The organism is Streptomyces sp. NPDC044064 (assembly GCF_056434245.1).
The window spans coordinates 112068-167443 of sequence record NZ_JBWKFN010000018.1 but is presented as its reverse complement, the minus strand read 5'-3'; the positions used below and the strand labels follow the sequence as shown (position 1 = coordinate 167443).

At 71.3% G+C, this 55376-nt stretch carries 52 protein-coding genes and 2 tRNA genes (2 of these 54 cut by a window edge); 33 read left to right on the top strand and 21 right to left on the bottom strand.

Annotated features, from left to right (window positions below; all coding sequences use genetic code 11):
• The 6 genes from AC07DS_RS28080 to AC07DS_RS28055 all read left to right on the top strand — a co-directional run.
• Positions 1 to 798, top strand: partial view of an FAD/NAD(P)-dependent oxidoreductase gene (locus tag AC07DS_RS28080; protein WP_479149642.1) — the 3' portion only. 600 nt of this gene lie to the left of the window's left edge; 798 of the gene's 1398 nt are visible here — the last part of the coding sequence; its start codon lies off the left edge, out of view; its stop codon occupies positions 796 to 798.
• Between the two features lie 88 nt (positions 799 to 886).
• Complete coding sequence (locus AC07DS_RS28075; protein WP_479149640.1) at positions 887 to 1783, top strand: dihydrodipicolinate synthase family protein; 897 nt, start codon at positions 887 to 889, stop codon at positions 1781 to 1783.
• Positions 1784 to 1834: 51 nt separating this feature from the next.
• Positions 1835 to 2836: a proline racemase family protein gene (locus AC07DS_RS28070; RefSeq protein ID WP_479149639.1), complete on the top strand. Its 1002-nt coding sequence runs from the start codon at positions 1835 to 1837 to the stop codon at positions 2834 to 2836.
• Positions 2837 to 2853: 17 nt separating this feature from the next.
• Positions 2854 to 3552, top strand: coding sequence for a GntR family transcriptional regulator (locus tag AC07DS_RS28065; RefSeq protein WP_479149637.1), 699 nt, complete (start codon positions 2854 to 2856; stop codon positions 3550 to 3552).
• A gap of 150 nt (positions 3553 to 3702) precedes the next feature.
• Positions 3703 to 3930 (top strand): hypothetical protein, encoded by a 228-nt coding sequence (locus AC07DS_RS28060; protein ID WP_479149635.1) that lies wholly within the window; start codon positions 3703 to 3705, stop codon positions 3928 to 3930.
• The gene (locus AC07DS_RS28055; RefSeq protein ID WP_479149633.1) at positions 3927 to 4892 is read left to right on the top strand and encodes a radical SAM/SPASM domain-containing protein; all 966 of its coding nucleotides are present in this window, start codon (positions 3927 to 3929) and stop codon (positions 4890 to 4892) included. Before AC07DS_RS28060 ends, AC07DS_RS28055 begins: the two co-directional genes overlap by 4 nt.
• Positions 4893 to 4966: 74 nt before the next feature.
• Here AC07DS_RS28055 and AC07DS_RS28050 read toward each other — a convergent pair.
• A tRNA-Pro gene (locus AC07DS_RS28050) sits at positions 4967 to 5040 on the bottom strand.
• Between the two features lie 45 nt (positions 5041 to 5085).
• On the bottom strand, positions 5086 to 6513 hold the full coding sequence (locus tag AC07DS_RS28045) for an MFS transporter (RefSeq protein WP_479149631.1): 1428 nt from the start codon (positions 6511 to 6513) through the stop codon (positions 5086 to 5088).
• Positions 6514 to 6729: 216 nt separating this feature from the next.
• On the opposite strand from AC07DS_RS28045, the gene AC07DS_RS28040 reads away from it, so the two are divergent.
• Positions 6730 to 7308: a TetR/AcrR family transcriptional regulator gene (locus AC07DS_RS28040; RefSeq protein WP_479149629.1), complete on the top strand. Its 579-nt coding sequence runs from the start codon at positions 6730 to 6732 to the stop codon at positions 7306 to 7308.
• Between the two features lie 2 nt (positions 7309 to 7310).
• On the opposite strand, the gene AC07DS_RS28035 is transcribed toward AC07DS_RS28040, so the two are convergent.
• From AC07DS_RS28035 to AC07DS_RS28025, 3 genes are read right to left on the bottom strand one after another with little or no spacing between them, the layout of a single operon-like run.
• Positions 7311 to 8588, bottom strand: a complete 1278-nt coding sequence (locus tag AC07DS_RS28035) for a serine hydrolase domain-containing protein (RefSeq protein ID WP_479149627.1) — start codon at positions 8586 to 8588, stop codon at positions 7311 to 7313.
• A 45-nt stretch (positions 8589 to 8633) separates the two neighbouring features.
• Complete coding sequence (locus AC07DS_RS28030; RefSeq protein WP_479149625.1) at positions 8634 to 9569, bottom strand: dioxygenase family protein; 936 nt, start codon at positions 9567 to 9569, stop codon at positions 8634 to 8636.
• 32 nt (positions 9570 to 9601) lie between these two features.
• Complete coding sequence (locus AC07DS_RS28025) at positions 9602 to 10117, bottom strand: hypothetical protein (protein ID WP_479149624.1); 516 nt, start codon at positions 10115 to 10117, stop codon at positions 9602 to 9604.
• Between the two features lie 143 nt (positions 10118 to 10260).
• Between AC07DS_RS28025 and AC07DS_RS28020 the strand changes: the two genes are divergently transcribed.
• A complete protein-coding gene (locus AC07DS_RS28020) occupies positions 10261 to 10605 on the top strand; it encodes a cupin domain-containing protein (protein WP_479149622.1) in 345 nt (114 codons plus the stop codon).
• Here the strand turns inward: AC07DS_RS28020 and AC07DS_RS28015 are convergent.
• Positions 10595 to 11599, bottom strand: a complete 1005-nt coding sequence (locus tag AC07DS_RS28015) for a LacI family DNA-binding transcriptional regulator (protein ID WP_479149620.1) — start codon at positions 11597 to 11599, stop codon at positions 10595 to 10597. The two genes, AC07DS_RS28020 and AC07DS_RS28015, sit on opposite strands and share 11 nt — an antisense overlap.
• Before the next feature lie 143 nt (positions 11600 to 11742).
• Here AC07DS_RS28015 and AC07DS_RS28010 point away from each other — a divergent pair, with 143 nt between their 5' ends.
• Positions 11743 to 12903, top strand: a complete 1161-nt coding sequence (locus tag AC07DS_RS28010; RefSeq protein WP_479149618.1) for a Gfo/Idh/MocA family protein — start codon at positions 11743 to 11745, stop codon at positions 12901 to 12903.
• Here the strand turns inward: AC07DS_RS28010 and AC07DS_RS28005 are convergent.
• Positions 12884 to 13915, bottom strand: coding sequence for a LacI family DNA-binding transcriptional regulator (locus AC07DS_RS28005; protein WP_479149616.1), 1032 nt, complete (start codon positions 13913 to 13915; stop codon positions 12884 to 12886). The two genes, AC07DS_RS28010 and AC07DS_RS28005, sit on opposite strands and share 20 nt — an antisense overlap.
• Before the next feature lie 109 nt (positions 13916 to 14024).
• On the opposite strand from AC07DS_RS28005, the gene AC07DS_RS28000 reads away from it, so the two are divergent.
• The 5 genes from AC07DS_RS28000 to AC07DS_RS27980 all read left to right on the top strand — a co-directional run bounded on the left by AC07DS_RS28000 (position 14025) and on the right by AC07DS_RS27980 (position 20220).
• Entirely contained in the window at positions 14025 to 15188 is a 1164-nt protein-coding gene (locus AC07DS_RS28000) for a phytanoyl-CoA dioxygenase family protein (protein ID WP_479149614.1), read from the top strand.
• Positions 15189 to 15203: 15 nt separating this feature from the next.
• On the top strand, positions 15204 to 15980 hold the full coding sequence (locus tag AC07DS_RS27995; RefSeq protein ID WP_479149612.1) for an SDR family oxidoreductase: 777 nt from the start codon (positions 15204 to 15206) through the stop codon (positions 15978 to 15980).
• Between the two features lie 42 nt (positions 15981 to 16022).
• On the top strand, positions 16023 to 17027 hold the full coding sequence (locus AC07DS_RS27990; protein ID WP_479149611.1) for a Gfo/Idh/MocA family protein: 1005 nt from the start codon (positions 16023 to 16025) through the stop codon (positions 17025 to 17027).
• 159 nt (positions 17028 to 17186) lie between these two features.
• On the top strand, positions 17187 to 18092 hold the full coding sequence (sigJ, locus tag AC07DS_RS27985; RefSeq protein WP_479149609.1) for an RNA polymerase sigma factor SigJ: 906 nt from the start codon (positions 17187 to 17189) through the stop codon (positions 18090 to 18092).
• 16 nt (positions 18093 to 18108) lie between these two features.
• Positions 18109 to 20220: an MMPL family transporter gene (locus tag AC07DS_RS27980; RefSeq protein ID WP_479149607.1), complete on the top strand. Its 2112-nt coding sequence runs from the start codon at positions 18109 to 18111 to the stop codon at positions 20218 to 20220.
• Positions 20221 to 20298: 78 nt separating this feature from the next.
• On the opposite strand, the gene AC07DS_RS27975 is transcribed toward AC07DS_RS27980, so the two are convergent.
• The 5 genes from AC07DS_RS27975 to AC07DS_RS27955 form a co-directional block, all read right to left on the bottom strand.
• Complete coding sequence (locus AC07DS_RS27975) at positions 20299 to 20490, bottom strand: hypothetical protein (RefSeq protein ID WP_479149605.1); 192 nt, start codon at positions 20488 to 20490, stop codon at positions 20299 to 20301.
• A 96-nt stretch (positions 20491 to 20586) separates the two neighbouring features.
• Positions 20587 to 21495, bottom strand: coding sequence for a sugar phosphate isomerase/epimerase family protein (locus AC07DS_RS27970; protein WP_479149604.1), 909 nt, complete (start codon positions 21493 to 21495; stop codon positions 20587 to 20589).
• Position 21496: 1 nt separating this feature from the next.
• Complete coding sequence (locus AC07DS_RS27965; RefSeq protein WP_479149602.1) at positions 21497 to 22408, bottom strand: ATP-binding cassette domain-containing protein; 912 nt, start codon at positions 22406 to 22408, stop codon at positions 21497 to 21499.
• A 6-nt stretch (positions 22409 to 22414) separates the two neighbouring features.
• Positions 22415 to 23491 carry an ABC transporter permease gene (locus AC07DS_RS27960; RefSeq protein ID WP_479149600.1) on the bottom strand — a complete coding sequence of 359 codons (1077 nt, stop codon included), beginning with the start codon at positions 23489 to 23491 and terminating at the stop codon, positions 22415 to 22417.
• Positions 23491 to 24510, bottom strand: a complete 1020-nt coding sequence (locus AC07DS_RS27955; protein WP_479149598.1) for a sugar ABC transporter substrate-binding protein — start codon at positions 24508 to 24510, stop codon at positions 23491 to 23493. Before AC07DS_RS27955 ends, AC07DS_RS27960 begins: the two co-directional genes overlap by 1 nt.
• A 174-nt stretch (positions 24511 to 24684) precedes the next feature.
• On the opposite strand from AC07DS_RS27955, the gene iolD reads away from it, so the two are divergent.
• The 7 genes from iolD (at position 24685) to AC07DS_RS27920 (ending at position 33817) form a co-directional block, all read left to right on the top strand.
• Positions 24685 to 26577, top strand: coding sequence for a 3D-(3,5/4)-trihydroxycyclohexane-1,2-dione acylhydrolase (decyclizing) (iolD, locus tag AC07DS_RS27950; protein ID WP_479149596.1), 1893 nt, complete (start codon positions 24685 to 24687; stop codon positions 26575 to 26577).
• Between the two features lie 39 nt (positions 26578 to 26616).
• The gene (locus tag AC07DS_RS27945) at positions 26617 to 27402 is read left to right on the top strand and encodes a GntR family transcriptional regulator (RefSeq protein WP_479149594.1); all 786 of its coding nucleotides are present in this window, start codon (positions 26617 to 26619) and stop codon (positions 27400 to 27402) included.
• Positions 27403 to 27691: 289 nt separating this feature from the next.
• A complete protein-coding gene (locus AC07DS_RS27940) occupies positions 27692 to 29005 on the top strand; it encodes an ABC transporter substrate-binding protein (RefSeq protein ID WP_479149592.1) in 1314 nt (437 codons plus the stop codon).
• Positions 29006 to 29013: 8 nt separating this feature from the next.
• Positions 29014 to 29994, top strand: a complete 981-nt coding sequence (locus AC07DS_RS27935) for a carbohydrate ABC transporter permease (RefSeq protein ID WP_479149590.1) — start codon at positions 29014 to 29016, stop codon at positions 29992 to 29994.
• A complete protein-coding gene (locus AC07DS_RS27930; protein WP_479149588.1) occupies positions 29991 to 30875 on the top strand; it encodes a carbohydrate ABC transporter permease in 885 nt (294 codons plus the stop codon). The genes AC07DS_RS27935 and AC07DS_RS27930 overlap by 4 nt, the downstream gene beginning before the upstream one ends.
• A gap of 35 nt (positions 30876 to 30910) precedes the next feature.
• The gene (locus tag AC07DS_RS27925) at positions 30911 to 32968 is read left to right on the top strand and encodes a beta-galactosidase (protein WP_479149586.1); all 2058 of its coding nucleotides are present in this window, start codon (positions 30911 to 30913) and stop codon (positions 32966 to 32968) included.
• Positions 32969 to 33184: 216 nt separating this feature from the next.
• A complete protein-coding gene (locus AC07DS_RS27920; RefSeq protein WP_479149584.1) occupies positions 33185 to 33817 on the top strand; it encodes a glycosyltransferase family protein in 633 nt (210 codons plus the stop codon).
• A 57-nt stretch (positions 33818 to 33874) separates the two neighbouring features.
• Here AC07DS_RS27920 and AC07DS_RS27915 read toward each other — a convergent pair whose 3' ends face one another.
• Positions 33875 to 34657 carry a hypothetical protein gene (locus tag AC07DS_RS27915; protein ID WP_479149582.1) on the bottom strand — a complete coding sequence of 261 codons (783 nt, stop codon included), beginning with the start codon at positions 34655 to 34657 and terminating at the stop codon, positions 33875 to 33877.
• 97 nt (positions 34658 to 34754) lie between these two features.
• Between AC07DS_RS27915 and AC07DS_RS27910 the strand changes: the two genes are divergently transcribed.
• Entirely contained in the window at positions 34755 to 35762 is a 1008-nt protein-coding gene (locus AC07DS_RS27910) for a DUF2278 family protein (RefSeq protein ID WP_479149580.1), read from the top strand.
• A gap of 985 nt (positions 35763 to 36747) precedes the next feature.
• Here AC07DS_RS27910 and AC07DS_RS27905 read toward each other — a convergent pair.
• On the bottom strand, positions 36748 to 36927 hold the full coding sequence (locus tag AC07DS_RS27905) for a hypothetical protein (RefSeq protein ID WP_479149578.1): 180 nt from the start codon (positions 36925 to 36927) through the stop codon (positions 36748 to 36750).
• 83 nt (positions 36928 to 37010) lie between these two features.
• On the opposite strand from AC07DS_RS27905, the gene AC07DS_RS27900 reads away from it, so the two are divergent.
• Positions 37011 to 37313, top strand: a complete 303-nt coding sequence (locus AC07DS_RS27900) for a SpoIIE family protein phosphatase (protein ID WP_479149576.1) — start codon at positions 37011 to 37013, stop codon at positions 37311 to 37313.
• Here the strand turns inward: AC07DS_RS27900 and AC07DS_RS27895 are convergent.
• Both AC07DS_RS27895 and AC07DS_RS27890 read right to left on the bottom strand, forming a co-directional pair.
• Positions 37294 to 38205 (bottom strand): hypothetical protein, encoded by a 912-nt coding sequence (locus AC07DS_RS27895; protein ID WP_479149574.1) that lies wholly within the window; start codon positions 38203 to 38205, stop codon positions 37294 to 37296. The two genes, AC07DS_RS27900 and AC07DS_RS27895, sit on opposite strands and share 20 nt — an antisense overlap.
• Positions 38206 to 38208: 3 nt before the next feature.
• The gene (locus tag AC07DS_RS27890) at positions 38209 to 38607 is read right to left on the bottom strand and encodes a hypothetical protein (protein ID WP_479149572.1); all 399 of its coding nucleotides are present in this window, start codon (positions 38605 to 38607) and stop codon (positions 38209 to 38211) included.
• A gap of 185 nt (positions 38608 to 38792) precedes the next feature.
• Between AC07DS_RS27890 and AC07DS_RS27885 the strand changes: the two genes are divergently transcribed.
• Together AC07DS_RS27885 and AC07DS_RS27880 are read left to right on the top strand one after the other, a co-directional pair.
• A complete protein-coding gene (locus tag AC07DS_RS27885) occupies positions 38793 to 42764 on the top strand; it encodes a CHAT domain-containing protein (RefSeq protein ID WP_479149571.1) in 3972 nt (1323 codons plus the stop codon).
• A gap of 58 nt (positions 42765 to 42822) precedes the next feature.
• A complete protein-coding gene (locus tag AC07DS_RS27880) occupies positions 42823 to 43959 on the top strand; it encodes a GAF domain-containing SpoIIE family protein phosphatase (RefSeq protein WP_479149569.1) in 1137 nt (378 codons plus the stop codon).
• A gap of 50 nt (positions 43960 to 44009) precedes the next feature.
• Here AC07DS_RS27880 and AC07DS_RS27875 read toward each other — a convergent pair.
• Positions 44010 to 44083 (bottom strand) — tRNA-Pro (locus AC07DS_RS27875).
• Positions 44084 to 44188: 105 nt separating this feature from the next.
• On the opposite strand from AC07DS_RS27875, the gene AC07DS_RS27870 reads away from it, so the two are divergent.
• Both AC07DS_RS27870 and cobF read left to right on the top strand, forming a co-directional pair.
• A complete protein-coding gene (locus AC07DS_RS27870) occupies positions 44189 to 44710 on the top strand; it encodes a DUF309 domain-containing protein (RefSeq protein ID WP_479149567.1) in 522 nt (173 codons plus the stop codon).
• A gap of 67 nt (positions 44711 to 44777) precedes the next feature.
• Positions 44778 to 45557 (top strand): precorrin-6A synthase (deacetylating), encoded by a 780-nt coding sequence (gene cobF / locus AC07DS_RS27865; RefSeq protein WP_479149566.1) that lies wholly within the window; start codon positions 44778 to 44780, stop codon positions 45555 to 45557.
• Positions 45558 to 45595: 38 nt separating this feature from the next.
• Here cobF and AC07DS_RS27860 read toward each other — a convergent pair whose 3' ends face one another.
• Complete coding sequence (locus AC07DS_RS27860) at positions 45596 to 46342, bottom strand: cobalt-precorrin-6A reductase (protein WP_479149564.1); 747 nt, start codon at positions 46340 to 46342, stop codon at positions 45596 to 45598.
• Positions 46343 to 46402: 60 nt separating this feature from the next.
• On the opposite strand from AC07DS_RS27860, the gene AC07DS_RS27855 reads away from it, so the two are divergent.
• On the top strand, positions 46403 to 47182 hold the full coding sequence (locus AC07DS_RS27855; RefSeq protein WP_479149562.1) for a TIGR01458 family HAD-type hydrolase: 780 nt from the start codon (positions 46403 to 46405) through the stop codon (positions 47180 to 47182).
• On the opposite strand, the gene AC07DS_RS27850 is transcribed toward AC07DS_RS27855, so the two are convergent.
• Complete coding sequence (locus AC07DS_RS27850) at positions 47171 to 47944, bottom strand: sulfite exporter TauE/SafE family protein (protein WP_479149560.1); 774 nt, start codon at positions 47942 to 47944, stop codon at positions 47171 to 47173. The genes AC07DS_RS27855 and AC07DS_RS27850 overlap by 12 nt on opposite strands.
• Before the next feature lie 84 nt (positions 47945 to 48028).
• Positions 48029 to 49216: a thiolase family protein gene (locus tag AC07DS_RS27845; RefSeq protein ID WP_479149558.1), complete on the bottom strand. Its 1188-nt coding sequence runs from the start codon at positions 49214 to 49216 to the stop codon at positions 48029 to 48031.
• Positions 49217 to 49371: 155 nt separating this feature from the next.
• Between AC07DS_RS27845 and AC07DS_RS27840 the strand changes: the two genes are divergently transcribed.
• Positions 49372 to 50241: a lysophospholipase gene (locus AC07DS_RS27840; RefSeq protein WP_479149556.1), complete on the top strand. Its 870-nt coding sequence runs from the start codon at positions 49372 to 49374 to the stop codon at positions 50239 to 50241.
• A 157-nt stretch (positions 50242 to 50398) separates the two neighbouring features.
• Positions 50399 to 51196 (top strand): SAM-dependent methyltransferase, encoded by a 798-nt coding sequence (locus AC07DS_RS27835; RefSeq protein ID WP_479149554.1) that lies wholly within the window; start codon positions 50399 to 50401, stop codon positions 51194 to 51196.
• Positions 51197 to 51212: 16 nt separating this feature from the next.
• Here the strand turns inward: AC07DS_RS27835 and AC07DS_RS27830 are convergent, their stop codons facing one another.
• A complete protein-coding gene (locus AC07DS_RS27830) occupies positions 51213 to 52067 on the bottom strand; it encodes a Cof-type HAD-IIB family hydrolase (RefSeq protein WP_479149552.1) in 855 nt (284 codons plus the stop codon).
• Positions 52068 to 52217: 150 nt separating this feature from the next.
• Between AC07DS_RS27830 and AC07DS_RS27825 the strand changes: the two genes are divergently transcribed.
• The 3 genes in view from AC07DS_RS27825 to AC07DS_RS27815 are tightly spaced (at most 46 nt apart) and all read left to right on the top strand, a layout consistent with a single transcriptional unit that may run on beyond the window.
• The gene (locus tag AC07DS_RS27825) at positions 52218 to 53063 is read left to right on the top strand and encodes an SAM-dependent methyltransferase (RefSeq protein WP_479149550.1); all 846 of its coding nucleotides are present in this window, start codon (positions 52218 to 52220) and stop codon (positions 53061 to 53063) included.
• Positions 53064 to 53109: 46 nt separating this feature from the next.
• Positions 53110 to 54513, top strand: a complete 1404-nt coding sequence (locus AC07DS_RS27820) for a type I glutamate--ammonia ligase (RefSeq protein WP_479149548.1) — start codon at positions 53110 to 53112, stop codon at positions 54511 to 54513.
• A gap of 2 nt (positions 54514 to 54515) precedes the next feature.
• A protein-coding gene (locus AC07DS_RS27815; protein ID WP_479149546.1) for an amidohydrolase family protein crosses the window boundary here: on the top strand, positions 54516 to 55376 show its 5' portion. Its footprint extends 306 nt past the window's final position; only the first 861 of its 1167 coding nucleotides appear in the window; its start codon is at positions 54516 to 54518; its stop codon lies beyond the right edge, outside the window.

Below are 55376 nucleotides of genomic sequence, written 5' to 3'. Positions count from 1 at the left end.
CGGGCCCCGGCACTCGTCGCGCAGCCCGGCAAGCTCGCCGAAGGCGCCTGGTACGGCGGCCGGTTGGTACGGCACGGTGTCCGTACCCTGCCCCGGCACACCGTCGTGGAGGCGCACGGCACCGACCGGCTGGAGGCGGTCGGCATCGGTGCGCTCGACCGGGACGGACGGCTCAGGCCGGGCAGCGTCCGCCGCATCCCCTGCGACACCCTCGCGGTGGGGCACGGCATGCTGCCGCACACCGACCTCGCCGAGACCCTGGGCTGCACGCTGTCCGGTACGGACGTCCGGGTCGACGACGAGCAGCGCACCGACGTACCGGGCGTCTGGGCGGCCGGAGAGACCACCGGGATCGGCGGCGCCGCCCTCTCGCTCGCCGAGGGACACATCGCCGGCCGCTCCGCCGCCGCCCGGCTGCACGGCACCACGCCCGATCCGCGCCGTTGGGCCGCGGCCGCTCGCGCCCGCACTCGGCTGCGGGAATTCTTCGCGGTGCTCGACACGGTGTACGCCCCGCCCGCCGACTGGGCCGGCCGGATCACCGACGACACGGTGGTGTGCCGCTGCGAGGAGGTCACCGCCGGGCAGGTCCGTACGGCCGTGGGCACGCTCGGAGCCGGGGACCTGCGCACCGTGAAGCTGCTCACCCGGGCCGGGATGGGCTGGTGCCAGGGCCGGATGTGCGGGCCCGCAGTGGCCGGGCTGACCGGATGCCCGCTCGCGCCGGGGCGCCGGCCGTTCGCCCGGCCGGTGCCGCTCGGGGTGCTGGCGAACCTGCCCGAGCGCGAGACCGACTGACCGGCGCACCGACTGACCGGTGCCGGAGGCATGCACACACCTACGAAGCTCAGTAATATGTCACACTCTATTGGATTGGGGACCACTCATGACCCTTCCGGAGAACCGCCCCTGGCGCGGTGTCCTCGTCGCCACCGCGCTCCCGCTGTGCGCCGACCTCTCGGTGGACCACGACCGGTATGCCGAGCACTGCGCCTGGCTGGTGGAGAACGGCTGCGACGGCGTCGTACCGAACGGCTCCCTCGGTGAGTACCAGGTGCTCACACCCGAGGAGCGCGCCCGGGTGGTGGAGACGGCCGTGGCCGCGATCGGCGGCGAGCGGGTGATGCCGGGCGTCGCGGCGTACGGCGCCGCCGAGGCGCGGCGCTGGGCCGAACAGGCGGCCGAGGCCGGCTGCGCGTCCGTGATGCTGCTGCCGCCCAACGCCTACCGCGCCGACGACCGGTCCGTGCTCGCCCACTACGCGGAGGTCGCGAGGGCGGGCGTCCCGGTGGTGGCGTACAACAACCCGATCGACACCAAGGTCGACCTCGTGCCCGAACTCCTCGCCCGGCTGCACGGCGAGGGCCACATCCACGGCGTCAAGGAGTTCTCCGGCGATGTCCGCCGCGCCTACCGGATCGCCGAACTCGCCCCCGAACTCGACCTGTTGATCGGCGCCGACGACGTCCTGCTGGAGCTGGCGGTGGCCGGAGCCAAGGGCTGGGTGGCCGGTTACCCCAACGCACTGCCCCGGGCCTCGGTCGAGCTGTACCGCGCCGCCGTGGCCGGGGACCTCACCACCGCGCTCCCCCTGTACCGGCAGCTGCACCCGCTGCTGCGCTGGGACTCCCGGGTGGAGTTCGTACAGGCCATCAAGCTGTCCATGGACGTGGTCGGCCGCTACGGCGGCCCGGTGCGCCCGCCCCGCGTCCCGCTGCTTCCCGAGCAGGAGGCAGCGGTCCGCGCGGCCACGGAGAAGGCGGCGGCCTCGGGGCTCGCGTGACCGACGGCAGGAAGGAAGGATCGCGAACCGACCACGGGAAGGAAACCGGAGATGCGCAGCAAGCTCGTCCTGCACGCCGTCGACTCGCACACCGAGGGCATGCCGACCCGGGTGATCACCGGCGGGATCGGCACCGTACCCGGTGCGACGATGAACGAGCGGCGGCTGTACTTCCGTGAACACCGGGACCCCGTCAAGCAGTTGCTGATGAACGAGCCGCGCGGGCACTCGGCGATGAGCGGCGCGATCCTGCAGCCGCCGAGCCGCCCCGACTGCGACTGGGGCGTGATCTACATCGAGGTCTCGGGCTATCTGCCGATGTGCGGGCACGGCACGATCGGCGTGGCGACGGTGCTGGTCGAGACGGGCATGGTGGAGGTCGTGGAGCCGGTGACGACCATCCGTCTGGACACCCCGGCGGGAGTCGTGGTCGCCGAGGTCGCGGTGGAGAACGGCGCGGCCACCGCCGTCACCCTCCGCAACGTGCCGTCCTTCAGCGCCGGGCTGGACCGCAAGGCGGTGCTCGCCGACGGGCGGACGGTGACGTACGACCTCGCCTACGGCGGCAACTTCTACGCCATCCTGCCGCTGGAGGAGTTCGGCCTGCCCTTCGAGCGGGCCCGCAAGGACGACATCCTCGCCGCCGGGCTTGCGCTGATGGAGGCGATCAACGGCGAGGAGGAGCCGGTCCACCCGGAGGACCCGTCCATCCGCGGCTGCCACCACGTCCACCTGTACGCGCCCGGCGCCACCGCCCGCCACTCCCGGCACGCGATGGCCATCCACCCCGGCTGGTTCGACCGCTCGCCCTGCGGCACGGGGACGAGCGCGCGCATGGCACAACTGCACGCGCGGGGCGAACTCCCGTTGCACACCGAGTTCGTGAACGAGTCCTTCATCGGCACCCGGTTCACCGGCCGGCTGCTGGGCACGACCGAGGTCGCCGGCATCCCCGCCGTCCTGCCGAGCTTCACCGGGCGGGCCTGGATCACCGGCACGGCCCAGTACCTGCTCGACCCGACCGACCCGTTCCCGGAGGGGTTCGTCCTCTAGCCACCGACTAGAATTCGATGATGCGTGACATGGCACAGAAACCGCAGGACGCGGACGCACCCGTACTCCCCCGGCTGGGCGGCCGGCGGAGCAGTTTCCGCGAGCGGGTCGCCGACGCGCTGCGGGCCGCGCTGATCGCGGGCGAACTCCGGCCGGGCGAGGTCTACTCGGCGCCGTCGCTCGCGGCCCGCTTCGGCGTGTCCGCGACGCCGGTGCGGGAGGCGATGCTCGACCTGGCCAAGGAGGGCCTGGTCGACACGGTGCCCAACAAGGGCTTCCGGGTCACCGCGGTCTCCGACCGGCAACTGGACGAGTACACGCAGATCCGCGCCCTGATCGAGATCCCCACCGTGGTGGACCTGGCCCGCACGGCCGACGGGGTCTCCCTGGAGGCGCTGCGCCCGGCGGCCCGGGAGATCGTCGCCGCCGCCGCGGCCGGCGACCTGATCGCCTACGTCGAGGCCGACACCCGCTTCCACCTCGGCCTCCTCGCCCTGGCCGGCAACACCCACCTGGTCGAGGTCGTCGCCGACCTGCGTAAGCGCTCCCGCCTCTACGGCCTCACCGCCCTGGTCGAGGCGGGCCGCCTGCTCGCCTCGGCCGAGGAGCACCTGGAACTCCTGGACGCCCTGCTGGAGCGCGACGAGAAGGCCGTACTGGAGGTCATGACCCGGCATCTGGGGCATGTGCGCAGCTTGTGGGCGGCGCGGGACTAGGACTTGTCCGGGCAGTCCTGCGACCGCCTGTTGCACGCCCGTTCGGGCGATGCGGTGCCTGAGGCGGGCGTGCCCCGATCCCGGTGCCCCGGTGTGCGGTGATGCTGGGTCGCGTCCGTCGAGCGCATGACCGCCAGGAGGGCGACAGCCGTGTCCCAGGACGAGGAATCTCTGCCGGCCATCGCCGGTCCCCCGCAGTTCGCCGTCCGGGCGAGGACCAAGCCCGGCGGCGATGTGTGGTTCACCATCGGCCAGGGGTGGGAGTTCCGCGCCGATGACGGTGTCGCGTACCGGCTCCGGTTCACGATGACGCCGGTGAACTGGGACGGGGAGCTGGCCCTGATGCCGATTCCGGATCGGGCGGAGGGAAGCCGGTGAGCGCTCAGGAGGCGACACGGACGAAGACCCCCACGACACTCGAGGACGTCGACGGGGTCCTGGACTTCCTCTGGCTCGAGCTGACGAACCGCTGCAATCTGCGGTGCGTCCACTGCTACACGGACTCGCATCCGCTCAGCGGCGACCGGGACGTGCTGACCACCGAGGACTACGGATCGGTACTGGACCAGGCCTACGAACTGGGCTGCCGCCGGATCCAGCTGATCGGCGGCGAGCCCCAGCTGCACCCGGACTTCGACGAGCTGCTGCGCCGTGGCGTGGACACGGGTTTCGACTTCGTGGAGGTGTTCACCAACCTCACCCGGCTGGACGAGGAGACGCTCACGTTCTCGGCGGAGAACGCCGTGCACTTCGCGACCTCGGTCTACTCCGACGACCCCGCTGTGCACGATGCCGTCACCACCGTGCGCGGCAGTCACCGGCGTACCGTTGCCAACCTCCGCCGGCTCGTCGAGAAGGGGGTGCCGACGCGGGTGGGCGTCATCGCGGTCAAGGGTGACACCGAGGCCGCGGAACGCACCCGGCGGTTCCTGCTCGACCTCGGGGTGGACGGCTCAGTACGGACCTCGGAGGTACGGGAGTTCGGCCGGGGGCAGGACCTGCTCGGACAGAGTGCGAGCCTGTCGGGCCTGTGCGGGCACTGCTGGAACGGCAACCTCGCCGTCGCGCCGGACGGCAAGGTCTTCCCGTGCGTGATGTCCCGCGACTGGGCTGTCGGTGACGTCCTCGAGCAGACGCTGGAGGAGATCCTGCGCGGGGACGAGCTCGCGCAGATCCGCCGCGAGATCCACGACACGGTCTGGCAGAAGGAGGCCGACAGCGCACGGTGTCCGCAGTCCTGCCAGCCCGACATCTCCTGTCCGTGCGAACCGCTGCTGTGCACCCAGTCGTGCGATCCCCTGCCGACGATCGCCCGAGCGAAGCAGACGGGACCCCGCTGACCACTCCATGTCCGAAAACCGTCGGAGGCGGTCTGCTCTGTAAGAGCAAACCGCCTCCGACCTGCGACTTCACGTCGGGACGACAGGATTTGAACCTGCGACCCCTTGACCCCCAGTCAAGTGCGCTACCAAGCTGCGCCACGTCCCGATGCGAGTTCACACGGGGCTTTCCGCGTGATCACGCAGGTCAACCCTACCGCACGCGCGCGGGTGCCGGTGTCGTCCCCGCCGCGACGGGCTCCGCCGTTCGGGCGGCGCGACGGACCGGGACCAGGAGGGCGGCGCCGGTCGCGGCCAGGCAGAGGAGGGCGAGCAGGGTCCAGCCGTGGGTGTAGCCGGAGGCCTGGGGCAGGCCGGAGGGCTGCAGGTGGGCGGTGACCAGGACACTGGTGAGGGCCGCGCCGATGGAGCCGCCGATGGTACGGATGTTGGCGTTCATGCCGGTGGCCGCGCCCGTCTGCTCGGGCGGGACACTGCCCACGATCAGGTTGGCCATCGAGGCGTAGGCGAGTCCGATGCCGAGGCCGAACAGGCCCGCGACGACGGCGATCTGCCACTGCGCGTCGTGCCAGAGGGTCAGGAAGCCACAGGCCAGTGCGCCGAGCGCGGCGCCCGCGGTGAGCAACGCCTTGGCTCCGACACGGGGTTCGAGCCGCCCGGACAGGACGCCCGACAGGAACATCGCGACGAGCATCGGCAGCATGAGCAGGCCGGACTTGGTCACGCTCGCTCCGAAGCCGTAGCCGGCCGCGGTCGGTGTCTGGACGAAGCCCGGCAGGAAGGACCAGATCGCATACATGCCCGCGCCGAACAGCAGGGCGGCCGCGTTGGTCGTCCACACCGCGGGCAGGCGCATCACACGCAGGTCGATGAGGGGGGTGCGGGAGCGGGCCTCGGTGGTCAGCCACAGGGCGAACAGCAGGACGGCGGCGGTGAGAAGGCCGAGCACCTTCGGCGAACCCCAACCCCACTGCCCGGCCTGGCTGAGCGGGAGCAGGAGCGCCACCAGCCAGGCGGAGAGCAGCACGGCTCCGAGCCAACTGACCTTCCCCTGGCCCTTTTCGGGCGACTCGGGGATGTAGCGCAGGGCGATCAGAACGGTCGCGGCGACGATGGCCACCGGGATCCAGAACAGCCAGCGGTAGTCGAGGGCGGAGACGATGGGCCCGGCGGCCACCATGCCGACACCGCCGCCCGCGGCGATCACGGCGGACAGGTTGCTGATGCTGCCGCTCACCCGGGACGCGGCGAACTCGTCACGGATGATGCCGAAGGAGAGCGGGAAGAGGGCGCCGCCCACGCCCTGGACGACCCGGGCGACGATCAGCACGCCGATGTTCGGGGCGAGCGCGGCGACGAGACAGCCGGCGAGGACGGCCAGCAGGACCGCGACGAGGGTGCGTTTCTTGCCGACGAGGTCGCCGACGCGGCCGAGGATGGGGGTGAACACCGAGGCGGACAGCAGGTACGCCGTCATCACCCAGGTCGCTGTGGACTGCGAGGTGTGCAGCGCGTGCTGGACGGTCGGCAGGGCCGGCGCGATCAGCGACTGCAGCATGGCGAACACGCCGGCACCGGTCGCCAGGACCGCGAAGGTGAGACGGGTGGACTTGCGGGGCATGGAGAAGCCTCTCCGGATTCGGGACGCGGAGGGTGGACGTCTTGGGGGACGGGCGGTGCGTGACACGCAGGGCCCGTACGAACGAGGTGCGGGAGGCCGGCGCCGGGACGCGTCCGTCCACGGCGAAGCCGCCCCCGCACTGCTAAAGTGGAGGTACCCCTCCACTGTAACGGAGGCCCACCTCCGGTTCAACCGATTCCCTTCCGGGAGGCAGCAGTGACGGCCACGCCGTTCCCCGTCAGCGAGATCGTCGCGACCCGCCGGCCGCACCGAAAGGACGCCGCCCGCAACTACGACGCGCTGCTCGCAGCCGCCCGCGAGGCGTTCGCCGAACACGGCGCGGAGGCCTCCCTGGAGGACATCGCCCGCCGCGCCGGTGTCGGCATCGGCACCCTGTACCGGAACTTCCCCACCCGCCGCGACCTCTTCGAGACCGTCTACGCGGACGAGGTGAACGCCCTGTGCCGGGCGGCCGTCGAGCTGGCGGACCGGGAACCGTGGGACGCCCTGACGGCCTGGCTGGACCGGTTCGCGGGCTACATGGTCACCAAACGCGCGGTCCGCGAGGCCCTGGACGACGAGTCCGACATCTTCATGGCCTGCCGCGAGTCGATGTACTCGGCCGGCGGTCCGCTGCTGGAGCGCGCCCAGAAGGCGGGCGTGGCCCGCGCGGACATGGACTTCGGCGACCTGCTGCGGATGGTCGCCGGCATCACGGCGACGGCGTTCGAGAACGAGGCCCAGCGCGACCGGGTGCTCGCGATCGCCCTGGACGGAGTGCGCACCGGCCGCTGAGGTCAGCCGGTCAGCGAGTGGTCGGGGGCGAGGTACGCCGCGATGCGCTCGGTGATCGTCTGGGCCGTGTTGCCCTCGGGCGCCTTCTTCCCGACGGTCGTCGACACGGCGATGGCCAGCCGCTGAGCCGGCAGGTAGGCCTGCACGGCCGCGAACCCGGCGAACGACGGATTCTGCAGGACCCAGCCGTTCTTGACGCCGACGCCCACCCCGAAGTGGAAGTCCTCGGTCTGCTTGAAGCACACGGTCGCGGGGCAGCTCGTGGTCGGCGCGCCCAGGCCGACGGTGCCGGGGTTCAGCTGCACCTGGTAGGAGCTGTGGGAGAGCAGTTGTCCCGAGCCGATGCCCTGGGCGGAACGGGCCAGGTCACAGATGTCCGTGGTCTGGACGGCGCCGGGCGCGGTGGTCCAGGACGGGTCCCAGTAGGTGGCGTCCTCGTAGGGGCCGCGTTCGTCGTCGTAGGCGTGCAGTACGGGCGCCGGGATCTCGGGCGTGAAGCCGTTGCCGGTCTCGCTGAGCCCGAGGGGGTCCATGACGCGTTGCCGCAGCAGCGTGTCCAGCGGGGTTCCGGTGATCTTCTCCAGGGCGCGGCCGAGCAACACGAAGTTGGCGTGCGAGTAGCTCCAGCCGGTGCCGGGGTCGTACCAGAGAGGATGGCCGAGGGAGAAGGCGACCAGCTCCTGCGGCGTCCAGTGCTGGAACGGGTCCGCGTAGAGCTGCTTCACGAAGGCCGGGTCGGTGACGTAGTCGTGCAGTCCCGAGGTCGAGTCGCCGAGCATCCGCAGGGTGATCCGATCCCCGTGCGGCAGGTCCGGCAGCCAGCGGGAGACCGGGTCGTCCAGGCCGACCCGGTGCTCGTCGACGAGCTGGAGCAGCACCGTGCCCATGAAGGCGATGGCGACCGAGCCCGACCGGAAGTGCATCGCCGGGGTGGCCGGCACGCCGTTCATCGAGTTGCCGTCCGCGAAGGTGGCCACCTCCCGCCCGTCCTGCGTGACCCGGACCAGGGCGGCCTTCAGATCGAGGTCGCCGCGCGCCTTGCGCACGATGCCGAGGATCTGGCCGGCCGTGCCTGCGGTCTTGCCCTCGGTGGCGACGCAGCCGTTGTCCCGGGGTGGGACGGCAGCCGCGGCCGTCGTCGTCTGCAGCGTCACGGCGAGCAGCGCGGCGGCGCACAGGGCCGCGGTACGGGACCGGCGCGGGGGTGAGCGCCGCACGCCCCGGGAGGCCTCCGCGTCCCGTGCCGCGTCGCAAGCCGTACGGCCCACCGCGCCCAGCATGTCTACAGAGTGCCCCCGTCACGTACGGCCCGCAGCACGACGGGTTCAGGCGCGGTCCAGTACGAGGTCGAAGCGGGCGTGCCGGAAGGGGTTCGGTACGCCGAACTCGCGGGCCAGGCAGGGGTCGTCGGTCGGGGTGAAGTCCTTGACCAGGCTGTCCTTCACGGCGAACACCGCGTCCGAGTCGAGGTGGGCGCCGCCCGCCACGAAGATGTGGGTGGTGACCGGGGCGTGGCCGTCGGCCTCCGCGATGAAGTGGATGTGGGCGGGCCGGCAGGGATGGCGGCCGCAGGCCCCCAGCAGGGTGCCCACGGGTCCGTCGGTGGGGATCGGATACGGGCCGGGCAGACAGGTGCGGAACCAGAAGGCGCCCTCGGTGTCGGCGGTGAACAGTCCGCGTCCGTTGCCCGGGGGTTGGGCGTCCGGGCGCTGCACGTCGTAGAAGCCGTGCGGGTCGGCCTGCCAGACGTCCACGACCGCGCCGGGCAGCAGGGTGCCGTCGACGGCGCGGACCCGGCCGCTGACCACGCAGGGTTCGCCGTCGCCCACCAGGTCGATGCTGTCGCCGAGTTCACGGGCCGGGGACTTTGTGAGGTGGAAGGGGCCGAGGACCGTCGACTCGGTGGTGCCGGGCGCGCTGTGGCCGTGCACCGTCTCGACCAGCATGGACAGGCCGAGGACGTCCGACAGGAGGATGAACTCCTGCCGGGTGTCCGTGCAGGCCTGCCCCGTGGCCGTGAGGAAGCCGACGGCCCGTTCCCACTCGGCCTGTGTCAGCCGGGTCTCGCGGGCGAAGGCGTGCAGGTGCCGGACGAGGGCGGTGAGCAGGTCGCGCAGCCGGGGGTCGGCGGTGGCGGACAGACTGTCGACGGCCTGGCGGGTCACGGCGTCGACAGCCGCTTCGGATGCGGATTTCGCGCTCACAGCGTCTTCGGTCGCGGCCGGCTCGGCCGGCGCGGCCAGGGCGTCTTCGGTGGTCATACCGAATCCATGCCCAGCGGCACACCGCTCTCCTACTTGATGACCGCGTTGGCCACCACCACGACCACCCCGAGCACCGCGTCCACCAGGCCGATCCCGACGGCGGCCGGCCAACTGCGCCTCCCTCCGCGGGCGGTGAACAGGCCGAGGGCGAAGAGGATCACGATGTTCAGGGCGAACACCGGGTACTCGACGCCGTTCGGGGGCCACCAGCCCCAGCCCGCGCCCGCGAGCAGGAACACCGTCGGCACGACCGCCATGACCAGCGGCCACTCGTCGACGAGGGTGCGCAGCACGTCCCAGCGGCGGTGCGGGGCGCGCTCGGCGATGTAGTGGGCGTAGCCGTGGGCCAGTGCGGAGGCGCATGCGGTGACCAGCAGCCAGAGGGCGTCGTAGCGGCGGCCGGCGGCGGAGCTGTGGCCGTACTGGGTGAGCGCGGCGACCATCGAGCTGGCCAGGACCGCGCCGTAGACCCCGCCGAACAGGACGGCCTCGCGCGTGCCGTGCTGCCGGTGCGGCTCGGCGGCGGCCGCCGTGGAGTCAGCCATGCACCCCACCATCACCCGCGCCCCGGGCCGCCGCCAGTTCGCACGCCCGGCCCGAGCGGCCCGACGAAGTGTCCTCCCACCAGGCCCGATGCCGCACACACTGTCGACGGCCGGACGACGCCGGCGCTGGTTAGGGTCACCCCATGACGCACAGCTTCGCGCTCCACATCCCCGACGCCGACCTCGAACCCGAGCCCCTCGACCCGGAGCAGATCGTCTCCGGGAACCCGGAGGTGACGGGGAAGGTGGTCTGGGAGTCGGCGGACGGCCGGCAGATCCGCGGGATCTGGCAGATCACCCCGGGCGTGGTCACCGACACCGAGGCGGACGAGCTGTTCGTGGTGATCAGCGGGTCGGCGACGATCGAGTTCGAGGACGGGCCGACGCTGCGGGTGGGTCCCGGGGACCTGGCGGTGCTGCGCGCCGGCGACCGCACGACATGGACCGTGCACGAGACGCTGCGCAAGGCGTACGCGATCAATCTGTGAGGCGGGGCGGCGGCGCCGTCGTGCCCCGGATCTCCAGGGTCGGTGCGGCCAGGTGCAGCCGCCCCTCGTCCGACGGCCGCTCGAAGCGGTCCAGGAGGCAGCGGGCGGCGCGCCGGCCGACCTCGTGCGGGGCGGTGTCGACGGTGGTGAGCCAGACGTGCCGCAGCCGGGCGATGCTGGTGTTGTCGTACCCGGCCACCGACAGGTCGCGCGGGACGGTGAGGCCCAGCTCCCCGGCCGCCGAGAGCGCGCCGACCGAGGCCATGTCGTTGACGGCGAAGACCGCCGTGGGCCGGTCGGCGCGGCTGAGCAGCCGTACCGTGCCCCGGTAGCCGCCCTCCTCGGTCAGATCGCCGGGTTCGACCAGCGGTTCGGCGCCCTGCGCCCGCATGGCCGCCTCGAAGCCGCGCCGCCGCAGCTCGCCGACGGCGCCGTGGCCCCCGAGATGGGCGATCCGGCGGTGGCCGAGGCCGAGCAGGTGCTCGGTGGCCAGCCGGGCCCCGAGTTCGTCGTCCCCGGCGACGACGTCCACGCCCGGCGGCTGCGGCTCGCGGGCGCCCGCCACGACCACCGGCATCCGCCGGGCCAGCGCGCCGAGTCCGCCCGCGTCCGGGACCGTACCGACCACCACCAGGCCGTCGGCGCCCAGGTCCAGGAAGGGTTCGGCCAGGTCGTGGCCCATGCGCCGGTTCAGCCGGGCGTCGGCGAGCAGCATGTGCAGGCCGGCCGCGTGCAGCAGGGAGTTCAGGCCGTCGAGCAGGTCGACGAACCAGGGGTTGCGCAGGTCGTCGAGGAGGACGCCGACGGTTCGGGTGCGCTGCTCGCTCAGGCTGCGCGCGGCGGCGTTGGGACGGTAGCCCAGCTCGCCGACGGCCTTGAGCACGGCGTCCCGTTTCTCCGCGCGTACCTGGCCGGAGCCGCGCAGCACCAGTGAGACCAGCGACTTCGACACCCCTGCTCGTTCGGCCACATCGCGGATCGTCGGCGGTCTCATGGGATGGACCGTTCCATGTGGCTGGCCGGGCTGTCAAAGGGTTGACATGGATCCGTTTTCCCTTGCCGAAGGGTTGACGCATGCGCCATGTCCGTACAAAGGTGGCCCGGACAGGATGTGGACCGGTCCAAAAAGGGGCTGTCATGGTGGATGCGCTCGGTGTCGCCGTCGTCGGGTTCGGCTGGATGGGGCGGGTGCACACCCAGGCCTACGCCCGTGTCCGGCACCACTATCCGCAGCTCGCCGTGCGGCCCGAGCTGGTGGCGGTGGCCGAGGAGGTGCCGGGCCGGGCCGAGGAGGCCGCCGAACGGTTCGGGTTCGCCTCCGCCACCCGCGACTGGCGTGAGGTGGCCGCCGATCCGCGGGTCCGGGCCGTCAGCGTCACCGCGCCCAACTTCCTGCACCGGGAGATCGGGGTGGCGATGGCCGAGGCGGGCAAGCACCTGTGGATCGAGAAGCCGGTCGGTCTGACCGGCGAGGACGCCCGCGCGGTGGCCGACGCGGTCGCCGAGGCCGGGGTCCGGGGCACGGTCGGCTTCAACTACCGCAATGCGCCCGCCGTGGAAGCCGCCCGCGACCTGATCGCCTCCGGCGGGATCGGCACCGTCACCCATGTCCGCATCCGTCTGTTCAGCGACTACGCGGCCCATCCCGACGGCGCTCTGACCTGGCGGTACGAGCGCGAGCGCGGCGGCAGCGGGGTGCTCGGCGACCTGGCTTCGCACGGCGCCGACCTGGCCCGCTTCCTGCTCGGCGACATCGCGTCCCTGACCGCCGACACGGCGGTCTTCGTCCCGGAGCGGGCCCGCCCCACCGGCGCGACGGCCGGTCACGCGCTGGCCTCCGGCGGCGAGCCGGGCCCGGTCGAGAACGAGGACTACGTCAGCTGCCTGCTGCGCTTCGCCTCCGGCGCCCGCGGCGTCCTGGAGGCCTGCCGGGTCTCGGTCGGCGAGCAGAACAACTACGGCTTCGAGGTGCACGGCACCCGGGGCGCGGTGTCCTGGGACTTCCGCCGGATGAACGAGCTGGCGGTCAGCCGCGGTACGGCGTACCAGGACCAGCCGGTGAGCACGGTGTACGTCGGCCCGGGCGACGGCGAGTTCGCCGCGTTCCAGCCGGGCGCCGGCAACGCGATGGGCTACGACGACCTGAAGGTGATCGAGGCGTACCGCTTCCTGCGCTCGATCGCCGAGGGCAGGGCGTACGGCGCCACCCTGGCCGACGCGGTGCACAGCGCGGCCGTGCTCGACGCGATGGCGGTGTCGGCCGAGACCGGGGCGTGGGTCAGCCTGTCTGCGTCGTAGGCATGTTGTAGGGCGTGACCACCTGGATCGCGGACGGCAGGGTGGGTCCCGCCGGGGGCAGGGCGCCGTGGGCGCGCATGACGAGGTGGCAGGCCTCGCGCATGTCCTGGCGCAGGTCGTGGTGGAGCACGGCGGACAGCCGGTGCTCGCGCAGCAGCCGGGTGTTGTCGTGGTCGAGGTCGTGCGCGACGAACACGGCGCACTCGCGGCCCAGCTCCCCGAAGGCCCGCAGTGTCGCGATGTTGCCGCCGCCGATCGAGTAGACGGCCCGGATCTCCGGGTCGCGCTCCAGAGCGGCCCGGACCAGGTCGTACTGTGTGGCGTCCAGGCCCTGCCCCTCGGTCAGCTCCACGAGCACGCGATCGGGGTGCCGGACGCGCATGGCGCTGCGGAAGCCCATCTCGCGCTCCTCCTCGTTGCGGAAGAAGCCGCTGCTCAGGCTGGTGAGGACGTTGCCGGGGCGGTCGCCGAGCCACTGGCCCATGAGGTAGGCCGCGGTGGCACCGGCCGCGCGGTTGTCGATGCCCACGTAGGCGAGCCGGCCGCTCGCGGGCAGGTCGGTCACCAGGGTGACGACCGGTATGCCGGCCGCGGTCAGCCGGCCGACGGCCGCCGTGACCTCGGGGACGTCCGGGGCCTTGAGGATCACGCCCTGGGAGCCGCGCCGGGCGATCCGGTCCAGGATCGTGACCAGCTCCCCCACCGGGGCGGTCTCCCGGAAGTGGAAGCGCGAGCGCAGCACGGCCGGGTGCAGGGAGGGCAGTTCGGCCTCCAGGGCGGCCCGTACGGCCGTGGTGAACCGATCGGGCGCCTGGATCACGATGTCGGCCATGAAGGTGCGGCCGACGAGCCGGACCTGGGTGCGCTGCCGGTCCAGGTCGGCGATGGCCCGGTGCACCTCCTGAGCGGTGCTGGCCCGCACCCCTCCCCGGCCGTTGAGCACGCGGTCCACGGTGGCCTCGCTGAGGCCGGCCTGACGGGCAATCTCACGGATCGGGAAGGGGTGGCCCACGGTTCGGCTCCTTGAAGGGTTTTTGATGGATTGCTGCCGGTTGTTCGAGGGGTTTGTACTGACAAGAATGACAGCACGACGTCGCCCCGGGAACGAAAGAAGGACGACGATGTCCCTCACCGCCGCACAGGGCCGTGCCTGGCTCTCCGAGCAGGACTGCGACCTCGGCTCCTTCCGCGCCCTGCTCGCGCGGACCACCGATCGCGCGGAGTACCCGTACGCCGCGTCGGTGGAGAGCGACGTGCTCGTCTACGACAGCGGACGGCTCCGCGCCGGTGACCGCCGGGAGGTGCAGGCCGAGCTGGTCCGGGCGCTCACCGACGGGCCCGGCGTCGTGGTCCTCGAGGGCGCCTTCCCCGACCCGGCGGTCGTCGACCGGGCGACGGCGGTGTTCGACGCCCTGATCGCCGAGCAGCGGGCCTCCGGCGCGGGCGCCGGGGATCATTTCGCCAGGCCGGGCGCCAACGACCGGGTGTGGAACGCCCTGGAGAAGGCGGCGCTGTACGACCCGGAGACGTTCGCCGACTACTACGCCAACGACCTCGTGGCCCTGGTCTCGGAGGCCTGGCTCGGCCCCGGCTACCAGGTCACCTCGCAGATCAACGTGGTCAACCCGGGCGGCGCCGCCCAGACCGCGCACCGGGACTACCATCTCGGCTTCCTGACCGGCGAGGCCGCCGCCGCCTTCCCCGCGCACGTCCACCGTCTCTCCCCCGCGCTCACGCTGCAGGGCGCGGTCGCGCACTGCGACATGCCGGTCGAGTCGGGGCCGACGCTGTACCTGCCGTACTCGCAGCGGTACGAACCCGGCTACCTGGCCTGGCGACTCCCGGAGTTCCAGGCCCATTTCGACGCGCACCACGTCCAGCTTCCCCTCGCCAAGGGCGACGCGGCCTTCTTCAACCCGGCGCTCTTCCACGCCGCCGGCCCGAACCGTTCGGCGGACGTCCGGCGCATGGCCAACCTGCTCCAGGTGTCCTCGGCGTTCGGGCGGGCGATGGAGACGGTGGACCGGGAGGCCGTGGCCAACGCGGTCTTCCCGGTGCTGCTGAAACGCAAGGCGGAAGGCGCGGGTCAGGAGTGGCTCGACCACGTGATCGCCGCGAGCGCCGAGGGCTATCCGTTCCCCACCGACCTCGACGACGATCCGCCGGTCGGCGGTCTGGCGCCGCCCTCGCAGGCGGACGTGGTACGGCGGGCGGTGCGCGAGGAATGGACTCCCCGGGCCCTGCGGGACGAGCTGCGGGCCGGCGCCGAGCGGCGCAAGAGCTGAAAGAGCAAGGAACTCATGGGACTTCTCGACGACAAGGTCGTCCTCGTCAACGGCGGCAGCCAGGGCGTCGGCGCCGCGATCGCGCGGGCCGCCGTGCGGGAGGGTGCCACGGTGGCCGTGACCGGGCGCCGCCCCGAACCGGGCGAGGCCCTGGTGGCCGAACTGTCCGCGGCCGGCGGCAGGGCGATGTACGTCCAGGCCGACCTGTCGGACGCCGACCAGGCCAAGGCCTCGGTGGCCGAGGTGGCCGACGCCTACGGCCGGATCGACTGCCTGGTCAACTCTGCGGGCCTGACCTCACGCGGGACCCTGCTGGACACGACGCCCGAGCTGTTCGACGCGCACATCGCGGTCAACCTCAAGGGGCCGTTCTTCGCGATGCAGGCGGCGGTGGCCGACATGGTGGCGCGCAAGGCGGCCGGCACGATCGTCAACATCATCACCTCGTCGGCGCACGGCGGGCAGCCGTTCCTCGCACCGTACGTCGCCGCCAAGGCCGGCCTGGCGGGCCTGACCCGCAACGCCGCGCACGCCCATCGCTGGGACCGGATCCGGATCAACGGCCTGAACATCGGCTGGACCGCGACGGAGGGCGAGGACGCCACCCAGCGCGCCTTCCACGACGCGGGCGACGACTGGCAGGAGCAGGCCGCCGCCCGGCTGCCGATGGGCAGGCTCGGCCGGCCGGACGAGATCGCCGACTTCGTGGTCCTGCTGCTGTCCGACCGGTCCGGGGTGGTCACCGGTTCGGTGATCGACTGGGACCAGAACGTGCTCGGCGCCCTCGACTAGCTCTCTCCTCCAGCACCCTCGCACCTTAGGAGCCGCACCCTCATGCGCATCGGAATCCTCGGCCTCGGCCGCATCGGCGCGTTCCACGCCGAGACCCTCTCCGGGCTCGACGCCGTCGAGTCCCTCGTCGTCACCGACCCGTTCGCGGACGCGGCCAAGGCCGCGGCCGAGCGGTTCGGGGCCGAGGTCGCCGACTCGCCCGAGGCGCTGCTGGCCGCCGGCGTCGACGGCATCGTGGTGGCCGCCGCGACCGACGCCCACCCGGCGCTGATCCGGGCGGGTGTCGAGGCGGGCGTCCCCGTCTTCTGCGAGAAGCCGGTCGCCCGCACGATGGCGCAGGGCGTCGAGGTCCTCAAGGCCGTGCAAGGCACCGACGTGCCGATCCAGATCGGCTACAACCGCCGCTTCGACACCGGTTTCGCCGCCGCACGGGCCGCGGTGCAGGCAGGCGAGCTGGGCAAGCTGCACACGGTCCGCTCGACGACCCTGGACCCGGCGCCGCCGCCGGCCGCCTACATCGCCGCCTCCGGGGGCATCTTCCGCGACTGCTCCGTCCACGACTTCGACATCATCCGCTGGGTGACCGGCCGCGAGGTCACCGAGGTGTACGCGGTGGGCGGCAACCGGGGCGCCGACTTCATCAAGGAGGCGGGCGACGCCGACACCACCGGCGCGATCCTCACCCTGGACGACGGCACGATCGCGGTGGTCTCCAACTCCCGCCACAACGCCCGCGGTTACGACGTCCGCATGGAACTCCACGGCTTCGCGGACTCGATCGCGGTCGGCCTGGACGACAAGCTCCCGCTCCGCTCGGTCGAGCCCGGGGTGTCCTTCCCGGCGGGCACCCCGCACGACTTCTTCATGGACCGCTTCACCGAGGCCTACCGCGCCGAACTCACCGCGTTCACCGAGGTCGTGGCCGGCACCCGCCCCTCCCCCTGCACCGTCGAGGACGCCCTGGAGGCGGGCTGGATCGCCGATGCCTGCACCCTGTCCCTGCGCGAGCACCGGCCGGTGACGATCGCGGAGGTGCGGGGGGCCTGACGGCGGACCTCCGTCGGCCCGGACACCGGCCCGTCCGTGCCCGAGGCCCACTCGGGCACGGACCTGTGAGATCTGGATCACATCCCGTGAGTGAATGTCACACTCCGGGCGCCCGGGGCGCTCTCAGTTCGGAAAGCATCCGAGACGAGAGGCCCCGCGATGTCCGACACCGCGACACAGGTGTTCCACGACCACCGTGAACTGCTGTTCTCCATCGTCTACAACATGCTCGGCAGCGTCGCCGACACCGAGGACGTGCTGCAGGAGACCTGGCTGTCGTGGACGGCCAGGATGCAGGCGGCGAACGCGGAGCCGATCGACAGCCCGCGCGCCTACCTGGTGCGGATCGCCGTGAACCGGGCCCTCGCCCACCAGGCCACGGTCAGCCGCCGCCGCGAGACGTACGTCGGGCCGTGGCTGCCCGAGCCGGTCATCGGCCCCCTCGCCGACACTCCCGCCCCGGACGATGCCGTCGACACGGCGATGCGGGCCGAGTCGGTGTCGATGGCGCTGCTGGTGGTCCTGGAAACCCTCACTCCGCTGGAGCGCGGGGTCTTCGTCCTGCACGAGGTGTTCGGCTACGCCCACACCGAGATCGCGGACATCCTCGGCCGCAGCCCCTCGGCGATCCGCCAGCTCGCCCATCGTGCCCGGGAGCACGTCCACGCGCGACGCCCCCGCTACGAGCCCGACCCGCGCGTCCGCAGGCAGGTGACCGAACGGTTCCTGGCCGCCGCCCTCGGCGGTGACCTGGACGCCCTCCTGCGGCTCCTGGCGCCGGAGGTGACCCTGTGGGGCGACGCCGGAGGCAAGGGCAGGGCGCCTGCGGGCCTGCGTCCGCTGCACGGCCGGGACAAGGTCGCCCGGCTGCTCGCCGCTGCCGCCCCCCACTCCGGCAAGGGCCTCGACATCGCCTACCGCAGCGTCAACGGCGCCCCGGCGGCGGTGCTGTTCGCCGGTGACACCCTGTACGCCGTCCTCGTCCTCGATCTCACTCCGGACGGCGACCAGGTGTGCGGGATCTATGTCGTCGCCAATCCCGACAAGCTCGCTCACGTCGACTGAACGCCGAGGAATCCACATGGTGCGCAAACTGGCGTCCCTGCCCAGTGGCAGGGTGGCGAAATGGGTCGTCCTGGTCCTCTGGACACTCCTGCTGGTCCCGGCCCTCCTGCTGGCCGGCAAGCTCGGTGACGTCGAGGAGAACGACAACTCGGCCTGGCTGCCCGGCAACGCGGAGTCGACCAGGATCGTCGACCGGGCCGAGAAGTTCCGGCTCGCCGACACCCTGCCCGCGATCGTGGTCTACGACCGGCCCGGGGGTGTCACCCCTGCCGACATGGCCAAGGCACGAGCCGACGCGGAGGCCTTCAAGGGCATCCGCAACGTGGTGGGGCAGCCGCAGGGCCCGGTGCGGGCCCAGGACGGCAGGGCCATCCAGACCGTGGTCCAGGTACGCAGGGACAGGACCGGCTGGGAGGGAATCGGCAAGGCCGTCGACGCGCTGAGCGGGGTCGGCGAGGCGAACGCGGGCGGTCTCGGGTTCCATGTCACCGGACCTGCCGGGTACGCATCGGACTCGATCAAGGCGTTCAGCGAGGGCGGTGGTCTGACGACGATCACCGCGGCCGTGGTGGTCGTGATCCTGCTGCTCACCTATCGCAGCCCGGTGCTGCCCGTGCTGCCGCTGCTGACCGTGGGCGCCGCCCTGGTCACGTCGGAGGCGGTGATCTACCTGCTGGCGAAGAACGCCGGCCTCACCGTCAACAAGCAGACCGGTTTCATCCTGACGGTGCTGGTGTTCGGCGCCGCCACCGACTACGCGCTCCTGCTCGTCTCGCGCTACCGGGAGGAGTTGCGGCGGCACGAGGACCGGCACGAGGCGATGGCGGAGGCCCTGCACCGCTCCGGTCCCGCGATCGTCGCCAGCGCCGCGACCGTCGCGGTCAGCCTGACGCTGCTGATGCTGGCCACCCTCAACTCCACCAAGGGGCTCGGCCCTGCCTGCGCCGTCGGCGTCCTGGTCGGGCTGCTCGCCATGGTCACCCTGCTGCCGGCCCTGCTGGTCGTCTGCGGCCGCTGGATCTTCTGGCCGGTGCGGCCGTCGTACGGATCGGCCGGTGCGAGCGGCGAGGGCGTCTGGACCCGGGTCGGCACCGCCGTCTCGGGCCGCCCGCGGTTCGTGTGGATCGGCACCGCGCTCGTTCTCGGGGCCATGGCGACGGGGCTGTTCGGGCTCAGGGCGGACGGGCTCTCCAACACGGACCAGTTCACCGGCAGGCCGCAGACGGCCGTCGGCGAGGAGATCCAGTCCCGCCACTTCCCGGCAGGGTCGGGCGACCCGGTCTACGTCGTGACGAGGGCCGCCTCGGCGCAGCGGGTGCGGGCCGCACTGTCCGCCGTACCGGGAGTCGCGGGTGTGTCGGCACCGAGGGTCGTGGCCGGTGAGGCCATCCTGCTCGGGGAACTCGAGGACGACCCCAGCAGCACGGCCGCGCTGCGCACCGTCGAGCGCGCCCGAACCGCGGTCCACCGGATCGAGGGTGCGCACGCCCAGGTCGGCGGCAACACGGCGGTCACCCTCGACACCCGCGAAGCGGCCGCCCGCGACTCCGCGGTGATCATCCCCATCGTGCTGGTGATGGTGTTCCTCATCCTCGCGCTGCTGCTGCGGGCGATCGTCGCGCCTCTGCTGCTCATGGCGACGGTGGTGCTGTCGTTCGCGGCGGCCCTCGGCGTGAGCAGTCTGATGTTCGACCACGTGTTCCACTTCGCCGGGGCGGACGCCTCCTTCCCACTGCTGACGTTCGTGTTCCTGGTCGCGCTCGGCATCGACTACAACATCTTCCTGGTCACCCGGGTGCGCGAGGAGGCGCTGCTGCACGGCACCCGGCAGGGCGCGCTGACGGGCCTGTCCGCCACCGGAGGTGTGATCACCTCGGCGGGTCTGGTGCTGGCCGGTACCTTCGCGGCGATGGCCTCGCTGCCGCTGGTGTTCGCGGCCGAGCTCGGGTTCGCGGTCGCGTTCGGTGTGCTGCTGGACACCGTGATCGTCCGCTCGGTGCTGGTCACCGCGCTGACCCTGGACGTGGGCCGCTGGATGTGGTGGCCCAGCGGGCTGTTCAGGCGCCATGACGACCCCCGGCCGCCGTCGGGCACGTCCGACCCCGAACCCGCACTCGCGGGCACCTGACGACGTACCGCGCGGGCCTTCCGGCTCCGGCCGGAAGGCCCGTCCGTATGACGCGCCGCGCCCGGAGCGGCGGCTCCGTCAGCCGCAGTACCGGATCAGCCACTCATCCGCGTTGTACGTGTCCCGCGCCGGGTCCGGCAGGGTCGCCGGCCTCGTCTCCACCGTGTCCTCCGGTCGTATCCGCTCGGGCAGCCGGCTGAAGCGGCCGGGGGTGTCGGCCGCCTCGGCGGTGTGCTGGGACGTCTCGCGCGGTTCCGTGCGGTGAGCCATGTCGTCCGTCCTCCCGTGCTCGCAGGCGTTTCCCCGTTGTCGGTCAGAACGCCCGCTGGCCACCGTTGGTTCCCGGCAGGCCCGGGGCCGAACCCCTCAGGCCCCGCACGACCTCAGGAACCTGCGCGTCCGCACCGCGATCGGCAGCGGCTTGTCCGGCTCGCACGGGTACATGTCCTGCTCGACGATCGCGAACAGATCCACGCCGAGCCGCTGCGCCGCCTCCAGGACCGGCCCCAACGCGGGCACCCCGGAGGGCGGTTCGCACATCACGCCCCGCTGCACCGCGGGCCCGAAGGGCACCTCGTTCGCCACGACCTCGGCGAGGATCTCCGGGTCGACCTGCTTGAGGTGCAGATAGCCGATGCGCTCGCCGTAGGTCTCGATCAGCTTGACGCTGTCGCCGCCGCAGTAGGCGTAGTGCCCGGTGTCCAGGCAGAGGTTGACCAGCTCGGAGTCGGTCGAGTCGAGGAACCGCTCGACGTGCTCCTCGGTGTCGATGTGCGTGTCGGCGTGCGGATGCACGACGAGTTCGAGGCCGTACGTCTCCCTCACCTCGTGGCCGAGCCGTTCCATGCCCTTGGTCAGGTGCGCCCACTGTCCGGCAGTCAGCTCCGGCGGCTCCAGGATCTCGGCGGTCTTGTCGTCCCGCCAGAAGGAGGGGATGACGACCAGGTGCCGCGCACCCATGGCCTGGGTGAGGGAGGCCACCTGGCTGACGTGGGTCCAGGTCTCCTCCCAGACGGACGGGCCGCGGTGCATGCCGGTGAAGACCGTACCGGCCGACACCTTCAGGTCCCGCCGCCCCAACTCGTCCTTGAGCCGGGCCGGGTCGGTGGGGAGGTAGCCGTACGGGCCCAGTTCGATCCAGTCGTACCCGGCCTCGGTCACCTCGTCCAGGAAGCGTTCCCAGGGGACCTGCTGCGGGTCGTCCGGGAACCACACGCCCCAGGAGTCGGGGGCGGAGCCGACCCGGATGCGGTCCAGCGGAGTCGGGTTCGCCATGTCAGGTGGTCCCTTCCGAGGGGGTCTTCACGGGTGCGGTGAGGTCCTCCTGCTCGGGGAGCTCCTCGACGTCGACGCCGCGGACCTGGGCCAGCTCGTGCTTGAGCGCGGCGAGTTCGGCACCGCCGGCCATGTGGTTGGTCAGCTCCTCGAGGCTGACCTCGCTGCGGCCGGCGCTGAGTTCGAGGGTGCCCAGGCGCAGCACGCTGAAGTGGTCGCCGACCATGTAGGCGTGGTGCGGGTTGTGGGTGATGAAGATGACGCCGAGGCCGCGGTCGCGGGCGGCGGCGATGTACTTCAGCACCACCCCGGACTGCTTGACGCCGAGGGCGGCGGTCGGCTCGTCCAGGATCAGGACGCGGGCGCCGAAGTAGACGGCCCGGGCGATGGCCACGCACTGGCGCTGGCCGCCGGAGAGCGTGCCGATGGGCTGCTCCAGGTCGTCCAGGACGATGCCCATGTTGCGCAGTTCCCGGTCGGCGGTCTTCTTCATCGTGTCGATGTCGAGCCGGCGGACGGGCCAGGGGCCCTTCGTCATCTCGGAGCCGAGGAAGAAGTTGCGCCACACCGGCATGAGGGGGACGGTGGCGAGGTCCTGGTAGACGGTGGCGATGCCCTCGGCGAGGGCATCGCGCGGGCTGCTGAAGCGCACCGGCCGGCCGTCGACGTGGAAGTCGCCCTCGGTGTGCTGGTGCAGTCCGGAGATGATCTTGATGAGAGTGGACTTGCCGGCGCCGTTGTCGCCGAGCACGCAGGTCACCTGGCTCGCGTGGACCTTGAGGTCGACGCCGTGCAGGGCGCGGATGTTGCCGTAGGACTTGCCCGCGCCGCGCAGTTCGACGATGGGGCCGTCCGTGGCGGGGGCGGTGTCCTTCAGGACGGCGCCGTGGGTTCCGGTTCCGTTGCTTGTCATCAGGTCCTACCTCCGGGTCGCCGTGCGCTGGACCCACAGATTGATCAGGACGGCGCCGAGCAGCATCACGCCGAGGAAGGCCTTGAACCAGTCGGGGTTCCAGCCCGCGAAGACGATGCCCTGGTTGACCATGCCGAACATGAACGCACCGAAGACCGGGCCGATCGCGGAGCCGGAGCCGCCGGTGAGCAGACAGCCGCCGATCACCGCCGCGGCGATGTAGATGAGCTCCTGGCCGACACCCTCACCGGACTGCACGGTGTTGAACGAGAAGAGGTTGTGCATGCCGATGAACCAGGCGCCGAAGCCGACCAGCATGAACAGGGTGATCTTGGTGAAGTTCACCGGGACACCGACGGCGCGGGCGCTCTCCTTGCTGCCGCCGACGGCGAAGATCCAGTTGCCGTACTTGGTGCGCAGCAGCACCCAGGTGGCCAGGGCCGCGAAGGCCACCCAGTAGAAGACCGTGATCTTGACCTCGGCCCCGCCGATGTCGACGGAGGAGGCGAAGATCTTCCTCGCCTGGTCGAAGCCGTCCATGTTGCTGATGTCGTCGGTGGCGACGTTGCCGGTGACCAGCTTGGTCACGGCCAGGTTGGCGCCCTGCAGGATCAGGAAGGAGCCGAGGGTGACCAGGAAGCTGGGCAGGCCGGTCTTGACCACCATCCAGCCGTTGAAGGCACCGACGGCGAGCGAGGCGAACAGCGCGACGATCACGCCCACCCACACGTTCATCGTCAGCTGGTAGCTGATCATGCTCGCCACGAGCGCGGAGCTGATCACGGCGACACCGGACGACAGGTCGAACTCGCCGCCGATCATCAGCAGGGCGACCGGGAGGGCCATGATGCCGATGGTCGAGGACTGGTAGAGGACCGTGGCCATCGAGCTGCCCTGGCGGAGCGAGGGCGCGGCGATCAGGAAGAAGACCAGGACGGCCACGGCGCCCAGGAAGACGCCCACTTCGGGGCGGGCCAGCAGCCGGATCGCCAGCGGGCGCCGGGCTGTGCGGCCGTCGGTCTGCTCGGGGCCGGACGCCGGCGGTCCCCCGACCGCCGGCTCAGCCTGCTGCGTCATGCTCATCACCGGGTACCCTTCGCGGCGAACTCGGCGATCCGGTCGACATTGGACTTGTCGACGAAGGCCGGCCCGGTCAGCACCGGCTGCTCGCCGCCACCGCTGTAGTTGCCGTTGTTCTTGTACAGCCACAGCGAGTCGACCGCGAGGTAGCCCTGCAGGTACGGCTGCTGGTCCACCGCGAACTGGATGGTGCCCTTCTGGATGGCACTGGTCAGCTGGTTGTTCAGGTCGAAGGTGGCGACCTTGGCCTTGCTGCCGGCGTCGCCCACCGACTGCACCGCGGTCAGCGCGAAGGGGGCGCCCAGCGTGACCACGTAGTCGATGGCGCTGTCCTGCTTCAGCTTGGCCGTGATCGTGGACTTCACGGACGGCATGTCGGTGCCGTTCACGTACAGCGTCTCGGTCTTGCCGGAGAACGTCTTCTTCACGCCGTCGCAGCGCTGGGTGAGGCCGACGTTGCCCTGCTCCTGGATCACACAGACGGCCTTCTTGGCGCCGACCTCGTTCAGCTTCTTGCCGAACGCCTCGCCCGCCACCGTCTCGTCCTGCCCGAAGAACTGCAGCAGACCGAGCTTCTTCCAGTCGCTGAGACCGGAGTTCAGGCCGACGACGGGGATCTTCGCCGCGCCGGCCTTGCCGACCACGGCCTTCATGGCGTCCGGCTTGGCCAGGGTGACCGCTATGCCGTCGACCTTCTGGTCGATCGCGTTCTGCACGAAGTTGGCCTGATTGCCGGCGTTCGGGTCGGCGGAGTAGATCAGCTTGATGTTGTCCTTCGCGGCGGCGGCCTCGGCGCCCTTGCGGACGATGTCCCAGAAGGTGTCGCCGGGCGACTGGTGGGTGACCAGCGCGACTGTCATGCGGGGAGTACTGGCCTTGCCCGCTGAGGCACCCGACCCTCCCTCTTCGGCCTTCTTCCCGCCCGAGCTGCTGGAACAGCCGGCGAGTGTCAGGGCTGCCGCAGCGGCCACTGCCACGACGGGGGCCAGTCTGCGGGGGCGGGAGTGAGAAGAGCGGTCCATCTGTCCTGCACCTCACTGTGCTACGGGGGAAGGGACGCTGTTGCGTTGGGACGGGATACAAGCCCCTGCAGAGCCCGCTGTCAATACTTTGTTAAGACATCATTTCACAAGCAGGTCCGAATGTAAGTACAAACCATTGACAACGCTGCCCGTTCCCGCCTACACCTGTGAGGCATGAGCCACTCGACGAGCGCATCGACGAGCCGACTGACCGTCGCCCAGGCGTTGGTGCGGTTTCTGTCCGCCCAGTACACCGCGCGTGACGGCGAACGGCACCGGCTGATCGCCGGTACCTGGGGCATCTTCGGACACGGCAATGTGGCGGGGATCGGCCAGGCGCTGCTCGAATACGGCGATGCCATGCCGTACCACCAGGGCCGCAACGAGCAGGCGATGGTGCACGCGGCCGTCGGACACGCCCGCCAGCTCGACCGCCTCTCCGCACAGGCCGTGACGACGTCCATCGGCCCGGGCGCGACCAACCTGGTCACCGGCGCCGCCCTGGCCACCGTCAACCGGCTGCCCGTACTGCTCCTGCCCGGCGACTACTTCGCCACCCGCCCGGCCGATCCCCTGCTGCAACAGCTGGAGCACCCCGGCCAGTTCGACGTCTCCGTCAACGACACGCTGCGCCCGGTCTCCCGCTACTTCGACCGGATCACCCGCCCCGAGCAGCTGATCCCGTCGGCACTCCAGGCGATGCGCGTCCTGGCCGACCCCGCCGAGACCGGCGCGGTCACCCTCGCCCTGCCGCAGGACGTACAGGCCGAGGCGTACGACTGGCCCGAGAAGTTCTTCGCCGAACGCGTGTGGACCGTACGGCGTCCCGCACCGGACCCGGAGGAACTGGCGGAGGCCGTCCGGACGGTACGGGCCGCCCGCAGGCCGCTCCTCGTCGTGGGCGGCGGGGTCCACCACAGCCGCGCCGAGGACGCGCTGCGAAACCTCGTGGACGCCACCGGTATCCCGGTCGCCGCCACCCAGGCGGGCAAGGGCTCCCTGCGGCACGACCACCCGGCCGACCTCGGCGGCATCGGCCACACCGGCACCGCGGTCGCCGACGACCTCGCCCGCGGCGCCGACCTGGTCATCGGCGTCGGCACCCGCTACACCGACTTCACCACCGCCTCCGGCACCCTGTTCCAGCGTCCCGGGGTCCGCTTCCTCAACCTCAACATCGCCGCCTTCGACGCCCACAAGCTCGCCGCGCTGACCGTGGTCGCCGATGCCCGGGCCGCCCTGGAGGCGCTCGCCGAGGGGCTGGCCGGCTTCCGCGTCGACCCGGCTTACGAGGCCGAGTACCGGGCGGGCAGGGAGCGCTGGGAACAGGTCGTGGAGAGCGCCTTCGGCGCCGCCGACGAGGACGCCGCACCCACCCAGACACAGGTGCTCGGCGCGCTGGACTCGGTCGTCGGGGACGACGACGTCGTCATCAACGCGGCGGGCTCGCTCCCCGGCGACCTGCACAAGCTGTGGCGGACCCGCTCACGGCGCCAGTACCACCTGGAGTACGGCTACTCGTGCATGGGCTACGAGATCCCGGCCGCGATCGGAGTGCAGCAGGCGGCCCCGGACACGGCGGTCTGGGCGCTGGTCGGTGACGGCACCTATCTGATGATGCCGACCGAGATCGTCACCGCCGTGCAGGAGGGGCTGCCCGTGAAGCTGGTCCTGGTCCAGAACCACGGGTACGCCTCCATCGGCGGCCTCTCCGAGTCGGTCGGCGGCGAACGGTTCGGCACCGCCTACCGGTACCGCGCGGCCGACGGCACCTTCAGCGGCGCCCCGCTCCCCGTCGACCTCGCCGCCAACGCGGCCAGCCTGGGCATGGACGTCCTGCGCGCCAGGACCGTACGGGAGCTGCGCGCGGCGCTGGCCACCGCACGCGCGGCCGACACCCCCACCTGTGTCCATGTGGAGACGGACACGTCGGGCCCGGCGCCCGGCGCCCCCGGGGCCGCGGCCTGGTGGGACGTACCGGTGGCCGAGACCGCGACCCGCGAGGCTGCCGTGCACGCCCGCGAGGACTACGACCGCCAGGTGGCCGGCCGCCGCCGCCACCTGTGAACCACCCCGCCCTGTCCGTGCTCTGGAAGGAGGTCCCCCGTGGCGAGGACCGGTGACCCCGCTCGTCCCGTGGCCGGCTCCGCGCTCGACTCACTGGACTTCGATCTGGACCGCACGAGTCCGGTGCCGCTCTACTACCAGCTCGCCCAGCAGCTGGAGGCGGCCATCGAGCACGGCATCCTCGCCCCCGGGAACCTCCTGGGCAACGAGGTCGACCTGTCCGTGCGCCTCGGCCTGTCCCGGCCGACCGTCCGCCAGGCCATCCAGTCCCTGGTCGACAAGGGGCTGCTGGTGCGCCGCCGCGGCGTCGGCACCCAGGTGGTGCACAGTCAGGTCAAACGGCCCCTGGAACTGAGCAGCCTCTACGACGACCTGGAGTCGGCCGGGCAGGGCCCGACCACCCGGGTGCTGCGCAACGAACGCGTCCCGGCCGGCGCCGACGTGGCCGCTGCCCTCGGCATCGCCGAGGGCGCCGAGGTCGTCGTGCTGGAGCGGCTGCGCTGCACCCACGGCCAGCCGGTGGCGTTCCTGTGCAACTACCTGCCCGCGGCGCTGCTCGAACTCGACACCGAGCGGCTGGAGTCGACGGGTCTGTACCGGATGATGCGCTCGGTGGGCATCAGCCTGCACAGCGCCCGTCAGACCGTCGGCGCGCGCAGCGCCACCGTCGAAGAGGCCGCGCTGCTGGACGAGAAGGAGGGCGCGGCCCTGCTCACCATGCAGCGCACCGCCTACGACGACACCGGGCGGCCGGTGGAGTACGGCACCCATGTCTACCGGGCGTCGCGCTACGCCTTCGACTTCCAGCTTCTGGTCAGACCCTGACACTCCTGGTCAGACCAGGAAACGGAATCACTCGTGTTCACACAGCCCCCGCGGCCGCAGTTGCCGCGGGGGCCGCTTTGCCTGCCCTTCAACAAAGTTGCAGGTAACGATGACGATTACGTTTCGGGCAAGAGACCCCCCAGTGCGACCCGAGCTATTGACGCATGAGCGGACATGGGGCTGTTATTACGCCACGATGTTCGGTCGAGTTGGTTTCTGATCGGTTTCGAGGACCTTTCGGTGATCGGCTCATCCCCTTGACCGAACCCTGTATGCCTCAGGAGCCGCCATGCGCCTCTCCCCGTCCGGTCTCTCGGTCCCGGGTCCCAGCCGTCGCTCGCTGCTGCGCGGAGCGGGCGGTGCCGCCCTCCTCGCAGGTGCCGGCATACCCCTGCTGTCCGCCTGCGGCGGCAGCGGTTCGTCCTCCGACCCGAAGACCGTCACCCTCGGCTCCAACGCCTCCGACGCCGTGCCGAAGAAGGCCTTCACAGATGTCTACGCGGCCTTCAAGAAGCAGTCCGGCATCACGGTCGATGTGAACACGAAGGACCACAACACCTTCCAGGAGCAGATCAACTCCTACCTGCAGGGCACTCCGGACGACGTGTTCAACTGGTTCGCCGGCTACCGGATGCAGTTCTTCGCGGCGAAGAAGCTGGCCACGCCGATCGACGACGTGTGGGCCAAGATCGGGGACAACTTCCCCGACGCGATGAAGAAGCTGAGCAAGGGCGAGGACGGCAAGTACTACTTCGTGCCGCTGACCACGTACCCGTGGGCGGTCTTCTACCGCAAGAGCGTCTTCCAGCAGCACGGTTACAAGGTCCCCGCCACGTGGGACGAGCTGGTCGCCCTGTGCAAGCAGATGAAGAAGGACGGCCTGGTCCCGATCGCCTTCGGCGACAAGGACGCCTGGCCCGCGATGGGCACCTTCGACCAGATCAACTTCCGCCTCAACGGCTACGACTTCCACGTCCAGCTGATGGCCGGCAAGGCCTCCTGGACCGACGCCAAGGTCAAGGCCGCCTTCGACCACTGGGCCGAGCTGCTCCCCTACCACCAGGACGGCTTCATGGGCCGCACCTGGCAGGACGCCGCCCAGTCGCTGGTGTCCAAGAAGGCCGGCATGTACCTCCTGGGCTCCTTCGTGGCCCAGCAGTTCACCGACAAGGCCGACCTCGACGACCTCGACTTCTTCCCCTTCCCGGAGATCAACCCCACCTTCGGCCAGGACACCGTCGAGGCGCCCACCGACGGCTTCATGGTCAGCAAGGCCCCCAAGAACCACGCCGGGGTGGTGAAGCTGCTGGAGTACCTGGGCTCCCCGGACGCCGAGCAGACCTACCTCAAGGGCGACCCGAGCGTGGTGGCCGCCTCCAGCAAGGCCGACACCTCCTCCTACTCGGCGCTGCAGAAGAAGGCGTTCGACATGATCAGCGGCGCCAAGAGCCTCACCCAGTTCATGGACCGTGACTCCCGGCCGGACTTCACCTCGACGGTGATGCAGCCCGGACTGCAGAAGTTCCTGCAGAACCCCAAGGGCGTGGACGGCTTGCTGTCGTCGATCGAGCGCCAGAAGAAGCAGATCTTCGCGTCCTCGTGAGCAGCGGCATGACGACCGACACGACGACGAAGACCCCGGAGGCGGCCGACGTGCCGCCTCCGGGCGCTGCTTCCGCATCCGAGCGGGCCGCGCAGGGCCACCGGCGCCTGCTGACCCGCCGTGACCGGCTCACGCTCGCCCTGATGGCGGGCGTGCCCACGGTCCTGCACGTGGCCCTGGTCTGGGTCACCGCCCTCGCCTCCATCGCGCTCGCCTTCACCACCTGGGACGGCATCGGGTTCGACTCGATCAAGTGGGTGGGCCTCGACAACTTCAAACAACTCTTCAACGACAACCCACAGTTCTGGCCGGCCGTCCAGCACAACATCATCTGGTTCGTCGTCCTCATCCTCATCCCGACGCCGCTCGGCCTCTTCCTCGCCGTCCAGCTGGACAAGAAGATCCGGTTCAGCCGCGTCTACCAGACCGCGTTCTTCCTGCCGGTCGTCATCTCCATGGCGTGCATCGGCTTCGTCTGGCAGCTCGTCTACAACCCGGACACGGGCCTGATCAACAGCATCATCGGGGCCAACAAGCCCGGCCACTACATCGACTGGATCGGCGACCCCAAGCTCAACCTGTGGGCCGTCCTCATCGCCGCCTCCTGGCGGCACACCGGCTACATGATGATCCTGTACCTGGCCGGTCTGAAGAGCGTCGACCCGTCGCTCAGGGAAGCCGCCGCGCTCGACGGCGCGGGCGAGTGGCAGACGTTCAAGAACGTCATCTTCCCGACCCTGCGCCCGACCAACACGGTCGTCCTGGTCGTCACCATCATCGAGGCACTGCGCGCCTTCGACCTGGTCTTCGTCTTCAACAAGGGCGCGCAGGGCACCGAGTTGCTGTCGATCCTGGTGACCAACAACATCATCGGCGAGTCCAGCCGGATCGGTTACGGCTCGGCCATCGCCGTCGTCCTGCTGGTGATCTCCCTCGCGGTGATCATCCCGTATCTGATCGCCACCTTCCGGAAGGAGCGGCGCGCATGAGCACGACTGTCTCGCTGAAGCGGCGCCCCCCTGTCCGGCCGGCCCGTGTCCTGCTGCACGTCTTCCTCGCCGGCACGGCCCTGGCGTGGCTCGCGCCCCTGCTCTGGGCGGTCTTCTCGGCACTGCGGCCGTACAGCGAGACCAGCGCCAAGGGCTATGTGTCCTGGCCGGACACGCTGAACTTCGACAACTTCAAGAACGCGTTCGTCCAGTCGGACATGATGCACTACTTCGGCAACACGCTGATCATCGCCGTACCGGCCGTGCTGCTGACGCTGTTCCTGTCGTCGATGGTCGCCTTCTACGTCAGCCGGTTCGACTTCCGCCTCAACCTGGCGCTGCTGCTGGTCTTCACCGCGGGCAACCTGCTCCCGCAGCAGGTCATCATCACCCCGCTGTACCGGCTGTACCTGCTCACGAACCTGCCCGGCATCACGGCGAGCGGCAAGCTGTACGACTCCGCGCTCGGGCTCGTGCTGATCCATGTGGCGTTCCAGTCCGGCTTCTGCGCCTTCGTGCTGAGCAACTACATGCGCTCGCTGCCGCACGAGCTCACGGAGGCCGCGCTGGTCGACGGTGCCTCGGTGTGGCGGCTGTACTGGCAGATCACGCTGCCGCTGTGCAAGCCGGCGATGGCGGCCCTGGCGACCCTGCTGTCGATCTGGATCTACAACGACTTCTTCTGGGCCCTGGTGCTGATCTCGACCGGTGAGAACATGCCGATCACCTCGGCGCTGAACAACCTCTCCGGCCAGTACTTCACCGACCCCAACCTGGTGGCCGCGGGCGCCCTGCTCACCGCGATCCCGACGCTGATCGTGTACTTCGCGCTCCAGCGCCAGTTCGTCAGCGGACTCACCCTGGGTTCCAACAAGGGCTGAGGCGCACGCACTTGAAAGAGAACGAAGAAATCCCAGTGAAACGCACCCTGTCCGTCCCCGGCCTCGCCTACGGCGGCGACTACAACCCCGAACAGTGGCCCGAGGAGGTGTGGGCCGAGGACATGCGCCTGATGCGCGAGGCCGGGGTGACCCTGGTCAGCGTCGGCATCTTCTCCTGGGCCCTGACGGAGCCGTCCGAGGGCGAGTTCGACTTCTCGCGCATGGACCGGATCCTGGATCTGCTGCACGAGAACGGTATCGCCGCCGACCTGGCCACCCCCACGGCGGCGCCTCCGGCGTGGTTCTTCCGCGCCCACCCCGAGGCGCTGCCGGCCGACCGGCACGGCCGTACCCTCTCCTACGGCAGCCGCCAGACGTTCTGCCCGTCCAGCCCCGCCTACCGCGAGGCGGCGCTGCGCATCACGGGCGCGCTGGCCGAGCGGTACGCCGGTCATCCGGCCGTCGCCATGTGGCACGTGCACAACGAGTACGGCTGCCACAACGCGGCCTGCTACTGCGACACCAGCGCTGCGGCCTTCCGCCGCTGGCTGCGGGCCCGCTACGGCGACGACCTGGCCGCCCTCAACGACGCCTGGGGCACAACCTTCTGGTCCCAGTGGTACTACGACTGGGAGGAGATCCTGCCGCCGCGTGCCACCGGCGCCGTACCCAACCCGACGCACCAGCTGGACTGGCGCCGTTTCTGCTCGGACGAGCTGCTGTCGCTGTACACGGCCGAGCGGGACGTGCTGCGGGCTGCGGCCCCTGCGATCCCGGCCACCACCAACTTCATGGTGATGGCCGGCTTCGACGCCCTCGACTACTGGCGCTGGGCGCCGGAGCTGGACATCGTCGCCAACGACCACTACCTGATGTCCGCCGACCCCGAGTCGGAGATCGACATCGCGCTGAGCGGCGACCTGATGCGCTCGCTCGCGGGCGGCCCGTGGCTGCTGATGGAGCACTCCACCGGCGCGGTGAACTGGCAGCCCGTCAACCGGGCTAAGAACCCCGGTGAGTTGCGCCGCAACGCACTGGCCCATGTGGCGCGCGGGGCGGACGGCATCGCGTACTTCCAGTGGCGGGCCGCGAAGGCGGGCGCCGAGCAGTGGCACTCGGCGATGCTGCCGCACGCGGGCACCGACAGCCAGATCTGGCGGGACGTGGTCCGCCTGGGCGCCGACCTGAAGGCCCTGGCCGAGGTCCGTGGCAGCACCGGTCCCGCCGAGGTCGCCGTCGTCTGGGACTGGAACGCCCGCTGGGCCCTGGAACTGCCCTCCCAGCCGAGCGGCGAACTGCGGTACCTGGACCTGGTCCGGGCCTGGTACGAGCCGCTGTGGCGGGCCGGCGTGGCCGTGGACTTCGTCCGTCCCGACGCCGACCTGTCCGACTACCGGCTGGTCCTGGCGCCGAACCTGTACCTGGTCGACGACCCGGGCGCGGCGAACCTCACGGCGTACGCCGAGCGGGGCGGCACCCTCGCCGTCGGCTTCCACAGCGGGGCTGTGGACGAGAACTGCCATGTGCGGCTGGGCGGTTACCCGGGGGCGTTCCGGGACGTGCTGGGCGTGCGCTCCGACGAGCCGTTCCCCCTGCTGCCCGGGCAGCGGATCGCCCTGAGCGGTGCGGTGCCGGCCGGCGCGACGGGCACGCTGTGGTCGGAGCGGCTGCGTCTGGAGGGCGCCGAGGAGATCGCGGCGTACACCGACGGCCCTCCCCCAGCCTTCGGCCGGGGGGACCCCCATCTCGCTGCGCTCGCCGGCGTCCCGGCGGTCACCCGGCACGCCTACGGCACCGGGGCCGCCTGGTACCTGGCCACGCTCCCCGACCCGGCCACACTCGCCGCCGTCCTGGACCGGATCCGCACCGAGGCGGGCGTGGAGCCGGTGCGCACCGCCCCGGACGGTGTGGAGGTGGTCCGCAGGCGCGGACCGGAGGCGGACTACGTCTTCGTGATCGACCACTCCGGCCGGGGCGCAGACCTGCCCGTCGCACCGGGCGCCACGGAGCTGCTCACCGGCAAGGAGACGGCCGGTTCGGTCACGGTCGCGCCCGGGGACGTGGCGGTGGTGCGGGAGCCGCGCGGCCGGTGAGCCGCGTCCGGTGAGGGGGCGCGCCCGCGGCCGGGCGGGTGCGCCTGCCCGGCCGGGGAACATCAGCCGGACGCGCCCCCTCCCGTCCCCTCGGGCGCGTCAGAGCACCGCTGCCGACCGGCTGATGGAAAATCCCGAGGACGGTTCCAACGGCGAGGAGCAACGAGAGGTCGCGGGCTGATGGGGCGGGAGCCAATCGGTGTGTGGTCGTGGCGTATGCCGGACAGCCGGGAGAACTTCGGCGACGCCCTCGGTCCGCTGATCCTGGAGCGCCTCGGCCTTCGCGTGCGGAGAGTCTCCGTCCGCGACGCGGAACTCGTGGCGTGCGGGTCGATCCTGCACAAGCTGACGAATCCGGCCACGGTGGTGTGGGGTTCCGGTCTGATGCATCCGCTTCCCCTGTGGGCTCCGCCGCGGACGGTACTGGCGGCCCGCGGCGCGCACACCGCCGCGTACCTGGGCGTCGATGTGCCGCTCGGCGATCCGGGACTGCTGGTCGGCGCACTGTGGGAGCGGTCGCCGGTGGTGAAGCACCGGCTCGGTGTGGTGCCGCACTGGCTGGACCGCCGGCCGTATCCGGACGCGGACACCGTGATCGACGTGACCCGGCCGGTGGACGAGGTCATCGCTCAGATCACCTCCTGCGCGGTCGTCGCCTCGTCGTCGCTGCACGGAATCGCGGTCGCGGATTCGTTCGGGATTCCCTCCATGCGTCTTCCGTACGCGCGGACCGGGGGTGACGGCATCGCCTACGTGGACTACAAGTTCACGGATTATCTGACCGCCCTCGACCGCCCGCTCCCCGAGATTCAGAGCGCACTGGTCGACGCGCTGAGGGCGGCTTACTGAGCGGTGACCGTACGCGACACGCGCGCGATGCGAGTCGTTCTTCGATCCGAGGCGTCGTCAGGGCGCCAGATCGCGGGCGAGGGTGGTCAGCACGAGCTTGGTCTTCATCTCGCCGGTTCGCGGCAGGTCGACGTCGCGGTTGCGCAGGGCCTGTGCGAGCAGTTCCTCGGTCCTGGTCGCGTCGGCGATGTCGGCGCGCACCGAGACCTCGAGGAAGTGCAGGTCCTTGACGGTCCACTCCTCAAGGGCCACGGAGTGCGGCAGAGTGTCCCAGTCCTGCTTCCACCTGACGGCGCGCACCGGTCCGAGCGCCCTCAGGCCCTTGAGGTCACCCTTCTCCAGTTCGACCGCATCCCGCAGCAGGTGGCGGTGCGGCTTGGTGAGGAGCCCGTCCAGCGCACCGCGCTCAGGCCTGAGCGCCGACTCGACAAGCTCCTCATCGGCCTTCCGGTCGTCCTGCAGCGACGCGGACAGCATGGGCCTGAAGGCGGGACCGGTCCTGTCCTCCTCGATCCTGAACTCCCAGTCCTCGTCCTCGTCCTTGAGGTTCTTCTGCCACTCGGGCGGCAGCGGCGGGCACGGCCGCAGCTTGACGGTCATGTCCATCTCGCGCTCGCCCCCGTGATCCCCGTCGTCCATGCGCAGACGGAAGATGACCCCGCGCTCGAGGAAGGGCAGCGAGATGCCGTCACCGCCCTTCCTCGGGCTGTCCCAGAAGTGAATGGTGCGAAGGCGGCCCTCGCCGCCCCGGAGCCCGAGCGCGGCGATGGCCCCCCGGGCTTCGTCGCCGGAAAAGCTGATCTTGATTTCGGCGGTAGCGGCCGTCAGGGTCTCTGCCATAGTGTCTTTATCGCACAATGTGATGGTATATGCACTCTGAGTATTCGATCATCCGTGGCCGAACCGTTCCCACTCCCACCGATTCGGAGGACGAGTCATGCCGTTGAAGAGATACGGGGTGCTGGCCGCCCGCGCCGTCGACCGGCGCCGGGAAGGATCCAGCGACACCCCGCACTACCAGATCCACCTCACCGACGACGCCGGCACCCACTACCGGGCCGCGGTCAACGTCGAGTCCCAGCAGGCCCCCTCGGAGCTGCTCTACCTGGCCGACGACAACTTCCGCCACCCCGTGACGGAACTGCTGCCCCCGGCCGGCAGCGGATGGACCGCCCTGCCGTCGCAGCCGGGCACCGCCGCCCTGGACTTCATCCGGGGCAACCTCTTCGACCCCGCCTCGATGCGGACCCTCCCGCCCGACCTCGTGGGCGCCGACAACGACCTGGCCGATCTGCTCGACCACTACGTGCAGCGGGCCATCGCCGATCCCACCGCCGCCCTCTACGTCTTCGGACAGCAATGGGGGCCCGAGACGGGCGCCGCCGACAAGGTGTTCGGGTTCGAGCCCGGCAACGGCGTCCACGACATCCACATGAACCAGGGCAACAGCGGGCGCTTCCGCTCCGACAACGGAGTCCGGCAGGACGGAGCCCTGCTCGTGCACCTCCCGGCCGAGGACCGCTGGGTCGCCGTCTTCCTGGCCTTCCAGTCCCAGGCCTGGCACACCGACAACGCCACCGGGAACCCCATCGGCACCGCACCGCCCCGCCCCAGCGACCACGAGGAACCGGTACGGATCATGGCCGCGCTGGTCAATCCCGTCGGCCCCGCGCCCGAGGCCGAGACCATCACGGTGCTCAACACCTCCCCCGCCCCGGTCGACCTCCGGGGATGGCATCTCGCCGATCAGAACCGGCAGACCATCCCTCTCCCCACCGGCACACTCCCGCCCGGCACCACCCTCACCGTCCCGGCCGGCAACGGATTCCACCTAGGCAACCAAGGCGGCACCATCACCCTGCTCAGCCCTGACGGCCTCAAGGTCCACGGCGTCTCCTACACCGCGCAACAAGCGCGACGCGAGGGCCGGACCATCACCTTCTGAGACGCCGTCACTCCGCAGCAGCCGCAGTGCAGCGGTCCCCAAAAACGACCAAGAGCCCGTTTCGGATTCCTCCGAAACGGGCTCTGACCTGCGACTTTCACAAGTCGGGACGACAGGATTTGAACCTGCGACCCCTTGACCCCCAGGAGTGAGGGTCGGGGGAATTTCCTGGACATAACAGACGTAATAGGGGCGCAAGCTGTGTACAGCAGACTACGTCGTACGTCATCGCGCACACAGTGTGGTCCCCAACTGGTCCCCAAACTCACCGCACTGGGGGCCACGCTCCTGCTCGAAGCGTGCGGCCCAACCGCGTGCGAGCCGATGGCTCACCAGCCGCCCCTAGACTGGGCGGCGAGGGTGAAGGCCGGCACTTGGTATCGGTGAAGCGGGCCGTCGCCCGGGAGTGAGGAAGCACTCTTGCCCGTTGCCCCCCCCATCGAGCAGCCGCCTCGTCGCGAAAGGCCACCGGATGGCCTGCACGCCATCCGGCGCGCGCACCGCTGTCGGCGCCGCCGGGTACGGTGGCCCTGCGCGCGACTGTGCACCAGGGGGAGTCGTCCCACGGGCCGGGGGTCCGGTGGCACCGAGGCCGGGTGGTGAGACCGACGAGTTCGGCAACCGCTACGAGGGCGGCTGGACAATCAGGCACGCCTTGGACGTCCTTCTCGGGCACGGCGATTCGCTCACTCTCAAACCGAACGGAATTCTCGGCGAAGCAACCGAGTTCGCCTACCGCCACGGCGGTCACACCGAGGTGCACCAGGTCAAACGACAACAAAACCGCAATACCAACGGCTGGGACGTCGCGCCCCTTGGATGCGAAGTGGATCTGGCGGCCCCTGCGCACCGACGCCGAGGCAGGTCACGACTTCCAGCTCGTCTCCATAGTGCCGGCCCGACCACTCCAGGAACTCGGCGACCGCGCCCGTCGCTCCGATGACTTCCCCTCCTTCGTCCGTGACTGGCTGAGGAGCCGCATGTCTCAGCCGGCGTAGCCCCTCCTGATCCGGTCCAAATGCTGGCTCACCACCATCAGTTCCTGGCGGTACTGCTCCCTGGGCAGGGACAATAGGAGCTGGTGAAGATCGGTGAGTTCGATCGTCGCCGCGCCGTAGTCGCCCAAGGTGACCAGGAGAGTTCCGGCGTGAAGCCGAACCTCCATCACTACCTGCATCTCCTGCGTCTACGACCCGCACCAGGGCCAGTGCGGGATCTGCCTCACCGGGCACCTGCCCCCCGGCCCTGATGCGGGGCGGCCGGGCAGCACAACTGCTCGACCTTCCCCCCGGCGCAACGCTGGGCGTCGGCGGGGTCCCGTTCGAGGCCACCACCGTCGCCTTCCGCCCCGGCGACGAACTCGCCCTCTACACCGATGGCCTGGTCGAAACGCGACGCGAGCCCAGCGACGCGCATCTGGACACCCTCCTCGACGCCTTCACCGCGACACGTGGTCACGAGCTGGAAGACACCTGCGACCGCATCCTGGAGATCCTGCGGGCGCCCGGTGACGAGGACGACGTCGCGCTGCTCATCGCCCGAGCCAACTGAGCATCTGCGCCGACTCACGGGTGAGGGGACCGTCGGTGTCCATACCGAGTCGCTCCAGAAGCTCACGGACGTGAAGACGAGTGGAAGCCTCCAGCAGAGTGGCGTAGGTGTCGGCCGCTGTGCGCGTGCGGTGCCGGCTGGTAACCCAGAGGGCCCAGGTGAGGACGGCGGCGGGCCACCACCATGCGGCGAGCGGGAGATAGAGCACCGCCCAGGCGGTCAGCGTGGTGGCCCGCGTGAGGCTCTCGCGGGCCGCCGTGATGTCGGCGCGCACGGGGTCGGGCAGGATCAGCCACAGGTGCGGCCAGAGAACCACCAGATCGAGGTCGTGGTCATGGTGCAGACGCACGGCCGCAGCGTGGATGCGGTCTCCACTCCACGTGGGGCGATCGGGATGTTCAAGGGAAACGCGGGTCAGCGCCGCGCGAGCGGCATGGCGTACGGCCTCGTCGGCATATGTCTTGCGAGCGCGGGCCAGGGCGGCTTCGTGCAGAGCCTGGCGCAGGACCTCGGCCCGCGCCTGCCAACGTCGTCTCCGCAACCGGGTGAACAGGCCGGCGAGGTGGCGGGCTCCGACGGGCCAGGACTGCCAGCCGGCTGCCAGGTAGAGCCGCTCGGCGAACGAGCCGAGTGCCTGGGCGGCCAGCCCGGTGGCAGCGGCACCGAGGAGCACCGCGGCCAGCAGTACGGCCCGGCCGCCGGCGGTGCCGAAGACGGGGGCGTCGGCCCACGCCGTGATCCTGTCCGACAGCCGGCGCGGGGAGAAGGGGTCACTCTGGCCCAGGGCATGGGCGGTGGCGGCCACACCCAGATACAGAGCTCCGGGCAGGACCAGCAGTGACAACCAGCGTTCGGCGAGCTTCTTGCCGAGTTCGGCCCACATGTCGGCCATCGGCTACAGCAGGTCCCGGCGCAGTGCGTCGCCGGTGACCGCGCAGCTCGGTACGGGCAGACGGCCCTGGGGTAACCAGTAGCGCTCACATCGCCCGGCCGGGCACAGGTACACCGGTTCGGACATGCGTTCCCCGCTGAGGCCCACGGCACGGACGCCGCGATCCGTCACGCGGCCGCGGTCGCTGTAGGCGTACAGTCCTTGGACGTCACCGAGGGCCTGCAGCACCCTGTGCAGGGCATCGACCGGCCCGGTGATCTCCTCGCCGGCGCGCACTGCGCCCAGCACGTCCTCGAGGACCGTGTCGCTGCGGGCCGGACCGTCCCTCAGGTCCTGACGAATGTCGTCCTCTCTCGCGCAGACGATGGCCAACCGGCGCGCTGCCTCGTCGAAATCCCCCACGGTTCCCCCGTCTCCGTTCGGCCACGCGACAGCGGGTCAGGCCGAGCCGACTGCCCCTCGTATCACCAACAGTGTCGCTACTATCACCAGATGTTAGCGACGGGGGAGGCGCAGTGCGCGATGTTTGGTTGGGGGCCGTCCGAGCCCGCTTGCAGCAGGTCCGCGACAGTCGTGATCTGTCGGCCGTGGTCGGGCACGCGGCGCTCCAGGAGGCTCGCCAACTCGACGAAGCCCGCACCGAGGACGATCTGGAGGCAGGGCTCACGCTCGGCTGGTTCCACTGGTACCGCAGCCGGGCGCTGGACGAAGACGCGGCCCAAGTCTCCCTGCAAGCCGCCGTGTCCGCACTGACCATGTGCTTCATCGCTGGCGTCGACGATCTCCCGGAGCCGCTGCTGCCCCTTCTCGCCGACGCGGCTTCCCCATTGGCCGGGCAACTCCTCGGCCGCGTACAGCACGTACCGGATCCGGGGCCGCTGTCCCTCGCGGTCGATCTCTGGCAGCGCATCGTCCAGTCCACCAGCGCTGCCCATCCGGACCGCGCGGGCATGCTGTCCAACCTCGCCTCCGCGCTGCGGGAGAGATACGAACGCACCGGCGCCGACAGGGACCTGGACGACGCCGTCCGCCACCTCGAACAAGCCGCAGTCCTCGCCCGCACCGGCCAGACCGACCGGGCGTTGATTCTGTCCAACCTGGCCGGCGCACTCGTGCAGCGGTTCGAACGCAGCGGTTCGCCTGGCGACCTGGACAGGGCCATCGCGGTGGAACGCAAGGCGATCGCCACCGCACCGCCCCATCACCCGCAACGGACCCTGCTCCTGTCCGGCCTGGGCAGGGCGTTGCTTCGCCGGGGGCAGCGGACGGGCTCGGAAGCCGATCTGAAAGCCGCCGTCACCTCCCTCCGGCTGGCCGTGGCCGCATTGCCCGTCGGCGACCCCGCACACGGCACGTCCCTGTCCAACCTCGCCACCGCGATGCAGGCCCGGTTCGAGAGAACCGGCTCGCATGCCGATCTGGACGGCGCCGTGGAGCACTTCCGGCAGGCGGCGATCGCCACTCCGGAGGACCACCCCGACCGTGTGGGGGTATTGGCCAACGCGGGTGCCGCGCTGGTACGACGTTTCGAGCGAACCGGTGCATCACACGACCTGGACTCCGGTGTCGAGCACCTTCAGCAGGCTCTGGCCGCCGACCCCGGCGGTGATGCCTTCCGAGTGGTTCTCGTCAACCTCGGCACGGCCTTGCTGCGCAGAGCCCAACGGACAGGCTCAGCAGCGGACCTCGACTCGGGCGTCGGCCACCTGCGACGAGCCGTCGCCGCCTTCCCCGGCTCCCACCCCGACCGCGCTTCGCCGCTGACCAACCTCGGCAACGCCCTGCTGAACCGGTTCAAACGGAACGGATCACCGGACGACCTGGAGGCCGCCGTCACCGCGCACGAACAAGCGGCGGCGGCCACGCCCGTCGACCATCCGACCCGGGCGGGTCTCCTTGCCAACCTCGGAATCGCGCTGACGAGCCGATACCAGCGAAACGGCACGGCATCAGATCTGGACGCCGCCATCGCCGTCACACAGGAGGCCCTCGCCGCCACCCCGGCCGGCCACCCCTCGTTGCCGTCGTTCCTGTCCAACCTCGCAAGCTTGCTGCGGGCACGGTTCATACGCACCGGAGCCGAAACAGACCTGGACGCCTCCATCGACTACCTGCAGAGTGCCATAGCCTCCACTCCCACCGACCACCCCCTGCTGGCCGGGCGGCTGTCCAACCTCTGCAACGCCCTGCACTCCCGCTCCCAACGGACCGGCGCCGGAGCAGACCTGGAGGCCGCCGTCACCGTGGGTTGGCAGGCGGTGTCCGTCACCGCCGTGGACAACCCCGACCGGGCGGCGTTTCTGGCCAACCTCGCCAACCCGCTGATCAGCAGATACCAGCGCGACGGCGTGGAGGCGGACCTCGACACCGCCATCGCCGTCGGACAGCAGTCGGTCAGCGCCGCACCGGCCCACCACGTCGACCGCGCGGAGTACCTGTCCACCCTCGGCGACGCGCTGCTCCGCAGACACCAGCGCAACGGCGCGAGCGCGGACCTGGACGGCGCCGTCGAGCGGCTTCGGGAAGCTGCCGACTCCACCCCGGCCGGGCACTCCCACCGTGCCATGCGGCTGTCCAACCTCGGCAACGCCCTGCGGACACGATTCGAGCGGACGGGCGTGAGTGAGGACCTGAGCGCTGCCGTCACCGTCGGTCGGGAAGCGGTGGCCGCTGCTCCGGGCAACCACCCCGACCGCGCCGCCTTCCTGCTCAACCTCGGCAATGCACTGCGTCGGCACGGTGAGACGGGCCAGGACACTTCTGCCCTGGAGCAAGCGGCGGCCTATTACACGGAAGCCGCGCGGCAGACGACGGCGTCGCCCTCCGTCCGCATCCGGGCGGGAACCGCGGCAGCCGGCCTGCTGGCGGCGTCCGGTGAGACGGACAGGGCGGCACAGGTGGCGGAAGCATCCGTCCTGTTGCTGCCGCAGGTGGCTCCCCGGCATCTGGAACGTGGTGATCAGCAGCGAGCGATCGGGGGTTTCGCCAACCTGTCCAGCGATGCGGCATCGCTGGCGCTCGCAGCCCAGGAGGGGACGCTGGGCGAGCGGGCGGAGCGGGCTCTGCGGGTGCTGGAGGCCGGCAGGGCGGTCCTGCTCAGCCAGCAGCTCCAGACGCGCAGTGACCTCACCGACCTGTCCGAACGGCACCCCGAACTGGCCCGCAGGTTCACGGAGCTGCGGGAGGTCCTCGACACGCCGGCGGGCTCCACAACCCCCGGCGAGGCGGGCACCTCGGGTGCGGCCGCCCTGCCACCGCAGGACCACATGGCACGGCACCGGCGCGACGCCGCCGCGGAACTGGCCGAGGTCATCACCGAGATCCGCGCGCTGGACGGGTTCGCCTCGTTCGCGCTGCCACCGGAGACGAGTGAACTCCTTGCGCAGGCGTCACAAGGACCCGTGGTGGTGTTCAACATCAGCCGCTACCGAAGCGACGCACTGTTGCTGAACAGCGACGGCATCACCGCCTTGCATCTGCCCGGCCTCACCACCGAGGGCCTCGTCGAGCAGATCGTCGGTTTCCGGCAGGCCCAGTCCCTCGCCGGGGCCGGTACCACACCCGCGCAGAGGAAAGAGGCCCAAGCCAGGCTCGTCGCTGTGCTGGAGTGGCTGTGGGACACGGCTGCCGGCCCGGTCCTCGACGTCCTCGGGTACGGCGCCCCGCCCGTGGGAGCGGAAAACAGTGAGAGCGACGTGAAGCCCCTGCCGCGGATCTGGTGGGCACCGGGCGGCCTGTTGGGGCTACTGCCCCTGCACGCAGCCGGTCACCACACCGGCCCCGCAGACGAGGCCCGTCGACGCACGGTGATGGACCGCGTCGTCTCCTCGTACACCCCCTCCGTGCGCGCCCTGCGCCACGCCCGTGAGCGCGATCAAACCCCTTCCGGGACCGGCCGCAGCCTGCTCGTCGCCATGCCCACCACACCCGGCCTGCCCGACGACGGCCGACTGGACTCCGTCGAGCAGGAGGCCTCCGAGCTCCACGCGCTGCTCCCGAACCCTCTGCTGCTCCGGGAACCGGACCCGGGCATTGCGGCCGAGGCCACACTCGTGCCGACCAAGGCCAACGTGCTCAGGTTCCTGCCGGAGAGCACGATCACCCACTTCGCCTGTCACGGCGCGAACAACCCCTCGGATCCCTCGAAGAGCCTTCTGCTGCTGCACGATCACGACAGCGATCCGCTCACCGTCGCCAGCCTGGCCCCCCTCGTCCTCGAACAGGCCCGGCTGGCCTATCTGTCCGCCTGCCACACGGCCGCCGCCGACAACGTCGAACTGCTCGACGAGGCGATCCACCTCACCTCAGCCTTCCTGCTCGCCGGCTTCCCCCACGTCATCGGCACCCTGTGGCAGATCGACGACGGTGTCGCCCGCACCATCGCTCGTTGGTTCTACGACGGTCTCGGAACCGGCACCGCGGAGGTGGACCCTCGGCAGGCCGCCCGCGCCCTTCACCAGGCTGTGTGCGACGCTCGCGACGGCCGGGACCTGCCGGCCGGGTTCGACCGAAGGCACAGCCCGGTGTTGTGGGCCGCTCACGTACACGCCGGAGCGTGAAAGCCCCGAGGACGCTGGCAAAGCCCCCGGGATGCGCCGGTGTTCGTGATCAGGTGATTTGAGCCGGCCGCCCGACCAGTGGCTCGCTTTCGCCCTCCACCCGCAGCCCGACGGGGTGACCGGCCAGGTGGTCCCCACCACCCGTCCCTCGTCGGCCGCGGCAGCCCCCGCGCTTCCCTCGACGGTGGCACCCGCCACCGCACCGGCGCGCCTCGGCGCGATGTACCACGTCCTGCAGCTCAGCAGCGCGCTGACCGAGGCGGTCACCGCACACCAGGTCTGCGAGGTCGTCTCCGAACAGCTCCTGCCGGCCTTCGGGGGCCAGCAGATGGCGATCTACGTGGTCCGGAACAAAGCGATGCAGCTCCTGCACCACACCGGTCACCACGAGACCTTCCTAGACTGGCTCCAGGGCGTTCCCGTGCACGCCCGCTGGCCCGGAACGGAAGCCCTCACCTCCGGTGCTCCCCTCTTCATCGAGTCCCAGAAGGATCTCGTGCAGGGCTACCCAGGCATTCCCACCGGTCAGGCGAGCTCCTGGGTGTATCTGCCCCTGCTCGCCTCCGACCGCCCGGTCGGCACCTGCGTCCTCGGCTTCGACGAGCCCCATCACTTCACGGAGAAGGACCGCGGCGTGCTGACCGCGCTCGCCGGGCTGATCGCTCAGGCTCTGGAACCAGCACGGCTGTACGACTCCGAGTTCGCCGTGGCCCACGGGTTGCAGCAGGCGCTCCTGCCGCACCGCCTGCCGAAAGTCCCGGGCATCCGGACCGTCGCACAGTACCTTCCCGCCACCAGCGGCATGGACATCGGCGGCGACTGGTACGACGTCATCCCGACCGGCAGCGGGGCCCGCCTCGTCACCGGTGACGAGGCAGGGCACAGCGTCGCCGCTGCAGCCACCATGACCCAACTGCGCAGTGCGGTACGCGCGTTCGTCGCCGCCGGCCACACACCCGGCGACGTGATGTCAGGCGTCAACCGCACCCTCATCGAGCTCGACAGCGACCTGCTGCTACATCTGTCTCGAAACCCACCGCGATCACGCCTACGCGGGCATCGCCGGCCACCCGGCCCCACAAGCACCTTAGCCCTGTCGCGGAAGGCTGTATGGCCCACCTTGACTGAGTCGAGGTGGGCTTTGACCGTGTTCAAGCGGACTGGTCCCCAACAGGTCCCCGAAAATGATCAATAGGCCACTCCAGATCCTCTCTGAAATGGCCCCTGACCTGCGACTTCGCAAAGTCGGGACGACAGGATTTGAACCTGCGACCCCTTGACCCCCAGTCAAGTGCGCTACCAAGCTGCGCCACGTCCCGATGCGCTCACTCGCGGTGACCCGCGTGATCGCGCGAACAGAACTTTACCCCACCGGCGGGGGTGCGCCGAAGAGGGCCCGGGGCGGGGCGGCGACAATCGGTCGTATGGGAAACGCGGGCGCAGCGGCGGGAAGGCCAGCGGACAGCCGGGACCGGGACGTGGCGGGGCGGGCGCGGAGCGCCCGGCCGCGGGACGGGCTGGGACGGCCGCTGCCGTACGGGGCGGAGGGGGTGGCCCGCCAGCCGGAAGGGGTCGTCAGGTCCCCGCGGGAGACGGTCGCCGAGGCACAGGCGCTGCTGGACGCCGGGAAGCCGTTCCACGCGCATGAGGTGTTCGAGGACGCCTGGAAGTCCGGGCCCGAGTCCGAGCGGACGCTGTGGCGGGGACTGGCGCAGCTGGCGGTGGGGCTCACCCACGCGGCGCGCGGCAACGGCGTCGGTGGGCCGCGGCTGCTGCGACGCGGCGCGGGAGCGATCGAGGAGTGGGCGGCCGGGAAGGGCGACGAGCGGCCGTACGGGCTGGATCTGGACAGGCTGGCCGGGTGGGCCCGGGAGCTGGCCGGGCGGGTGGAGCGCGGGGCGGGGCCCGTGGACGCGGGAGTCGAGGCGCCGCGGCTCGGTTCCTGAGCGAGGGCCGCCGGGGCCCCACGGAGGCGGTGCGTTCACTGTCGGTGGCATGCGGCAGACTCGGGGTGTGCGAAAGATTCATGTCATCGGAATCGGTGCGGGCGATCCCGACCAGCTGACCCTGCAGGCGGTCAAGGCACTGCGGAGCACGGACGTGTTCTTCCTGCTCGACAAGGGCGAGGTGAAGAACGATCTGACCCAGCTCCGCCGGGACATGGTGGACGCACACCGGCCCGAGGGCGGGTACCGGGTGGTGGAGGCCCGTGACCCGGAGCGGGACCGCGGGGCGGGCGGGGCCGCGTACTCGCCGGCCGTGGAGGACTGGCGCAGTGCCCGCGCCGGCATCTACGAGCGGCTGATCTCCGAGGAGTTGGGCGAGGACGGCACCGGGGCGTTCCTGGTGTGGGGGGATCCGTCGCTGTACGACAGCACGCTGGGGATCCTGGAGGAGGTGCTGGCCCGGGGCGCGGTGGAGTTCGAGTACGACGTGGTGCCCGGTATCAGCAGCGTCTCCTCGCTGGTGGCCCGGCATCGTACGGGGCTGAACCGAGTGGCGCGGCCGGTGCAGATCACCACCGGGCGGCGGCTGGCGGAGGGCTTCCCGGAGGGGGTGGACGACGTCGTCGTGATGCTGGACGCGCACCAGGCCTTCCGGAAGTACGCCGAGGAGGACATCGACATCTACTGGGGCGCCTACCTCGGCACCCCGGACGAGATCCTGGTCTCCGGTCCCCTGGCCGAGGCGGCCCCGCGCATCGAGCGGCTGCGCGCCGAGGCCCGGGAGCGCAAGGGGTGGATCATGGACACATATCTGCTGCGCAGGCACCCCGGTCCCGGGGGATCCTGACGGGCGGGTCGAGAAGGCCGGTCCGTCGGGCTCGGTGGTCAGGAGCCGTCGAACCCCAGCCGGGTGAGTACGGCCGCCACGTCCGGCACCGCCGTCACGCCGGCCGGAAGCGGGGGACGTCGTACGACGACCACGGGCAGCCCGAGTTCCCGTGCGGCCGTCAGCTTGGCGGCCGTGGCGTCGCCGCCGCTGTCCTTCGTCACCAGCACGTCGATGGCGTGGGCGCGCAGCAGCTCGGTCTCCCCGGCGAGGGTGAAGGGGCCGCGGGCCAGGATCACTTCGGTGTGCGGCGGCAGGGTCGCTTCGGGCGGGTCGACCGACCGTACGACGAAGTGCAGGTCCGCCAGATGGGCGAAGGCCGCGAGGCCCAGTCGGCCGGTGGTGAGGAACACCCGGCGGCCCAGGCCGGGCAGTGCCTCGGCGGCAGCGGCCAGGGACGCGACGTCGTACCAGCGGTCGCCGGGGGCCGGGCACCAGCCGGGGCGGCGCAGGACGACCGCGGGGACCGAGGCGGCCGTGGCCGCCCGGGCCGCGTTCGCCGTGATCGACTCGGCGAAGGGGTGCGTGGCGTCGACGACGGCGTCCACCTCGTGCGTGCGCAGCCAGTCGGCGAGGCCCTCGGCACCGCCGAACCCGCCGATCCGTACCTCGCCGGCTTGCACGCCCGGACGGGCGACCCGGCCCGCCAGCGACGTGGTGACCCTGACTCCGGGTCGGGCGGCGAGGTCGGCGGCGAGGTGCCGGGCCTCGGCGGTGCCGCCGAGGATCAGGATGTGCGGGGGCATGAGGGTGAGCGTACGAGGTCGTCCGCACCGGTTCGCCGCCCGGGTCGCTAGGGTCCGGCCATGGAATCCGTGCGTGCCGTCCTGATCGACATCGACGGTGTCCTCACCGTCTCCTGGAAGCCGCTGCCGGGTGCGGTGGAAGCGTTGCGGAGTATCCGTGCGGCCGGTCTCGGCGTGGCCCTGGTGACCAACACGACGTCCCGGACGCGGGCGTCGATCGCCGAAACCCTGGCGGAGGCCGGTTTCGAGGTGGAGGCCGAGGACGTCCTCACCGCGCCCGCGCTCACCGCCGCCCACCTCGCCGAGCACTTTCCGGGCGCCCGATGTGCGTTCCTCAACAGCGGTGACATCGAGGAGGATCTCGGTGGCGTCACCCTGGTCGACGAACGTCCCGACGTGGTCGTCGTGGGCGGTGCCGGGCCCGAGTTCGACTACGCCGCGCTCAACCGGGTCTTCGGGTACCTGCAGCAGGGTGCCCGGCTGCTCGCCGTGCACCGCAACCTGTACTGGCGGACCGAGGCCGGTCTGCAGCTGGACTCGGGCGCCTTCCTGCTCGGGCTGGAGAAGGCCGCACGCGTCGAGGCGGAGGTGATGGGCAAGCCGTCCCCGGCGTTCTTCGAGGCGGCGCTGGCCCGGCTGGGTGTGACCGCGGACCAGGCGCTGATGGTCGGCGACGACGTCGAGTCGGACGTCGTCGCGGCACAGCGCGTCGGCATCACGGGGGTGCTGGTCCGTACGGGGAAGTACCAGCCGGAGACGCTCGCCGGTGCGAGCGGCACCCCGGACCACGTCGTGGACTCCTTCGCGGACCTGGCTGCGCTGCTCGGGCTAGCGCAGTAGCAGCTGCAGGCCGCCCACGACAGTCGCGGCGATCACCAGTTGCTCGAACAACCGCTGGTCGATCCGGTTCACAGCCCATTTGCCGAACAACGCGCCGGGCACGACGAACACCACGAGCGCCGCGTCGAGGAGCAGCGAGTTGCCGTCGATCAGGCCGAGTCCGGCGCTGAAGGGCACCTTGGACACGTTGACGATGAGGAAGAAGAAGGCCGACGTGCCGAGGAAGCCGAGCTTCCGGAAGCCCGCCGACAGGAGATACATCGACATCACCGGTCCGCCCGCGTTGGCGACCATCGTCGTGAACCCGCCGAGGACGCCGTACGAGCGGGCCTTCATCCGGCCCGCCCGGGTGGTCACCGCGTCCGGCTCGTCCCCCGCCTCGGCCCGGCGCCGCCGCCACAGCGTGACGCCGGCCATCAGCAGCAGGATCGCGCCGATGGAGGTCCGCACGATCTCGTCGTCGGCCCACACCAGGAACAGCGTGCCGACCACCACACCGGCCGCCACCGCCGGGAACAGCCGCCACAGCGTGGGCCAGTGGGCGTGCCGCCGGTAGGTGAGGACGGCGAGCACGTCGCCCGCGATGAGGACCGGCAGCAGCACGCCGGTGGAGGCCCGGGCCGGCAGGACCGCCGCGAAGACGGCGAGGCTGACCGTGTTGGCCCCGCTGACGGCGGTCTTGGAGAAGCCCACGAGCAGGGCCGCGAAGGCGAGGGCGGCGAACTCCCAGCCGGACAGGTGCCAGAGCGTCATCGTGTTCATGCGGGAACCGATGCTATGCGCACGCATCCGGCGGCGTAAGGACCGTCTCGCAGGTCGGAGCCCCCCCCCCCGGTCGGCAAGTCGCTAGTGCCGCTCGACCAGCACCGCGCTGCCCTGCCCCACTCCGACGCACATGGTCGCCAGACCCCGCTCCGCGCCCGTGCGGCGCATCCGGTGCAGCAGCGTCGTCAGGATGCGGGCGCCGGAGCAGCCGAGCGGGTGGCCGAGGGCGATCGCGCCGCCGGTGGGGTTCACCAGGTCGGGGTCGATGCCCAGCTGGTCGACGCACGCGAGTGCCTGCGCGGCGAACGCCTCGTTGAACTCGGCCTCCTGGAGGTCGCCGACCTCCCAGCCGGCCCGGGCGAGGACCTTGCGGGTGGCGGGGACCGGGCCGATGCCCATCACGTCGGGGTGCACGCCCGCCGAGGCGCCGGCGACGTAGCGGCCGAGGGACTCCAGGCCCAGCTCGTTCAGGGCCTCCTCGCTGACCAGCAGGAGCCCGGCCGCGCCGTCGTTCATCGGCGAGGCGTTGCCCGCCGTGACCGTGCCGCCCGCGCGGAAGACCGGCTTGAGGCGGGACAGCTTCTCCAGTGAAGTGTCCTCGCGGACGCACTCGTCCTGCTCGACCGTGATGCCGTCCGGGCGCTCCACGGGCAGGATCTCGTCGTCGAAGTGGCCGTTCTTGCGTGCGGCGGCGGCCAGTTGGTGGCTGCGCAGCGCGAACTCGTCCTGCCGGGCGCGGGAGACGCCGTAGCGTTCGGCGACCTCCTCGGCGGTCTCGCCCATGGCCAGCACGCCGTGCAGGTCCTTCATGGCCGGGTTGACCAGGCGCCAGCCGAGCCGGGTGTCGGAGGTCTCGATGCGGTGCGGCAGGGCCTCGTCGGGGCGGGGCAGGACGAAGGGGGCGCGGCTCATCGACTCGGAGCCGCCCGCGATCACGATGTCGGCCTCACCCGCGGCGATGGTGCGGGCCGCGGTGGTGACTGCTTCGAGGCCGGAGGCGCACAGCCGGTTGACGGTGGCGCCGGGCACCGACTCGGGCAGGCCCGCCAGCAGCGCGGCCATGCGGGCGACGTTGCGGTTGTCCTCGCCGGCCTGGTTGGCGGCGCCCCAGTAGACGTCGTCGATGCGGGCGGGGTCGAGCGCCGGCACCTCGGCCACCAGGTGGCGGATCACGGTCGCCGCGAGGTCGTCGGGCCGTACGGCGGACAGGGCCCCGCGCAGCTTGCCGATGGGGGTGCGGCGGGCGGCCGCGAAGTGGACGGGACGCACGGCTGGGACTCCTGACCTACGACGCTGTGGATCGGAACGAATCTACGGTGTGTGCCAGGCACACTTAATTAGCACTGCTAGTTTTGGACTATAGACCTCCGGGCGGCTCCCTGGGAAGATCCCCCGGAACCTTCACCCAGGCAGCCGGAGGAGACATGGCCCACGCCCGCGAGCACATCCTCGACGGCATCGTCGTACGCGAGTGGCCGCACCCGGAGCCGCGCTATCTGGCCCTCGTGGTGCACGGCTACGGGGAACACGCCGGCCGCTACGACGAACTGGCGGGCGTTCTCAACGCGCACGGGGCGGCGGTGTACGGGCCCGATCACGTCGGGCACGGCAGGTCGGCGGGCGAGCGGGTGGTGATCGAGGACTTCGAGGACGTCGTCACCGACGTGCACGCGGCGGCGGACCTCGCCCGCGCCGCGCATCCGGGCCTGCCGCTCGTCATGGTCGGCCACTCCATGGGCGGTCTGATCGCGGCCCGGCACGCCCAGCGGTACGGCGCGGAGCTGAGCGCGCTGATCCTTTCCGGGCCGGTGATCGGCGTCTGGGAGCTGCCCGGGCGGCTGCTGGCCCTGCCCGAGATCCCCGACACCCCGATCAGCCCGGCCGCGCTCTCCCGTGACCTGTCGGTGGGCGCCGAGTACGCCGCCGACCCGCTGGTCTGGCACGGCCCGATGAAGCGGCCGACGCTCCAGGCGTTCGTCCGCACCCTGGAGACCGTGGCCGAGGACGGGGACATCGGGCCGCTGCCGTTGCTGTGGCTGCACGGGGACGACGACCGGCTGGTTCCGCTGCCGGGGAGCCGGGTCGGGGTGGAGCGCCTCAGCGGCGGCCGGCTGACCGAGCGGATCTTCGCCGGGGCGCGGCACGAGGTGTTCAACGAGACGGACCGCGCGGATGTCTTCGCGGAGGTGCTCCGCTTCGTCGACGCGGAACTGCGTCCCGGTGGGGCGCACGCGGCGGATCCAGAGCACCCGGCCGGCCCCGCGCGCCCGGCCGATCCGGCACTCCCCCGCTGACCGGAAGCCCAACCGGCCGCGCAGACAGGCGCGTTGGCGGACCGTCCCGGACGGACAGGTGGCCGAGGACCGTCTCCGCCCCGTCCCAAGATCGTGTCAGACTGCTGACACGCCCCCCCCCGGACGGCAGGGGGCCTCTCGAACGGAGGGACTGGACGTGACGGGGACCGAGCCGGCCGCTCAGGAGATCGACACCACCCGGCCGCATCCGGCGCGGGTGTACGACTGGTTCCTCGGCGGCAAGGACAACTACCCCGTCGACGAGGAACTCGGCCGCCGGATCGCGGCGATCGACGGGGGCGGCGCCCCGCGGGCCGCCCTGGCCAACCGGGGGTTCATGCGCCGGACCACGCGCGCGCTGGCCCAGGAGGCCGGCATCCGCCAGTTCCTGGACATCGGCACGGGCATACCGACCGAGCCCAACCTGCACCAGATCGCCCAGTCCGTCGCCCCGGACGCCCGGGTCGTCTACGTCGACAACGACCCGATCGTGCTGGCCCACGCGAACGCGCTGCTGCGCGGCACCGCCGAGGGCGTCACCGAGTACGTCCAGGCCGACGCCCGCGATCCGCGCGCCATCCTCGAACAGGCGGCCCCTGTCCTGGACTTCGACCGTCCCGTCGCCCTGTCCCTGATCGCCCTGCTGCACTTCGTCGCCGACGAGGACGGCGCCCACGACCTGGTCGCCGCGCTGGTCGACGCGCTGGCTCCGGGCAGCTGCCTGGTGCTGTCCACGATGACGGCCGACTTCGAACCAAAGAACGTCCAAAAGGGCATCGCCGCGTACGCCGCCGGCGGGGTGACCCTGGTGGCCCGCTCCCAGGCCGAAGTGGGCACGTTCTTCAAGGGGCTCGAGCTGCTGGAGCCCGGGATCGTCTCCGTGGCCGACTGGCGCCCCGAGAGCCGACCGGACGGCCCGATCTCGCTGTACGGCGCGGTCGGCCTGAAGCGCTGAGCCCCGCGCGGCCGTCCTACAGACCGAGCACGTGCGCGACGGTCCGCAGCACCCCGTTCTCGTTGTTGGACGGGGCGAGATGGCGGGCCCGGCGGACCACCTCCGGGTGGGCGTTGGACATCGCGAAGGACCAGTCGGCGGCGTCCAGCATCTCCAGGTCGTTGAGGTAGTCGCCGAACACCATGGTCTGCGCGGGCGTGATGCCCAGCTCGCGCTGCAGGCCGCGCAGGGCGGTGCCCTTGTTGGCGCTGCGGTTGATGACGTCGACCCAGTGCTCGCCGGAGACGACGACGTGGTGGGTGTCGGCGAAGGCCAGCAGGGCCGGGGCGGTGGTGTGCTCGGCGGACCCGAAGTCGAACAGCGCCACCTTGATCACGTCGTCCTCGACGGCGGTGACGTCCTCGACGATCCGGTGCTCGACGTAGTACTCGCGCACCTCCGCCAGGAACGCCTCGTCGGTCCGCTCGACGTACGCCGACCGCTTGCCGGAGACCACGATGCCCATGTCGACGCCGTCCGCGACCAGGCGCCGTACCGTACGGGCGAGGTCCGCGACGACGGACCGGTCGAGCACGTCGGAACTCAGCTCCACCCCGTCGCGGACCACATAGGTGCCGTTCTCCGCGATGAACACCATGCCCTCGGCGACCTCGGCGAACTGCCGGGCCAGCGTGATGTACGGGCGACCGCTCGCCGGACTGAACAGCACTCCGCGGCGGCGCAGTTCGGCGAGCATCGGCCACAGGCCGTCGGGTATCCGCTTGGCGTCGTCCAGCAGGGTGCCGTCCATGTCGGTGACGACGAGCCGGATGTCGGCGGGTCCGGCGGGCAGGCCGGGGACTTCGAGCAGGGACGCGGGCGTGGCGGGCATGTCCTTCTTCCGGTCGGTAACGGGATACGCGGTGGGCGGGCGGGTAGGAACCGAAGGCTCCAGTGTTCCTCATACGACCGGGCGCCTCGGAGGGTGGCCAAGCCCTCACGCTGCGCGTTTCCCCGGACAGCACGATCGACCGGGGGCACAATGACCACGACAACCGCACAGGAGAAGGGCGGCGACGTGAGCGCGGGCGACTCCCCGACGGCCGGACCGGCAAGGCTGAACACCTCCGTGGCGCACAACGCGCGGGTCTGGAACTACTGGATCGGCGGCAAGGACAACTACGAGGTCGACCAGCAGGTCGGCGAGCACGTCGCCGGGATGTTCCCGGTGATCCGGTCGGTGGCCCGTGCGGACCGGGACTTCCTGGGCCGGGCGGTGCGGTTCCTGGCCGAGGAGCGCGGCCTGCGCCAGTTCCTCGACGTCGGCACCGGGCTCCCGACGGTCGACAACACCCACGAGATCGCCCAGCGGATCGCGCCCGAGTCGCGGATCGTGTACGTCGACAACGACCCGATCGTGCTCGTGCACGCCCGCTCCCTGCTCACCAGCTCCCCCGAGGGCGTCACCGACTACATCGACGCCGACGTGCACGACGCGGACACCATCGTGCGCCGCGCCGGCGACACACTCGACCTGGACCGACCGGTCGCGGTGATGATGCTGGGCATCCTCAACTTCGTCCTGGACACCGACGCGGCCCGGGACATCGTGCGGCAGATCATGGCGGCGGTCCCCTCCGGCAGTCACCTGGTGCTCACCCACCCGACCTTCGACGCCGAGGTGGGCGGCGAGGGCAACGTCGCCGCGATGGAGTTCTGGAACGCCAACGCCACCCCGCCGATCACCGCCCGCAGCCGCGCCGAGATCGCCTCGTTCCTGGACGGTCTGGAGCCGGTCGAACCGGGTCTGGTGCCGTGCTCGCGGTGGCGCGCCGGGCCCGACGCCGCCGCGGTACCGCAGTACGGCGCGGTGGCCGTGAAACCCTGAGCCCGACGACACCGGGGCCCGGGCTCCGGCCCGCCGAGGAGGACGTATGACCACCCTTGCCGACCCGGTGCCCGGCGGACGCCCCGGCGACCTGCGCCGGGTGGCCGCGCTCACCGCCGAGCTGGCCGCCCGGGGCGTGCACGGGATCGTCCTGGCCTATGTGGACACGGCGGGCATCGGCCGGGTCAAGACGGTCCCGACGGCACGCCTGGAGGCCGCCGTGTCCTGGGGTGTCGGCATGTCGCCGGTGTTCGACACGTTCCTGGCCGACGACTCGATCGTCACCACCGACGTCCTCGGCTCCCCGGACGGCGACCTCAGGCTCTACCCGGACCTGGACCAGCTGGTGGTCCTGGCCGGGCAGCCCGGCTGGGCGTGGGCCCCCGTGGACCGGATCACGCAGGAGGGCGAGCGGCACCCCGGCTGTGCCCGGACCTTTCTGCGCCGGATCGTCGCCGACGCGGCCGACCGGCACGGCCTCGCGTTCAAAGCGGCCGTCGAGGTCGAGTGGGCGGTCGGCCTCGACGCGGCGCCCGGTGCGGACTTCGTCCCGGCGGTCTCCGGGCCGGCGTACGGCGCGACCCGGCAGATCGAGCTGAGCGACTACACCGCCGACCTGCTGGCAGCGCTCGCGGCACAGGGCGTGGACGTCGACCAGATCCATCCCGAGTACGCGGCCGGGCAGTTCGAGGTCTCGGTGGGCGCCCTGGACCCGGTGGCGGCGGCCGACCGCAGCGTGCTGGTGCGGCAGACGGTCCGGGCGGTTGCGCAGCGGCACCGGCTGCGGGTCTCCTTCGCGCCCGCGGTCCTGCCCGAGGGCGTCGGCAACGGCGGCCATCTGCACCTGTCCTGCTGGCGCGGCGGGGTGAACCTGCACTCCGGCGGCGAGGGCCGGTACGGAATGACGGCCGCGGCGGAGTCGTTCGTGGCCGGGGTGCTGGCCCGCCTGCCGGCGCTGACGGCGGTCACCGCGCCGAGTCCGGCCAGCTATCTGCGGCTCAGACCCTCCCGGTGGGCGGGCGTGTTCACCGCCTGGGGCCGGGAGACCCGCGAGGCCGCGCTGCGGATCGTCACCGGCACGGCGGGCCGCCGGGACCGGGACGCCAACATGGAGATCAAGCCGGTCGACCTGGCCGCCAACCCCTATCTGGCGCTGGGCTGTGTCATCGCCGCCGGCCTCGACGGGATGACGACGTCCCTGCCGCTGTCCGAGGAGATCACCGGGGACCCGGCCCGCTACGGCCCGGACGAGGCGGCGGCCCGCGGGGTCGAGCGCCTGCCGACCTCGCTGCCGCAGGCCGTCGAGGAGTTCCGTGCCGACCAGGTACTGCGGGCCGCGCTGGGCCCGGTCCTGGCGGACGCGGTGACCGCCGTACGGCTCGGGGAGGCGGCCGCCGTGGACGGGCTGGACGACGCGCAGGTGGCGGCCGCCTACCGCTGGAAGTACTGACGATGCCCGCCCCCGGCCCCGGCCCCGGCCCCGGCCCCGTCGACGAGATGCTCGCCGCGCTGCCGCTGGTCGACCACCACTGCCACGGCGCCGTCACGGCCGATCTCGCGCCCGGGCAGTTCGAGTCGCTGATCACCGAGGGCGAGGCCTGGCCCGGCAGCTCGACCTTCGACAGCCCGGTCGGCGTGGCCGTACGCCGGCACTGCGCCCCCCTGCTGGACCTGCCCCGGCACGCGCCCCCGGCCGACTATCTGGCCCGGCGTGCCGAACTCGGCTGGCGCGAGGTCAACCGCCGGTTCCTGACCGCCGCGGGAGCCGAGGCCTTCTGCGTGGACACCGGCTACGCCCCGCACCCCGTCACCTCCCCCGCCGAACTGGCCGAGGCCGCGGGCACCGCCGCCCACGAGGTCGTACGGCTCGAGCAGGTCGCCGAGGCCGTGGCCGCACGGGGCGTGGAGGCGGGCGAGTACGCGGCCGTGTTCCCGGCGGCGGCCGAGGAGGCGGTACGGCGGCCCGGAGTGGTCGCGGTGAAGTCCGTGGCCGCCTACCGCACCGGCTTCGCGCTCGCCCCCGAGCGCCCCGCGCAGAGGGAGGTGGCGGAGGCCGCCCGGCGCTGGATCGCGGACGGCGGACGCCTGACCGACCCGGTCCTGGTACGGCACCTGCTGTGGACGGCCGTCGACCTCGGCCTGCCCCTCCAGCTGCACACCGGCTTCGGCGACGCCGACCTGCGACTGCACCGCGCCGACCCCGCCCTGCTCACCGACTGGCTGCGCCTGACGGCCGGCACGATCCCGGTCCTGCTGCTGCACTGCTGGCCCTACCACCGCCAGGCGGCCTACCTGACCACGGTGTTCGAGCAG

What these genes read in the sequence shown, in the direction of transcription:
- AC07DS_RS28070 (WP_479149639.1), top strand. Translation starts at nt 1,835, where the DNA reads ATGCGCAGCAAGCTCGTCCTGCACGCCGTCGACTCGCACACCGAGGGC.
- iolD (WP_479149596.1), top strand. Translation starts at nt 24,685, where the DNA reads ATGAGCCACTCGACGAGCGCATCGACGAGCCGACTGACCGTCGCCCAG.
- AC07DS_RS27905 (WP_479149578.1), bottom strand. Translation starts at nt 36,927, where the DNA reads ATGGAGGTTCGGCTTCACGCCGGAACTCTCCTGGTCACCTTGGGCGAC.
- AC07DS_RS27980 (WP_479149607.1), top strand. Translation starts at nt 18,109, where the DNA reads ATGGTGCGCAAACTGGCGTCCCTGCCCAGTGGCAGGGTGGCGAAATGG.
- AC07DS_RS27930 (WP_479149588.1), top strand. Translation starts at nt 29,991, where the DNA reads ATGAGCACGACTGTCTCGCTGAAGCGGCGCCCCCCTGTCCGGCCGGCC.
- AC07DS_RS27900 (WP_479149576.1), top strand. Translation starts at nt 37,011, where the DNA reads ATGCGGGGCGGCCGGGCAGCACAACTGCTCGACCTTCCCCCCGGCGCA.
- AC07DS_RS27860 (WP_479149564.1), bottom strand. Translation starts at nt 46,342, where the DNA reads ATGCCCCCGCACATCCTGATCCTCGGCGGCACCGCCGAGGCCCGGCAC.
- AC07DS_RS28020 (WP_479149622.1), top strand. Translation starts at nt 10,261, where the DNA reads ATGACGCACAGCTTCGCGCTCCACATCCCCGACGCCGACCTCGAACCC.
- AC07DS_RS28065 (WP_479149637.1), top strand. Translation starts at nt 2,854, where the DNA reads ATGATGCGTGACATGGCACAGAAACCGCAGGACGCGGACGCACCCGTA.
- AC07DS_RS27955 (WP_479149598.1), bottom strand. Translation starts at nt 24,510, where the DNA reads ATGGACCGCTCTTCTCACTCCCGCCCCCGCAGACTGGCCCCCGTCGTG.
- AC07DS_RS28075 (WP_479149640.1), top strand. Translation starts at nt 887, where the DNA reads ATGACCCTTCCGGAGAACCGCCCCTGGCGCGGTGTCCTCGTCGCCACC.
- AC07DS_RS27855 (WP_479149562.1), top strand. Translation starts at nt 46,403, where the DNA reads ATGGAATCCGTGCGTGCCGTCCTGATCGACATCGACGGTGTCCTCACC.
- AC07DS_RS27920 (WP_479149584.1), top strand. Translation starts at nt 33,185, where the DNA reads ATGCCGGACAGCCGGGAGAACTTCGGCGACGCCCTCGGTCCGCTGATC.
- AC07DS_RS27960 (WP_479149600.1), bottom strand. Translation starts at nt 23,491, where the DNA reads ATGAGCATGACGCAGCAGGCTGAGCCGGCGGTCGGGGGACCGCCGGCG.
- AC07DS_RS28035 (WP_479149627.1), bottom strand. Translation starts at nt 8,588, where the DNA reads ATGCTGGGCGCGGTGGGCCGTACGGCTTGCGACGCGGCACGGGACGCG.
- AC07DS_RS27995 (WP_479149612.1), top strand. Translation starts at nt 15,204, where the DNA reads ATGGGACTTCTCGACGACAAGGTCGTCCTCGTCAACGGCGGCAGCCAG.
- AC07DS_RS27965 (WP_479149602.1), bottom strand. Translation starts at nt 22,408, where the DNA reads ATGACAAGCAACGGAACCGGAACCCACGGCGCCGTCCTGAAGGACACC.
- AC07DS_RS27970 (WP_479149604.1), bottom strand. Translation starts at nt 21,495, where the DNA reads ATGGCGAACCCGACTCCGCTGGACCGCATCCGGGTCGGCTCCGCCCCC.
- AC07DS_RS27910 (WP_479149580.1), top strand. Translation starts at nt 34,755, where the DNA reads ATGCCGTTGAAGAGATACGGGGTGCTGGCCGCCCGCGCCGTCGACCGG.
- AC07DS_RS27840 (WP_479149556.1), top strand. Translation starts at nt 49,372, where the DNA reads ATGGCCCACGCCCGCGAGCACATCCTCGACGGCATCGTCGTACGCGAG.
- AC07DS_RS27820 (WP_479149548.1), top strand. Translation starts at nt 53,110, where the DNA reads ATGACCACCCTTGCCGACCCGGTGCCCGGCGGACGCCCCGGCGACCTG.
- AC07DS_RS28000 (WP_479149614.1), top strand. Translation starts at nt 14,025, where the DNA reads ATGTCCCTCACCGCCGCACAGGGCCGTGCCTGGCTCTCCGAGCAGGAC.
- AC07DS_RS27915 (WP_479149582.1), bottom strand. Translation starts at nt 34,657, where the DNA reads ATGGCAGAGACCCTGACGGCCGCTACCGCCGAAATCAAGATCAGCTTT.
- AC07DS_RS27895 (WP_479149574.1), bottom strand. Translation starts at nt 38,205, where the DNA reads ATGGCCGACATGTGGGCCGAACTCGGCAAGAAGCTCGCCGAACGCTGG.
- AC07DS_RS27975 (WP_479149605.1), bottom strand. Translation starts at nt 20,490, where the DNA reads ATGGCTCACCGCACGGAACCGCGCGAGACGTCCCAGCACACCGCCGAG.
- AC07DS_RS28015 (WP_479149620.1), bottom strand. Translation starts at nt 11,599, where the DNA reads ATGAGACCGCCGACGATCCGCGATGTGGCCGAACGAGCAGGGGTGTCG.
- AC07DS_RS27990 (WP_479149611.1), top strand. Translation starts at nt 16,023, where the DNA reads ATGCGCATCGGAATCCTCGGCCTCGGCCGCATCGGCGCGTTCCACGCC.
- AC07DS_RS27935 (WP_479149590.1), top strand. Translation starts at nt 29,014, where the DNA reads ATGACGACCGACACGACGACGAAGACCCCGGAGGCGGCCGACGTGCCG.
- AC07DS_RS27825 (WP_479149550.1), top strand. Translation starts at nt 52,218, where the DNA reads ATGACCACGACAACCGCACAGGAGAAGGGCGGCGACGTGAGCGCGGGC.
- sigJ (WP_479149609.1), top strand. Translation starts at nt 17,187, where the DNA reads ATGTCCGACACCGCGACACAGGTGTTCCACGACCACCGTGAACTGCTG.
- AC07DS_RS28045 (WP_479149631.1), bottom strand. Translation starts at nt 6,513, where the DNA reads ATGCCCCGCAAGTCCACCCGTCTCACCTTCGCGGTCCTGGCGACCGGT.
- AC07DS_RS27870 (WP_479149567.1), top strand. Translation starts at nt 44,189, where the DNA reads ATGGGAAACGCGGGCGCAGCGGCGGGAAGGCCAGCGGACAGCCGGGAC.
- AC07DS_RS28010 (WP_479149618.1), top strand. Translation starts at nt 11,743, where the DNA reads ATGGTGGATGCGCTCGGTGTCGCCGTCGTCGGGTTCGGCTGGATGGGG.
- AC07DS_RS27940 (WP_479149592.1), top strand. Translation starts at nt 27,692, where the DNA reads ATGCGCCTCTCCCCGTCCGGTCTCTCGGTCCCGGGTCCCAGCCGTCGC.
- AC07DS_RS28025 (WP_479149624.1), bottom strand. Translation starts at nt 10,117, where the DNA reads ATGGCTGACTCCACGGCGGCCGCCGCCGAGCCGCACCGGCAGCACGGC.
- AC07DS_RS27850 (WP_479149560.1), bottom strand. Translation starts at nt 47,944, where the DNA reads ATGAACACGATGACGCTCTGGCACCTGTCCGGCTGGGAGTTCGCCGCC.
- AC07DS_RS28030 (WP_479149625.1), bottom strand. Translation starts at nt 9,569, where the DNA reads ATGACCACCGAAGACGCCCTGGCCGCGCCGGCCGAGCCGGCCGCGACC.
- AC07DS_RS27830 (WP_479149552.1), bottom strand. Translation starts at nt 52,067, where the DNA reads ATGCCCGCCACGCCCGCGTCCCTGCTCGAAGTCCCCGGCCTGCCCGCC.